Origin of the sequence: Allobosea sp. Root483D1 (genome assembly GCF_001429505.1) — a bacterium.
In the GTDB taxonomy this organism is placed as follows: Bacteria; Pseudomonadota; Alphaproteobacteria; order Rhizobiales; family Beijerinckiaceae; genus Allobosea.
Genome location: NZ_LMJW01000018.1, coordinates 332098 through 387255 on the forward strand (window position 1 = coordinate 332098; position 55158 = coordinate 387255).

The following is a 55158-nucleotide window of genomic DNA, read 5'->3' on the forward strand; positions in this document are numbered from 1 at the left end:
GCGAGCGCTATGGCGACACCGCCATGGAGGTGCTGATCAACGGCCTGTTGAAGCGCGGCGCCAGGCGCGGGCAGCTCGAGGCCAAGGTCTTCGGCGGGGCGCGCGTGCTCTCCGGCGCCACCATGCTGGCGATCGGCGAGGGCAACATCATCTTCGTCAACGAGTTCCTCGCCCGCGAGGGGATTCCGGTCGTCTCCAGGGATGTCGGTGGCACACGCTCGCGCCGCATCCACTACCAGCCCGCGACCGGGCGCGCCTGGGTGCAGCACGTCCAGCAGGCGGCGCGCGATCCCGAACGCGCGCAGGAAATGGCCTATCTCAACCGCCTCAAGACCCAGCCTGTTGCCGGTGAAGTGGAGATCTGGTGATGAGCATGCTGACCTCCGGTGGCCCGGTCAAAGTCCTCGTCGTCGACGATTCCATCCTGATGCAGAAGTTGATGACGCAGATCGTCAACTCGACACCGGGCTTCCAGGTGATCGGCGTCGCCGGCAGCGCCGAGGAAGGCTGGGACGCGATCCAGGAATTGCGGCCCGACATCCTGACGCTCGATATGGAGCTGCCCGGCCGTCACGGGCTCAAGCTGCTCGCCCGGGTGCTGAAGCAGGACCCGCTGCCGGTGCTGATCGTCTCCGCCTTCGGCGGCCCCGGCGCGGACAACACCATCCAGGCGCTGGAACTCGGCGCGATCGACTTCATCGAGAAGCCCGACGGATCGACGCATACGCTCGAAGGCTTCATGAAGCATGTCGCCGCGGCACTGCAGCGCGCCTCGGCCAGCCGGCGCCTGATGGCGGCTGCGAAGGAGATGGTCACGCAGCAGCGGCCCCAGAGCGCCCCGGCCCGGCCCGTCGCGGTGCATATGCCGGCCAGCCACGGCAAGGTCTCCCTGATCGCGATCGGCGCCTCGACCGGCGGCGTGCCGGCGGTGCAGACCGTGATGCGCGACGCGGCGCATCTGCGGCTGCCGATCGCCGTGGTTCAGCACATGCCGGCCGGCTACACCGCCAAGTTCGCGGCAAGGCTTTCGGCCGCGACGGGACTCGACGTGCGCGAGGCTGCCGATGGCGAGCGTTTGCGGCCGGGCATGGCGGTGGTGGCGCCAGGCGGCCTGAAGCATCTCGAGATCGAGGAGCGCCGCGGCGAGCTGATCTGCCATCTCAAGGACGCGCCGCTGGTCAGCGGGCACTGCCCCTCGGTCGATGTGATGTTCCATTCGGTGGCACGCGCGCTCGGCAGCCATGCGATCGGCGTGCTTCTTACCGGCATGGGCCGCGATGGCGCTGACGGTTTGTTAGCCATGCGCAAAGCCGGAGCTGCGACGTTAATCCAAAGTGGCGAGACCTGTGTGGTAAACGGGATGCCGAAAGCCGCGTTCGAGTTGGGCGCCGCCGACAGGGTCGTACCGCTCGACCAGATCGGAGGCGCTATCGCGGGGCTGCTGGGCGAACGCCCGCAGCAGCGTACCGCATAGATCATCGCGCGTCCGAACGGACGCGGTCACGATGATCTATCGCATTGTTATCGCATCGGATTTTTCCGAAAAGTGGATTCCGCTTTTCGGTCCGATGCAAAGGAGAGTGCCATGTCAAAGGCGAGAAGCGACTACCGCATCCTCGTGGTCGACGACCAGAAGAGCATGCGTGGCCTTGCCACCTATTTCCTCAAGCAGATCGAGTTCCAGGACATCGACGAGGCGGAGAACGCCCGTGAGGCCCTGATGAAGATGCAGACCAAGCGCTACGACTTGCTGCTGCTCGACTGGAACATGGACGGGATGAGCGGCATCGACCTGCTGCGCGCCATCCGCTCGGTGCCGGAGCTCAACCAGATCAAGATCATCATGGCGACCTCGGAGCGCTCGGTCGACAAGATGGACGAGGCGACCAGCAACGGCGCCGACCATTATGTCGTGAAGCCCTATGAGCTGCGCGACCTCGAGGTGCGCGTGAAGAAGGTGCTGGCCTGCTGAGCAGCTGGCCGTTTCGCCAGCGATCGACGCCTCGGCTCGCGCCGGGGCGTTTTCGTTTTCGCTCGCGGATATCTTACTTGGCGAGTAGGCTCCATCGGCAGTAGCCTGGCACCATCGCGGAGCTTGCCCATGCGCTTCCATCGCCGCCAGATCCTCGCTTTGCTTAGCCTCGCACCGGCCGCTCCGGCGTTCGCCGCGCAGGGTGAAAGCAACGTCTACGCCTTCAGCTTCGACCGGGCGGAGGGGGGCCGCATCCCGCTCTCGGCCTATCGCGGCAAGCCGATCCTGATCGTCAACACGGCGACGCAGTGCGGGCTGGCCGGGCAGTTCGCCGGGCTCGAACAGCTCTGGGAGCGCTATCGCGAGCGCGGCCTCGTCCTGATCGCGGTGCCGAGCAATGATTTCGGCGGGCAGGAGCCGCTCGACGGCGCGGCGATCGCCGAGGCGGTGCGTCAGAGCCATGGCGCGAACTATCCGATCACCCAGAAGAACGTGGTGCGTGGGCCCGATGCGCATCCGTTCTATCGCTGGGCGGCGAACCAGCGCCCGAGCGAGCTGCCGAGCTGGAACTTCCACAAATACCTGATCGGCCGCGACGGCAGCCTGATCGGCAGCTTCAGCTCGCGCAGCGATCCGCTGTCGCCGGAGTTGGTCCGTGCGATCGGGCAGGAGCTGGAGAAAGGCTGAGCGACTGCCCAGCGTCGGCTTGGTCGTCGTCTCGGTGCGAGAGACGGACTCCACCGATCATGCGGACGCGCTCGGTCTGCGGCGTCAGATCGAAATGCCGCATTTGCTCATCTGCTCGTTTCTGTAGCCGATGGCCGCCCTGCCGGCGCCGGCCGGCGCCCTGAACTTGCCGTTCCTGTTCTGTGCGGCGTAGGTCGCGAAGACCGATGCGTAGCACTCGGCGTTGGAAAACCCGCGCTTCTTGGCGCTCGCGATCCCGGTTTTGTAGGCGGATTTGGCCGCTTCGGCAGGTGCGGTGGCGAGCAGGGAGACCGCCATTGCAGCCAGCAGCGCGGAGCGTTTCATCATCGGGAACTCCCTTGAGTCCAGACCAGGCAAATCGCCCGCCCGGCGAGGTCATCGAGGGGGACTAGTCACCTCAATCGGGCGGGGCACGGTCTCACTTGCGGGCGTAGATGTCCTCGATGCGGACGATGTCGTCCTCGCCGGTATAGCTGCCGACCTGGACCTCGATCAGTTCGAGTCCGATCTTGCCGGGGTTCTTCAGCCGGTGGGTGCAGCCGATCGGCAGGTAAACCGACTCGTTCTCGTGGACGAAAGCGACCTTGCCATCGAGCGTGACCTCGGCCGTGCCGCGCACCACGACCCAGTGCTCGGCACGGTGGAAATGCTTCTGCAGGCTGAGCTGTCCGCCTTCCTTGACGTGGATGTGCTTGACCTGGAAGCGGGCGCCGATGTCGATGCGCTGATACCAGCCCCAGGGCCGGTAGATGCGCAGGTGCTCGCTGGCTTCGGGACGGCCCTCGCTCTTCATCTGCTCGACCAGGTTCTTGACCTTGCCGGCCGCCGCCATCGAGGCGACGAGCACGGCGTCGCGGGTCGAGACCACGACGACGTCATCGAGGCCAACCACGGTGGTCAGCACGTCCTCGCTGCGGATGAGCGAGCGACGGGTGTCGAGCGCGACCGCCGGACCTTCCAGGACATTGCCGTCGGCATCCTGCGGCTTGATCGCGTGGATCGAATCCCAGGAGCCGACATCCGACCAGTCGAAGGAGGCGGTGAGCATGCCGGCATGGGCGGTGCGCTCCATCACGGCGTAGTCGATCGAGATCTTGGTCGCCTTGCTGAAGCTCTCCGGGTCGAGCCGCAGGAAATCGAGGTCGCGGCTCGCCTTGTCGACTGCCGCCTGCGCGGCCGAGAGCACGTCGGGAACGTAACGCGCGAGCTCCTCATGCATGGTCTTGGCAGCAAAGAGGAAGTTGCCGCTGTTCCAGAGATAGCCTTCGGCCAGGTATTGCTGGGCGAGATCGAGCTTCGGCTTTTCGACGAAGCGGGAGAGGCGACTGGCGCTGGGCTCGGCCAGCGCCTCGCCGGGGGCGAGATAGCCATAGGCGGTCGAAGGGTGCGTCGGCTTGATGCCGAGCGTCATGATCAGCCCGGTCGCGGCCAGACTCGCGGCGCGCTTGCAATCCTCGCGGAAGGCCTGGGCGTCGCCGACGACATGATCGGAAGCGAGCGCGACGCAGACCGCCTCAGGATCGCGCTTGCCGGCCATGACCATGCCGACCGCGATGGCCGCGGCGGAATCGCGCCGCTCGGGCTCGAGCACGATCTCGCCGGTGATGCCGAGCGCCAGCATCTGCTCGGCGACGATGAAGCGGAAATCATTGTTGGTGATGACGATCGGCGCGCCGAAAGCCGGATCGACGAGCCGCTGCAGCGTCGCCTGGAAGGTCGAGAGGCCATCCTCCAGCAGCGCGATGAACTGCTTCGGCATGGTGTCGCGCGACAGCGGCCAGAGGCGGGTTCCGGAGCCGCCGGCCATGATGAGAGGAACGATCTTAGCAGCCATGAACGGGTTCCGGCGGAAACTGATCCCTCATTCCTACAGCACCGAAGCTACCATCCGATAAACGCTCATAAGGAGAGGATGGTGGTGTCGGTCGAGGTATTGTTCACCCTTTCGGCTTCTGCCCCGGTCGGAACGCCACGATCATGGCCGGGTCGGTTTCGAGGTACGGACCCTCGATCAGGTCAATGCAGTAGGGGATCGCCGGCATCACCGCATCGAGGCATTCGGCGATGGCGCGCGGGCGGCCGGGCAGGTTGACGATCAGCGACCTGCTGCGGATGCCGGCAAGCTGGCGCGAGAGGATCGCCGTCGGCACCTTGGCGAGGCTGACCTGGCGCATCAATTCGCCGAAACCCGGCATCAGCTTCTCGATCACGTCCTCGGTCGCCTCGGGCGTGACGTCGCGCGGGGCGGGACCGGTGCCGCCGGTGGTAACGATCAGGCAGCAGCCCTCCTTGTCGGCGAGCTCGATCAGCGTCTGGGCGATGCCGGCGCGCTCGTCGGGGATGACGCGGGTGATCGCCTGCCAGGGGCTGATCAGCGCCTTGGCGAGATAGTCGACGATCGCCGGCCCGCCCTCGTCTGCGTAGACGCCGGCCGAAGCGCGGTCGGAGACGGTGACGATGCCGATCTTCGCGGGGGATGCCATGGCTTGTCCTCAAACCCGGTAGAAGTCGCGATACCAGCGCACCATGCGCCCGATGCCCTCGGCGAGCGGGGTATGCGGGCGGAAGCCGACCGCCGCCTCCAGGGCCGAGACGTCGGCGGCGGTGCGCAACACGTCGCCGGGCTGGCGCGGCTTCATCTCCATCACCGCCTTCCTGCCGACCGCCTGCTCGATCGTGGCGATGAAATCCATCAGCGGCACCGGATCGGAGTTGCCGATATTGTAGAGCCGCCAGGGCGCCGAGGAGGTCGCCGGGCCGGGCTCGTCGCTCGACCAGGCGGGGTCGGGCGCGGCGATCTGGTCGAGCACGCGGACCACACCCTCGACGATATCGTCGACATAGGTGAAGTCGCGCTCGTGTTTGCCTTCGTTGAAGACCTCGATCGGCTCGCCGCCGAGGATCTTCTTGGTGAAGATCATCGGCGCCATGTCTGGCCGACCCCATGGGCCGTAGACGGTGAAGAAGCGCAGCCCCGTGGTCGGCAGCCCGTAGAGATGGCTGTAGGCATGGGCCATGCCCTCGTTCGCCTTCTTGGTCGCGGCGTAGAGGCTGACCGGGTGGTCGACATTGTCCTCGACGCGGAAGGGCGTGCGGGTGTTGGCGCCGTAGACCGAGCTCGACGAGGCGTAGACGAGATGCTGAACGCCATTGCGGCGGCAGCCTTCGAGGACATGGCCGAAGCCGGTGAGGTTGGAGTCGAGATAGGCCTGCGGCTTCTCGATCGAGAAGCGCACGCCGGCCTGGGCGCCGAGATGGACGACGCGCTCGAAGCGGCCTTCGGCAAAGAGCCTGGCCATGCCGTCGCGGTCGGCGAGGTCGAGCGTCTCGAAGCTGAAGCGGTTGTGGCCGGCAAGGCGGGCGAGCCGCGCCTGCTTCAAAGCGGGATCGTAATAATCGTTGAGATTGTCGGTGCCGACGACCTCGTCGCCGCGTTCGAGCAGAACCCGGGCTGTCTCGTTGCCGATGAAGCCGGCAGCCCCCGTCACCAGAACGCGCATGATCCTCCTCGCGCCAATCGCGCCATTTCGTCCATCGTCTATCGAGCAGCTCGGGGCTCCGGTCAACGCAAGGGCTCGCGGGCTGCGCCGTGATCTGGTAGCGCCGCGCGATGACCGCCGTGCCGAGCAGTGCTGTTATCGATCGACCCGTCCGTGGCCGCGGCTTCGTGGTGACCTTCGTCGCTGTGGTTGCCGGCGTGCTGCTGCTGACCGCGGCTGCAACGCTCTGGCGTGATCCGTTCTGGGTCTTCCGCGCGGCACCGCCTTGGACGCATGATGGAGCAGGAGCCAGCCGCCTGCTCGACACGCAGATGCGCCGGGTGAAGCCGCTGCAGATCGCCAATCTCCGGCCGGGCACGCTGCTCGTTGGTTCCTCGGTGGTCTATCGCGGGCTCGACCCGCGCGATCTCGCGCCCGGGTTGCCGCGGCCGGTCTATAATGCCGGCTTCTCCTCGCTGATGGCGGCGGAACTGCCGGTGCTCGCGGCATTGGCCCGCGATGTCGGTAGCGTGCGGCACGTCGTCATCGGGCTCGACTACTTTATGTTCACGCGGCTGCCGCCACCTCCACCGCTGCGGCCGGAACTGGCGAGCGCGCTCGGGCGCACCGAGATGCGGCTGAAGCTGATGTTCAACTCGGATACGCCTGAGAATCTGCGGGGCGGAGGGCAACAGCGCACCGAGCCCGGTCTCTGGCGCGGTGACGGCTTCAAGACGACGCCGGATTTCAATGCCGCGCTGACACGCAAGGTCGCGGCAGCGCAGGACATCGCGGCGATGGTCTATGAGCCAGAACGGCTCGCGGCGCTCGATGCTGCGCTTGACCGCCTGCGTGGTCTCGATATCGCGATCTATCTCTCGCCGATGAATGAAGTGCAGCTCGCGCTCCTGACCGAAGGTGGGCGCTTGCGAGAGTTCGAGCGTTGGCGAACGGATATAGCCGCGGTGACGGCCCGGCATGGCCTCACCCTGTATGACCTGACGACCGGCCACCCCTTCGACGATTTCGATCCGGACCGGGGCTCGTCACGCTTCTGGGTCGACAATGTCCACTTCAAGCCGGAAGTCGGACGCTGGGTTCTGGCCCAGCTCGGTCTCGCTTCAGGCGCGGTCGCGCCAGCGCCTTAGCTGAAGGCGCGCCGTCGCTGCGAGCCGGGGCAGGAGCGCGGAGCGGCCTGCGAGCGCGATGACCGCGCTCGCCATCTCCTGGCGCTCGCCCCAGGGATAAGCGGATGGATCGACCCGGTCGCCGGCGCCGCTGTCGAGCCGGAAAGGGCGGCCCTCGGCGAAATCGGCCCGCAACATCTCGATGGCGAGCGCCCGGCCGGGCGAGAGCCGCGCCTTGCCCTCGTCATAGGCGATCTTGAGGAAGTGCGACTGCCCGGCGAGATCGAGCAGCAGGCCGCCTGCGATCGGCACACCATCCAGCCGCAGCAAGTCGATACGAGCAGCGTCAGTGGCGGCGAAATTCCGAACGAGCTCGCGGATATAGGCGCCGTCGCGCGGCAGGCTTGCGAGCGCGGTGCCGCCACGGCCTTTCCAGCCGGCGGCTTCGAGCGCCAGGACATCCTCCCGCGCGGCGACAGCGTCAGCGCCGCGCTGGCGTTCATAAGTTAGCGTGCCGGCCTTCTCGAGCTGGCGGTGCTGCTGCATGCGCTTCTTGTAGCCTTGGCCGAGGACGCGGCGCAGGTAGTGCTCGGCATCGTCGCCCGGCTCGGGAACCAGCATCGGCCGCTGCCAGCGCTCGAAGGTCGCGATGGTGCTGTCGGTCGCCGCCAGCGCGGCCTCGATGGCGGCGAAAACGTTACCCTGCATGGGTAAGAGAGGCAGCTTCAGGATCTTCGGCAGGTCGGGCGCCTCGACGATGGCGCGCACCAGCGCAACAGCGACATCGCCGGCGCGTTCTCGGTCGAGCACCGGGGCCGATGACACCTCGTAGAGCGGCACCAGCGGCGCCTCGAGGACGGGTACGAAGCCGCTGTGGAGGCTGCGCACCTGACGCAGGGCCCAGATGCCGAGCAGTTGCTCCTCGCCTGGCTCATGCGCCGCGAGGACGACGATGTCGTCGTTGGCGATGCCGAAGCTCAGTGCAGCCGCGACGGCCGCCGGCGCCATATGGAGGTTTGGCGCCTCGGCCCTTCGGCAGAGATCGGCGAAGGCATTTGCGTAGGTTGCGCCATAGGCCGCCGCCGCCAGGCGGCTGACCGCGATAGAAGCGGTCATGGGCGCGGCGGACCACCGCTGCGGCGGCGCAGGCCGAGCACGAAGGCGATGACCTGCGCGGTTGCGAGGTAGAGTTCCTCGGGGATCGTGTCCTCGAGCTCGACCGCCGAAAGCGCCTGCGCCAGCACGGCGTTCTGCTCGACCGCGATGTCGTGCTCGCGCGCCGTCTCGATGATCTTCTCCGCGACGACGCCATGACCCTTGGCGGTGACGCGCGGGGCGCCCTGGCCGTCATATTCGAGCGCGACGGCGAGCGGCAGCGGCAGAGGCTGGGTCATGAGCGGCGGTCCAGGAACTGGCCGGCGCTCGCCTTGGCCTGCTGCGGGTGGCCGGTGAAGACCTCGAATTCGGCGCTGTCGAAGCGCGATCTGAGCAGCGAGGTCTCCAGGTCCGGAGTCGCCTGCCGCAGCAGGCGGCTGGTGTCCTCGCGCTCGGCCCAGAAGGAGACGCCGATGGCGCGGCCCTGCAGCGTCACCACGCCCTGCAGCGCGCCGAGCGGCTCGACATCGAGCGCGAAGCGCACGCGCCAGAGCGGCGCATCAGGTGTTGCGGACCCGGACTGGGGTGGATCGCGCTCGATTTCGAGCGGCAGCACGGCGGTGCCGTTCGGCAGAGCGAGCGGGATCTCGGTCAGCCAGCGCGCCGGCGGCTGCTGGTCGAGCCGCGCGGCCTCTTGTGGCAGCGAGGCGTATTGGGCGAGCGCGATACGATCGAGCGCCGCCTCCGCCTGGCCGAACAGCGTTTGCGCGATCATGGCCGGCCGAGCGGCGCTGGTCAGACTGGCCTCCGCGGCCGGCTGCGGCGTCAAGAGGCCGTCGCGCGGCGGGGCAGGGCGGGTCTTGGCTGGTGTCGATGCGGCGGCGTCCTGCTCTGGTGTGCTGCGTACGGCTGGGCGCCCGGGCTGCGGCGCAGTTTCGTTCGTCGCTTCGCCGGGGAGCGGCAGTTGAGGGCGCGCCGCCGGCGCACCTTCGACCGCGGGCTTCAGCAGATCGCGCAGGCTTTGCAGGGCCGCCTTGAGGTCGGTCTGCGGCGTTGGGGCTTCTCCAGCCGCCTGCCTGGCTTCGAGGAAGACACCGGAGCGGGCGATGGCGGCCTTCAGCGCTTCGGCGGTGACGGGCCGGGCTTCTGCTGCCGGCAGCCGCTGGGCGAGGATCTGATCGACCACCGTCATCAACGGCTTCGGCAAGGTGAGCGCGACCGAGCCCTGCGCCAGGCTGCCGAGATTGGCGAAGAGCGGGGCGAGACTGTCCTGCCGCCCGAGCGCGGCGCCGAGCAGGGGGCCTGCGACCGCGCGGGGCGAAATGGGCGCTGTCTGCGGGACGACCGGTGCAGTGGCGGTGGAGATCGTGCGGCCCGCCTGCAGAGCGGCGGGGACCGTCGATGCCTGGGCCGTTGCGGCGGACGCTGTCGCCAGGGGCGATTGCGGTGCCGGCTGGGAAGCCGAGGGCGTTGTGCCGACCGTCGCTTGCCCCGCCGGTGTCGAAGCGTGGGGGGCGCTGGCGCCCTCAGCTGGCGCAGGCCGAATGCCGACCAGCGTCGCCTGCAGCGGGGCGCCGGGTTCGGCGGGCGCGGCAAGCTTGAGCATCAGGCTGGCGCCGGGCTGCAGCGCGGCCTGCCTGGCCTCGGGGCCGGCGAGCACGAGCGCGACCTTGACGCCATTGACCAAAGCGGTGGCGTTGCCGTCGCCATCGAGCGAGACGAGCTTGGCTTCGACCGTCTTGCCGGCGGCAAGGCCGCCATTGCCGGTCATCGCCGCGAGCAGGGTCGCGAGGCTCTGGCTCTTGACGAGCGCGGCGAGTTGCGACGGATCGGGCGGGATGGCTGCCATCAGGGGAGCCTGGCACGAAATGTTAAGGATTCTCTTGCGCGCGGCGGCATTGCGTCAGCTGCGCTGGTGCGAGGGCCGGCTCTGCGGCAGGTTTGCCCGCCTGTTCTGGAGATGTCGTCATGGATTATCGCGCGCTCGGCCGTTCCGGTCTCAAGGTCTCCCCGCTCTGCCTGGGCACGATGATGTTCGGCGCACAGACCGAGGAAGCCGATGCGCGCGCGATCATCGACAGCGCCGCGGGCGCCGGCATCAACTTCATCGACACGGCCGACGTCTATGCGGAGGGGCGCTCGGAGGAGATCACCGGCCGCGCCATCGCCGGCAACCGCCATGGCTGGGTGCTGGCGACCAAGGCGGCGAACGCGATGGGCGAGGGGCCGAACCAGCGCGGGCTCTCGCGCAAATGGCTGTTTGAGGCGTGCGATGCCAGCCTGAAGCGCCTCGGCAGCGATTTCATAGATATCTACTACCTGCACAAGGAAGACCACGAGACGCCGCTGGCAGAGACGATCAGGGCGATCGGCGACCTCGTGCGGGCCGGCAAGATCCGCTATTTCGGTGTCTCGAATTATCGCGGCTGGCGCGTCGCCGAGATCTGCCGGCTCTGCGACGAGCTCGGCATCGACCGGCCGGTGGTCAGCCAGCCCTATTACAATGCGATGAACCGGATGCCGGAGGTCGAGCACCTGCCGGCCTGCGGCTATTACGGGCTCGGCGTCGCCAGCTACTCGCCATTGGCGCGCGGCGTGCTGACGGCGAAATATGCGCCCGGCCAGGCCCCGCCAGAAGGCACGCGTGCCGGCCGCGCCGACAAGCGCATCATGCAGACCGAATGGCGCGAGGAATCGCTCGTCATCGCCCGCACCATCGCCGACCACGCCGCGGGGCGCGGCCTCACGCCCGTGCAGTTCGCGGTCGGCTGGGTGCTGAACAACAAGCTCCTGACCGCCGCCGTGGCGGGGCCGCGCACCATGGAACAATGGCAGGGCTATCTCTCGGCGCTGTCAGCCGACTTCACCGCCGATGACGAGGCGCTGGTCGATCGGCTCGTGCCGGCGGGCCACCCCTCGACGCCGGGCTACAGCGATCCGGCCTACCCGCTGGAAGGGCGGTCGGCGCGGACGGGGTGAGGGCTGCTCAAGGATGCAGCTTCAGCCCCTTGATCGCCTTGTCGACGGCCTTGCGCTCGCCGTGCAGCGCGATCCCGACGAGGTCGAGCGCCTCGCTCGCGACCGCTGCGACGGCGGCGCGGTTGGCCTCGTCATGGCCGGTCGCGAACAGTTCGCGGGTGTAGAGCGAGGGCGCGTCTGGCCCGCTTCGCCAGCGCGGCGCAGGACGCGGGTGAGGTCGGCGGAGGTCGCCGCGAAGACCAGGATCGGCTGGCGCACCAGCGGACCGTAGACCTTGCCCGAGCCGTCGCGGTAAGCTTGGCCGCCGAGTTCCGGCGCGGCGGCGACGAGCCCGCCGGCGAGGAAGGCGGTGACGTTGAGCTTCTGCCAGGCGGCGAGCTCTACATGGACGATGATGGCAATCTTGGTGTCGAAGCGCATGACGACAGCGATAGGGCTCGGCCAGCTCGCCGGTCTTGAACGTTCGTGCGCGCTCGCCTCGCCGGGCGACTGGATCCGCAGCGCGCCGGACGGGGAGGGCATCGAACGGATCGAGGCCTTCTTCAGCGGCCATGCCTATGACACGCACCGGCACGACACCTACGCGATCGGCTACACGATCAGCGGGGTGCAGAGCTTTGATCACCGCGGCGCGCAACGGGACTCGACGCCGGGCGACCTGATCGTGCTGCATCCGGACGAATTGCATAACGGCCGGGCGGGGATCGAGAGCGGCTTTCGCTACCGCATGGCCTATATCGAGCCGGGCCAGATCATGACGGCGCTCGCCAGGCGCGCCAGCGCGATTCCGTTCATCGGCAATGCGGTCTGCCGTGATGGCAGCCTGATGCGGGCGCTGGTCGGCCTGCTCGGCGATGTCGAGCATGCGCTTGAGCCGCTGGAGCGCGATGCGGCGGTCGGTGCACTGGCCGAGGCACTGCTGCGGCTCGATCCGTCCTGCGCGCTGGATGGCGCCGAGACGCCGGCGATGCGGGCTTGCGAGCGGGCGCGTGATTTCCTGAGCGAGAGCCGCGATGAGGCGATCGATTCCACCATGTTGGAGAGCGTCACCGGGCTCGATCGCTATGCGCTGGCGCGGCAGTTCCGCCGCCGCTACGGCACCAGCCCGCATTATTACCTGGTGATGCGCCGGCTCGAGCGTGCGCGATTGCTGATCCGCCGGGGCGAAGCGCTGGCCGAGGCGGCTGCGGCCAGCGGCTTCGCCGACCAGAGCCATATGACCCGGCACTTTCGCCGTGCCTACGGGCAATCGCCCGGACGCTGGCGGGCGATGCAGGTCGGCGGCGTGCCGGAGGCCGCCTGAGGGGCACTCAGTTCAGGATGCAGAAGCCGCCGACGACCGTCTGCGAGCGGCACCAGATTTGTGGTTCGGCGGGCTGTGTACCGCGCAACTCAGCGGTCTCGGTCGCCGAGACAGCGGTGGGCGCCGCGGTGCGGGACGGCTGGTTCGCCGTGGCGCTTTCCGCCTGGCGGCTGCGCAAGCTTGGGGTCACTGCGACATGGGAGCCGTCTCGCTGGCTCTGGTCGGCATGCGGGTTGTGCGAACGGCTGCCGCTGCTGAAGCGAAGCTTGGCGGCTTCGGCACTGGCCGGCAGCAAAGCGATAGCGAGGGCGGCGGCGACGAGACGACGGATCATGCCAGGCTCCATTGCGCGGCATGATTGTGTCTGAGCGAACCTTTCCTGCCCAGCAAAGCCTCGGATCAGGCTGAGCAAGGCGTTAAATGGATAGCGAGGGCTGTGCGGTGGCCCGGGCTCTGGTCAACCCGTCCCAGGCCATCATCGCCCCTTGCGCCACGGCCTCGAGTTGGGTGCGGGTCGCCCCGTCACGCGCGCGGATCGACATGCCCTGTTGCACCGTGATGTAGAAGGACGCGATGGCTGAGATGTCGCACGACGCGGGAAGCGCGCCTTTCGCGGCCTCTGTCCGCAACCGAGCCTCCAGCAGCCCCTGCATCTCGGCGCGGGCGTCGCGCAACTCGCAGGCGGCCTCCTCGCTCACCCCGGCAGCCTGGATGACGGAGAGCACGACCATGCAGCCTGCCGGTTTGCCGGGGCGGGTGAAGAGCCTGGCCGACCCCATCAAATATGTCTCGATCGCAGCGCGCGCGTCCGGAGCGGCAGCGAGTGCGGCGCCGAAGCCGCCGCCTTCGTAGTCGTCGTACAGCGCCATCGTCTCGCGATAGAGCGCCTCCTTGCTGCCGAAGCAGGCGTAGAGGCTCGGCGCGTTGATGCCCATCGCCGCGGTGAGCTCGCTCATCGAGGTGCCCTGATAGCCCTTCTCCCAGAACAGCAGCATTGCCCGGTGGAGGGCCTCCCCCCGGTCGAAGGTACGTGGGCGGCCTCGTTCGGCCATGGCTGTCACCTTTCTGTATCGACCGATAAATAAATCGCTTGACGCGCTGGGGCAAGCGCATCATTTGTATTTGTATCAATCGCTACAAATATGGTGACCCATGACAAAACTGGCAGGCAAGAAGGCCCTGGTGACCGGCGGAAGCCGCGGCATCGGCGCGGCGACGGCGCTCAGGCTGGCGCAGGACGGAGCGGATGTGGCGCTGACCTATGAGCACGCCCGCGACAAGGCCGAGGCCGTGGCGGCGCAAATCCGGGCGCTCGGCCGCAAGGCCGTGGTGCTCCAGGCCGATAGTGCCGATCCGGCAGCGGTGACGGACGCGGTCGACAAGGCGGCAGCAGAGCTCGGCGGGCTCGACATCCTCGTGAACAATGCCGGCATCTGGCACTATGGCGAGGTCGGCAGCTGGGATCTCAAGGAGATCGACGCGATCATCGCGATCAATGTCCGCGCGGTGATCATCGCTTCGCAGGCTGCCGCCAAGCACCTGCCCGATGGCGGCCGGATCATCACCACCGGCTCGTGCCTGGCCGAGCGCGTGATGGAGCCGGGCATCGCGCTCTATGCGATGAGCAAGGCGGCGTTGATCGGCTTCACCAAGGGCCTCGCCCGCGATCTCGGCCCGCGCGGCATCACGGTCAACGTCGTTCATCCCGGCTCGACCGATACCGACATGAATCCCGCCGATGGCGAGCATGCCGAAGCGCAGCGCGTCAGAATGGCGATCCCGCGCTTCGGCAAGGCCGAGGATATCGCCGGCCTCGTCGCCTATCTCGCGAGCGAGGAGGGGCGCTTCATCACCGGCGCGGGGATCACGATCGATGGCGGGGTGAACACCTGAGCGCTGCGGCACTCAGTGCCCCGGCAGCACGATGATCGTCGGCTTGGCCGGGAGCGTTGCCTTCGAGAGCACGATCTCCGGCCGCTCGCGGCGCTCGACCGGCCAGAGATCCTGCGAGCGGGCGAGGAAGCGGTTGAGGGTGCCGCCGCCGAAGAAGTGCATCGGGATCATCACCCGGGCCTGCACGGCCTTTAGCACGTCCAGCATGCCCTCCTGGTCGAGCGTATAGCTGCCATCGACCGGGAAGAGCACGATGTCGACCCGCCCGAGCGCGCGCAAATGGCCGGGTTCGAGCGGGTGATGGAGATGGCCGAGATGGGCGATGCAGAGCTCGCCGATCTCGAAGACGAACATCGAGTTGCCGTTGAAATCGGTATCGCCGCCATAGGTGCGGATGTTGGTCGGGACGTTGCGCACGCGGATGTCGCCGAGCGTGACGTCGTGCTGCGCGGGCCCCTTGCCGGACGGGTCCCAGCCCGGCAGCACCTGCTTGATCGCCGGATCAGGCGCGCGGGAGTAGTGGGTCGAGTGCGCCTTGTTCATCGTCGCGATGTCGGGCGTCACCGGCGGGCGGACATAGTCGTTGTAGTCGGTCGCGACCTTCACCCCGCCAGGCGTCTCGATCAGGAAGGTGGCATGGCCGATGAAGCTCAGGCGGACCTCGTCCTTTGCGAGGTTCGCGCGCTGGATCGGCAGGCGATAGCTCGCCATTTCCGGCCGGCAGCCCGGCTCGTTCGCCTGGGCGAGGGCAGGGCCGGCGAGGCCGGTCGCGAGGATGGCGGCCAGGGCAAGCCGCGCCAGCATCGTCGCAACCGTCATCGTCGGCTCCCAGGGCAATTGCTGCACTGGGAGCTTCCCGCAAAAGCCGGGCCGCGGAAAGCCGGCTGGCGGGTTTGTGAAGCCTGAAGGTCAGCCCTTGCTGACCCTCACGATCGCGTCGGCGCGCTTCTCCAGGCCCGGCAGCAGTTCGAGGCCGAGGCCGGGCGCTTCCGAGACCGTGATCATGCCGTTCTCGGCCTTGGGCAATTCGGTGACGAGCTCGGTGTACCAGCCGGTGTAGAAGGCCCGTACCGATTCCTGGATCAGTGCGTTGCGGGCGTGCAGCGAGAAATGGCAGGAGGCCGCGTAGACCACCGGGCCGGTGCAGTCATGCGGCGCAACCGGGGTGTGCCAGGCCTCGGCCATGCCGGCGATCTTGCGCGCCTCCGAGAGGCCGCCGCACCAGGACAGATCGAGCATGACGACGCCGGCCGCCTTGGTCTCGAGATAGTCGCGGAAGGAGTGGGTGTAGGCCAGCGTCTCCGAGGCGCAGACCCAGGCCTTGGAATGGCGGGCGTACTCGCCGAGGTCCTGGACATTGTCGAGGCGGAACGGATCCTCGTGCCAGTAGGTGTCGAACTCGGCGAGGCGCTCGGCCAGCTTCTTCGCCATGGGCAGGCTCCACAGCGAGTGGAACTCGACCATGATGTCCATCTTGTCGCCGACTGCCTTCCTGATCTTGCGGAAGGGTTCGAGCGCCGTGTTCAGCTCCTGCGGGCTGATGTCCCAGCCGGCGGTGCGCTCGGCGGCGATGTCGAAGGGCCAGATCTTCATGCCGGTGATACCCTGCTCCAGCAGGGAATGCGCGAGATCATCGGCCCGGTAGAGGAAGCCTTCGAGGTCCTCATAGGGGCCGCCCTGCTCGCCGACATGCCAGTTCGCAACCTTCTGGGAGCGGGCATCGCGGATGTATTTGTAGCCCGCGCAGGTGTTGTAGGTGCGGATCGTGTCGCGGGACCGGCCACCGAGCGCGATCGAGACCGGCTGGCCGATCGCCTTGCCGTAGATGTCCCAGAGCGCGAGATCGACGGCGGAGTTGCCGCGCGTCTCGACGCCCGAGCCGCGCCAGCCGAGATAATTGTTCAGGCTGGCATTGCGCGCCTCGATCTGCAGCGGGTCCTCGCCTAGCAGCTTGGGCGCGACACTCTCGTGCAGATAGGCCTCGACCGCGGCGGCGCCCATGAAGGTCTCGCCGAGGCCGACGAGCCCGTCATCGGTGTGCAGGCGCACCCAGACGAGGTTGCCGAACTCGGCGAGGCGGATGGTTTCGAGGGCGGTGATCTTCATCGGTGGTCCGGGATTGGTTGGAATATGGAGCATGGGGCAGGCGTCATTCTCGGGCTTGCCCCGAGGACCAGAGGGCGCTGGTTTCCGAGATGGTCGGGTCAAGCCCGACCATGACGGCGTTGGTAGGCCGGCTTATTTGCCGCGGATCTTGGCGAGGTCGGCCTGGATGCGCTCGATCGTGTCCTTGCCGATCGTCGCCTGGTGACGCTGATAGACGGCCTGGGTGCTGTCGCGCATCTTGCCGAGCTCCTCGGCGCTGACCTCGCTGACCTGCATGCCCTTCGCCTTGAGATTGACGAGGGACTTGTCGTTGAGCTCGCGCGAGACCTTGCGCTCCTCGTCGCGGCCGACGATGGCGCAGTCGCTCAGCACCTTCTGCTCCTCGGCCGAGAGCTGGTCCCAGAGCTTCTTCGAATAGAGCATCAGGAACGGCGTATAGGCGTGCCGGGACAGGGTCAGGTACTTCTGGACCTCGTAGAGCTTCGAGGTGTCGATGGTGACGAGCGGGTTCTCCTGGCCGTCGATCGCATGGGTCTCCAGCGCGGCGAAGACCTCGCCGAAGGCCATCGGCGTCGCGTTGGCGCCCATGGTCTTGAAGCTGTCAAGGAAGATGTTGTTCTGCATGACGCGGACCTTGAGCCCGGTCATCTCCTCGGCCTTGGTCACGGCGCGCTTCGAATTGGTGAGATTGCGGAAGCCGTTCTCCCAATAGGCCAGGTTGACCACGCCGAAGCCCGGCAACTTTTCGGAGATGTACTTGCCGAAGGCGCCGTCGAGCACGGCATCGGCCTCCTTCTCGTCGGTGAACAGGAAGGGCAGGTCGAAGACGCCGAGCTCCGGCATGATGCCCACCAGCGGCGAGGAGGAGGTGATCACCATCTCCTGCGTGCCGGCGCGCAGCGCCTGCGTCGCCTGCAGGTCGCCGCCGAGCGCGCCGCCCCAGAAGGCCTGGAGCTTGAGCTTGCCGCCGGATTTCTCGGCCATGCAGGCCTTCATCTTGGCGACGCCGTTGCCGACGGGATGGTCCTCGTTGATGCCGTTGGAGACGCGGATGTTGCGCTCCTTGATCTGCGCCTGGGCCGAGCCGGCGAATGCCGCGAGCGCGACGCCGGCGACAAGCGAGAGGAGGCGGGCTGTCTTGGTCATGGTCTACTCCCTGGTACTGAACTCTTCTTGGTTTCGGGTAGGCAGGCAGGTCTCACTTTGAATTTAGAGACCGTTTTACCGATCAGCTTGCGGCGCAAGCCGATCGGAACGGGCTCTAGCGTCCGCTCAGCCAGGCGAGCGGCACCATCACGAGCTGCGGGAACAGCACGAGCAGGAACATCGCGATCGACTGGGCGATGAAGAACGGCCAGACGCCGCGGATCACCGCGCTCATCGGGACGCGGGCGACGCCGCAGACGACGTTGAGCACGATGCCGACCGGCGGCGTGATCAGGCCGATGGCGTTGTTGATGATGAAGAGGACGCCGAAATAGATCGGGTCGATCCCGGCCTGCTTGACGATCGGCATCAGCACCGGCGTCAGGATCAGCACGGTCGGGGTGAAGTCGAGCGCCGTGCCGACCGCCATGACCAGCAGCATGATGATGATCATCAGCAGGGTCTGATTGCCCATGAAGGGCTCGAGCAGCGAGGAGAGTTCGGCCGGGATATTCGCCTGCGTAATCAGCCAGGCCGAGACCACGGCCGCGGCGACGAGCAGCATCACGGCGCTGGTCGTCTTCGCCGCCAGCAGCGTCACCCGGTAGAGATCGCGCAGCTTCAGCTCGCGATAGACGAACATGCCGACGATCAGCGCATAGACGGTGGCTACCACCGCCGCTTCCGTCGGCGTGACGATGCCGAAGCGGATGCCGCCGAGGATCGCGATCGGCATGAGGAGCGCAAGCGATCCGTCCCAGGTCGCCTGCAGGCGCTCGGCGCCGGTCTTGCGCGGCAGGACGGTGATCACGTCCCTGCGGCAGACGATCCACCAGGCGATGACCAGCGAGAGGCCGATCAGCAGGCCGGGGAAGACGCCGGCGAGGAAGAGCTTGGTGATCGAGAGATTGGCGGCGACGCCGAAGACGATGAAGCCGATCGACGGCGGGATGATCGGCGCGATGATGCCGCCCGATGCGATCAGGCCGGCCGAGCGGCCGACATCGTAGCCGGCGCTGCGCATCATCGGCAGCAGGATCGAGGCAAGGGCGGCGGTGTCGGCCGCGGCCGAGCCGGAGAGCGAGGCCATGATGATCGCCGCGAAAATCGCGACATAGCCGAGGCCGCCATGGAGATGGCCGACCAGCGAGAGTGCGAAGTTGACGATGCGCTTCGAGAGGCCGCCGGCATTCATCAGTTCGCCGGCGAGCAGGAAGAAGGGAATGGCGAGAAGCTGGAACGAATCCGCGCCGATGATCATGTTCTGCGCGATGATCTGGGTGTCGTAGACGCCGAGCCAGAGCATCAGGCTGACGGCGCAGACGATCAGCGCAAAGGCGATCGGCATACCGAGCGCCATCGCTCCGCAGAGCGAGACGAGGAAGACGGCGACGGTCATTCCAGGTGCCCCTTCAGGTTATGCGAGGGGCTGGCGCTGTAGTCGCCGGCGAATTCGGCGAGTTCGTATGGGCCAAGCATTCCGGTCAGCGCCCGGAACAGGCGGCCGAGCGTGATCAGCGCGATGCCGGCGCCGGCGAAGTAGAGCACGCCGTAGACATAGGCCATGCTGATGCCGGTGACGGGAGCGACAGAGGTCTGGTTGATCGCCTGCTGGCTCCAGGTGCCGTCGAGCAGCATCAGGGAGCAGACCAGCACGATGATGTCGCTGGCGATCATGCAGAGCCGGCGGCCCTTGTCGCCGAGCGCGCCGACGAGGGTGTCGACGCCGAGATGACCGTTTTCGCGCATCACAACGACGGCGCCGATGAAGGTCAGCCAGACGAAGAAATAGCGCGATAGCTCCTCCGACACGTCGATGCCGGAGTTGAACGCGTAGCGCAGCACGACATTGCCGAACACCATCGCCACCATGCCTGCGAGCAGGGCGACGAGACTGAACTCAAGCGCGCGTAAGACCCACCTTTCGGCGTGACGCAGCATTGGACGTTTCCCGTTGGTCTGTTGTTTGTGTTCCGGCGCTCTTCGGCGCCTCTGGTTTGGTGCGGTCGGCGTTTTCCATGTCGGCGCGGGCGACCGCGATCAGCTCCGCCATGGTCCGCCGCGCCCGTTCCGGGTCGCGGGCGACGATGGCGTCGGTGACGACGCGGTGGATCGCGAGCGAGGCCCGGGCGCGCTCGAGGTCATGCATCGAGAGCCCGAACGAGGCCTTGAGCACGGCCTCCAGGATCGGCTTCAGCTGGATCAGCAGGAGATTGCCGGAAGCTTCCAGGATCGCCTCGTGGAAGCGATAGTCGGCGGTCTCGTGGGTCCGCTTGTCGCCCGCCGCCGTCATCGCCGCCATCGCCGCGGTGATCTCGGCGATCTGCTGTTCGGTGCCGCGTTCCGCGGCGAGGCCGGCGGCTGACGGCTCGATCATGCCGCGCAGTTCGAGCAGGTCGCGCTGGAAGCCGCTCGCCATGTCGGCATCGCTGATCCAGCCCATCACCTGCGGATCGAGCAATCGCCAGGCCGAGACCGGCTGGACCCGCGAGCCGACGCGCGGGCCGGTGACGATCAGCCCGAGCGCCTGCAGCGTCTTGGTCGCCTCGCGGATGACGGTGCGGCTGACGCCGAAATGCGCGCAGAGCTCGTCCTCGCGCGGCAGCGTGCCGGAGAGCCCGATCTGGCCAGCGACGATCTCCCGGCCGAGCCGGTCGACGAGATGCGCATGGAAGTTCGAAGGGCGAGCCATATATAGATCATATCATCATATGATTGAGAGGCAAGCATGCAAGCGCGCCTTCCGACCCGGCTTTCAACAAGGGGTTCGATTAAGGATGGAGGCATCGATGGTTGCGGGCGGCGCGACCGGCCGCTACATAGCGGCCAGATTTCCCCAAAGCCCGAACGCCAGCCGCAAGCGGAGTCCGCACGCCTCATGTCTCGTCAGTTCATCTATCATATGCGCGGCCTGTCGAAGACCTATCCGGGCGGCAAGCAGGTCCTGAAGGACATCCATCTGTCGTTCTATCCGGACGCCAAGATCGGCGTGCTCGGCGTCAACGGCGCCGGCAAGTCGACCCTGCTCAAGATCATGGCCGGCTTCGACAAGGAGTGGACCGGCGAGGCCTGGGTCGCGGAAGGCGCGCGCGTCGGCTACCTGCCGCAGGAGCCCAAGCTCGACGAGACTCTCAACGTCCGCGACAACATCATGCTCGGCGTCGCGCCGCAGAAGGCGATCCTCGACCGCTACAACGAGCTCGCCATGAACTATTCGGACGAGACCGCCGACGAGATGACCAATCTCCAGGACGAGATCGAGGCCAAGGGCCTGTGGGATCTCGATTCCAAGGTCGACCAGGCGATGGACGCGCTGCGCTGCCCACCGGACGACTGGGAGGTCGGCAAGCTCTCGGGAGGCGAGCGCCGCCGCGTCGCGCTCTGCAAGCTGCTGCTCGAACAGCCGGAACTGCTGCTGCTCGACGAGCCGACCAACCATCTCGACGCCGAGACCACGGCCTGGCTGGAAGGGCACCTGCGAAGCTATCCTGGCGCGATCCTGATCGTCACCCACGATCGCTACTTCCTCGACAACGTCACCAGCTGGATCCTCGAGCTCGATCGCGGCCAGGGCATCCCATATGAGGGCAACTATTCTGCCTGGTCGGTGCAGAAGCAGAAGCGCCTCTCCCAGGAAGGCCGCGAGGACGTCTCGCGCCAGAAGACGCTGGAGCGCGAGCAGGAGTGGATCTCCGCATCGCCCAAGGCGCGTCAGGCCAAGAGCAAGGCCCGTATCCAGCGCTATGACGAGCTGGTGCAGAAGGCCTCGAACAAGGGGCCGGACACCGCGCAGATCGTCATCCCGATCGCCGAGCGGCTGGGCAACAACGTCGTCGACTTCGAGGATCTGTCCAAGGGCTTCCAGGACAAGCTCCTGATCGACGGGCTCACCTTCAGGCTGCCGCCGGGCGGCATCGTCGGCGTGATCGGCCCCAACGGCGCCGGCAAGACCACGCTGTTTAAGATGATCACCGGCGTCGAGAAGCCCGATGCCGGCACGATCAAGATCGGCGAGAGCGTCCAGCTCGGCTATGTCGACCAGAGCCGCGACTCGCTCGACGACAAGAAGAATGTCTGGGAGGAGATCTCGGGCGGCAACGACATCATCTATCTCGGCAAAAAAGAAATCAATTCAAGGGCTTATTGCTCGGCCTTCAACTTCAAGGGCGGCGACCAGCAGAAGAAGGTCGGCTCGCTCTCGGGCGGTGAGCGCAACCGCGTCCACCTTGCCAAGATGCTGAAATCGGGCGCCAACGTCCTGCTGCTCGACGAGCCGACCAACGACCTCGACGTCGACACGCTGCGGGCTCTCGAAGAGGCGCTGGAGGATTATGCCGGCTGCGCCGTGATCATCAGCCACGATCGCTGGTTCCTCGACCGCATCGCGACCCACATCCTCGCCTTCGAGGGCGACAGCCATGTGGAATGGTTCGAGGGCAACTTCCAGGACTACGAGGAAGACAAGCAGCGCCGGCTGGGCATCGATTCCACCATCCCGAAGCGCATCCAGTACAAGAAGTTCACGCGCTAAGCGGTTGGCGCAGGATTCAAAAAGGCCCGCGCTCCGGAAACGGGGCGCGGGTCTTTTGTATTGGAACCTACTGGGTCTTGCCAGAAGCGCATGTCATCCCGGCCGGAGCGAAGCGTAGAGCCGGGATCCATGCCTGAACCTTTGCCGGAAGCGCTCCGGCATGGATCCCGGATCGGCGCCGCTGCGCGGCTTGTCCGGGATGACCAGTGGCTCCAGGGCAAGCCAGTGCGCCAAAGCGAAGCAGGGCTGGCAGAGCAGCTAGCTTCGAGCCCGGGCCTCCCCGCCGAGCAGCTTCTGCAGGGCTTGGAGGTCGGTGCCGGCGAAGTCCGAGGAGCGGCTGACCTGCGCCCACTCCGCCGCCTCTCTCTGCCGCTCGGCTTCGGCCTGGGCGAGGACGAAGAGCGCGTCGCTGCCGAGGACGAGATGGGCCGGCAGGCTCTCGCGCCGGCTGAGGTCGAGGATGATCCCGGCGATCCTTTCGGGATCGCCGATCTCGTTGCCGACATAGGCCTTCAGCAGGTCGAGCACGGCGCCGACGCTGGGCTGGTAGTCCGGCATCACGGCCGGGGCATTGCCGCGGGCGATCTCGCCCCAGCCGGTGCGCATGCCGCCGGGCTCGACCGAGACGATGCTGATGCCGAGCGGGGCGACCTCCTTGGCAATCACCTCGGTGAAGCCGCCGACTGCCCATTTCGCCGACTGGTAGGCGCTGAGGCCCGGCGTGCCGGTGCGCCCGCCGACCGAGGAGATGTTGATGATCTGGCCGGCGCGCTGGGCCCGCATCACCGGCAACGCGGCGCGGGTGAGATTCACGACGCCGTAGAAATTGGTCTCGATCTGGGCGCGGAAGCTCGCCTCGCTGGTCTGCTCGAAGGCGACGGCGTGGCCGTAGCCGGCATTGTTCACGAGGACGTCGAGCCGGCCGAAGGTGTCGACCGTGACGGTCACGGCCACGTTCGCGGCTGCCATGTCGGTGACGTCGAGCGCGAAGGAGAGCAACGTGTCTGGGTATCGGGCCTCGAGGTCGGCGAGGCGACCGGGATCGCGGGCGGTCGCGACGACGTTGTCGCCGGCGGCAAGGGCCGCCTCGGTGATGGCGCGGCCGAGGCCACGAGCGGCGCCAGTGATCAGCCAGGTCTTGGTCATGAGATGTCCTCTAGACATTGTGAGTGAGTACTTGCTCATTTAAATCGACTAAATGGACCCAAGCGGCCATTCCTTGGTAGGTTTCAGGCGGAGATACCGTCCCAGAAGACCGCGAAGCCGGTCTTCCTGTAGTGCTCGTGCCGGTTCGGCTCCTGCGCGATCAGGTCGAGCGTCATGGTGCCCATGGCATCCAGAACCGCGCCGATGAAGCTCTGCGGCTGGTTCTTGAGCACGCCGTCTTGGTGGCCCTGCTCGAACATGGCGCTGATCTCGGCGAAAGCCGTGGCGGCCTTGCTGCGGGTTTCCTGGGTGATCCGGTCGGAGACCGCGAGCTGCCGCAGCGCCTTGCGCTTGGCGGGATATCTCGCGCCCCAGTCGATGAAGCCGTTCCAGAAGTGCTCGAACCGGTCGCGCACGCTGCCATTGGCCGGATAGGAGGCCACAGTGAGCTTGGCGAAGTCGGTCTTCAGGTCGAGATAGAGCTGGTTGAGCAACTCGTCCTTGTTGGCGAAATAGGTGAAGAGCGTGCCTTCGGCGAGGCCGGCTTCCCTGGCGATCTTGGCGGTCGGCGCGCCGGTGCCGAGTTCCGCCACCAGCTTGCAGGCGGCGGCCAGGATCGCTTCGCGCTTCGCTTCGCTGAGGGGACGGGCCATGGTTCGCTTGATCTAAATGAGTGAGTGATTGCTCATTTAATGAATCAACCCGGCAAGTCAAGGGCGCTCCACGCATCTCGCAGAGCTGTGAACTCGCAAGACCTCCCGGGTGGGAGAGGTGTGAGCAGTGCTCGCGCCGCCGGCTGAGCAGGCGCCTCAGGCCTTGCCCTTCACCAGGATGTTGCCATCGACATCCTGGATATCGCGCTTGCCGCAGAGAGCCATGGTGATGTCCATCTCCTTGCGGATGATGTCGAGGGCGAGCCTGACGCCCTCCTCGCCCAGGGCGCCGAGGCCATAGAGGAAGGGGCGGCCGATCAGCACGCCACGGGCGCCGAGCGCGACCGCCTTCAGCACGTCCTGGCCGGAGCGGATGCCGCCATCCATCCAGACCTCCATGCGCCCGCCGACCTGCTCGACAATGCCGGGCAGGGCCGCGATCGAGGAGACCGCGCCGTCAAGCTGGCGCCCGCCATGGTTGGAGACGATCAGCGCATCGGCGCCGCTCTGGGCCGCGAGCTCGGCGTCTTCGGCATCGAGGATGCCCTTCAGGATCAGCTTGCCGCCCCAGCGGTCCTTGATCCATTTGACGTCGTCCCAGCTCAGCGTCGGGTCGAACTGCTCGGCGGTCCAGGCCGAGAGCGAGCTCATGTCGCCGACACCGCTGGCATGGCCGACGATGTTGCCGAAGCTGCGCCGCTTGGTGCCGAGCATGCCCAGGCACCAGCGCGGCTTCAAAGCGAGGTTGATCAGGTTGGCGAGCGTCGGCTTCGGCGGGGCGGAGAGGCCGTTGCGGATGTCCTTGTGGCGCTGGCCGAGGATCTGCAGGTCGAGCGTCAGCATCAGCGCCGAGCAGCCGGCCGCCTTGGCGCGGTCGATCAGGCGCTCGATGAAGGCGCGGTCGCGCATCACATAGAGCTGGAACCAGAACGGCTTGTCGGTGTTCTCGGCGACGTCCTCGATCGAGCAGACGCTCATGGTCGAGAGTGTGAAGGGCACGCCCGCCCGGGAGGCGGCTTTGGCGGCGAGGATCTCGCCATCGGCGTGCTGCATGCCGGTGAGGCCGGTCGGGGCGAGCGCGACCGGCATTGCGACCGGCTCGCCGATCATGGTCGAGGCGAGCGTGCGGTTGGTCATGTCGACGGCGACGCGCTGGCGCAGCTTGATCCCGGCGAAGTCGGCCTCGTTGGCGCGGTAGGTGCTCTCGGTCCAGGCGCCGGAATCGGCATAGTCGTAGAACATGCGCGGGACGCGGCGTTTTGCCAGCAGACGCAGGTCCTCGATGGTCAAAAGCTGGGCCATGGTCGCCAAATCCCGCGTTTTCTCCGTGTCCCCGGTCGCATGGAACGGCGCGGGAGGCAACCGGGGAGGGCGCGGACCTTGGCATGCCGACCCCGCTTCCGGCCTCGTTCAGGCCGGCGCGGCGATGGCAGCGGTTGAGCCGAGCGGCCCGATCCTGTAGGGCGGCCTTCCCACCTCATGCTTCAGCGAGACATTCCTCATGCTTCTGCGGCTCGTCGCTGCATTCCTGTTCTGCGGCCTTGCGACCTTTGCCCACGCGCAGCAGCAGGGCGTCGGCTGGAAGAGCGGCCGCGAGGCCGCCGAGATCGAGCGCAAAATCACGACGCTGATCGGGAAGATGACGCTGGAGGAGAAAGTCGGCCAGCTCCACCTCTCCGGACGCGGCGAGGGCTTCGACGTCAACCAGGTCAAGGCCGGCCGCATGGGCGCGGTAATGAATTTCGTCGTGCCTCAGGAGGTCCGGCAGGTCCAGGAGGCTGTCAGACAGTCGCGCCTCAAGATCCCGCTGATCATCGGCCTCGATGCCGTCCACGGCTTCTCGACCTATTTCCCGCTGCCGCTCGGCCAGGCTGCGAGCTGGAATCCGCAATTGATCGAGCAGGCGGCCTATTGGACCGGGCGCGAGGCGCGCGCCGCCGGCGTCAACTGGACCTTCGCGCCGATGGTCGACATCTCGCGCGATCCACGCTGGGGCCGCGTGCTGGAAGGGGCGGGCGAGGATGCCCATCTCGCCAGCATCATCGCGGCGGCGCGTACCCGCGGCTATCAGCGCGGCGGGGTGGCGGCGAGCGTGAAGCATTTCGTCGGCTATGGCGCCGCCGAGGGTGGGCGCGACTACAATTCGACCTGGATCCCGACCAGCCAGCTGCACGATCTGTTCCTGCCGCCGTTCAAGGCCGCCTTCGACGCCGGCGCGATGACGGCGATGGCGGCGTTCAATGCGCTGAACGGGATGCCGGCCACCGCCCATCGCGGCATGCTGACCGATCTGCTGCGCGGGCAATGGGGTTTCCGCGGCTTTGTCACCTCGGATTTCGGCTCGATCACCGAGCTGCGGCTGCACGGCATCGCCAAGGACGACGCGGAAGCGGCGCGCAAGGCGCTGCTCGCCGGCATCGACATGGACATGATGGGCGACGTCTACCACAAGCACCTTGCCAATGAGGTGAAGGCCGGCCGCGTGCCGGTGAAGGCGCTCGACGAGGCCGTCCGGCGCGTGCTGCGGGTCAAGTACCATCTCGGCCTGTTCGAGCAGCCGGATGTCGATGTCGCCGCGGCGCCCTCCCTGATGCAGACCGAGGAAGCCCGCAAGGTCGCGCGGCAGGCGGCGCGCGAGGGCGTGATCCTGCTCCGGAACGACAAGCAGACGCTGCCGATCGCGCCGGCCGTCAAATCGGTCGCGGTGATCGGCGCCATGGCCGTGCCGGAGGACGAACGGGTCTGGACCGATCCGGCCGGCCTCGGCCGCCGCGTCGTGCAGCCTCTGCCGGAGGCGCTGCGCGAGCAACTGCCCTCCGATGTCACGGTCGCCTACGAGCCCGCCTTCGCCAAGGCCTGTGGCACCGAGTTCAAGGACAAGGACGCCGCCGTGAAGGCGGCCGCGACCGCCGACCTCGTCGTCGCTATGCTCGGCGAGGATTGCGAGTTCATGGGCGAGGGCGCCTCGCGCACCGATCTTGGCTTGCCCGGCGTGCAGCAGGAGCTGCTCGAGGCATTGGTCAAGACCGGCAAGCCGGTTGTGCTGGTGCTGGCGACCGCGCGGCCGCTGGTCCTCACCTGGGCGGACAAGAACGTCGCTGCCATCGTGCAGACCTTCCATGGCGGCACCGAGGGGCGCGCCGCGATCGCCGAGGTTCTGGCCGGCAAGGTCAATCCGGCGGGGCGGACGCCGATGAGCTTTCCGCGCTCGGTCGGGCAGATCCCGGTCTATTACGACCAGCTGCCGACGGGGCGGCCGCAGAAGATCCGCCAGCGCTACGAGTCGATCTACATGGACGAGGCCAACGAGGCGCTCTACCCGTTCGGTTTCGGCCTGTCCTATAGCCGCTTCGCCTATGCCAATCCGCGCGTGACGAACGCAAGGGTGCCGTTCAATGGCGCGACCGAGGTTGCTGTCGACGTGACCAATCAGGGGGATCGCGACGGCCAGGAGGTGGTACAGCTTTATATCCGCCAGCCGGTGGCCGAGCGCTCGCGGCCGCTGCGGCTGCTCAAGGGTTTCGACAAGGTCTCGCTCAAGGCCGGCGAGACGCGGACGGTGCGGTTCAAGCTGGAGGGCAAGGCTCTGGGCGGCCATGACGATGCCGGCCGCTATCAGTTCGATCCGGGTATCGTGGAGGTTTACCTGGGTGGTTCTTCACTCGCCACGGTAAAGATACAATTCGAATTGACGAAGCCTTGACCGGACGTAACGGAAACTGCCGCCGCTTTCATCTCGACAAGCTTGCGTTTTCGGTCAATCCTTCCGGTGCGGGGCCTTCTCGACGTTGTTGCCGAGGGGCTCCGTTGCGACCACGGATGCTCCAAGGGATGCGGCGATGGCGACCGGAACCGTCAAATGGTTCAATACCGAGAAGGGCTACGGCTTCATTCAGCCTGCCGATGGCGGCAAGGATGTGTTCGTGCACATCACTGCCGTCAAGGAAGCAGGCCTGATGTCCCTGACCGAGGGACAGAAGCTCTCCTTCGACCTGAAGACCGAACGCGGCAAGACCGCGGCGGGTGACCTGAAGCTGCTCTGAACGTAGCAGCTGGCATGATAGGGGTGACGAAGGCTGCGCCTGCGGCGGTGAAGACTGCGCCCAAAGCCGGCAGGCTCGTCGCCACATTGACAACCGGCCCTGACCGGCAGGGTAGCCCCGCGTTCGTGACAACGCGCGCTGCCACCCTTGTTTGCGACCTCCTCGGCATTCCCGGTGATCTCCACCACGGGCCATCGCGCCGCGCCGGTGCCCGCGAGCCCTGGCTGCCGCGCGGGACGGTGATCCGAAACGACCGCCAAATCTCCGCGCTCGGCCTCGACGAACTCGCAGAGATTGCCGGACGCCTCGGCCTGCCGGCGCTGGAGCCGGAATGGCTCGGCGGCAATCTCCTGATCGACGGCATCGCCGATTTCTCGCGGCTGGCGCCGGGCAGCCGGCTCGCCTTCGGCGGCAATTGGGGCGGCAAGGGGCGCTTCGACGGCGGCGCAGTGCTGTGCGTCGAAGCCTACAACGCGCCCTGCCGGCAGGCGGGCCGGGCGGTTGCCGCGATGGCGAGTGATGCCGCGCTGGAGTTCGCCTTCGTGAAGGCGGCGGCCGGCTTGCGCGGGCTCGTGCTCAGCGTCGACCGTGCCGGACGAGTGGCGCCGGGCGATGCGGTGATCGTCCTGCCGCCGGTCACTGCAGGTCAGCGGGCGTAGCGCCGGGCACCCGCGACGCAGAGGACGACGGCGGCCGAGGTCGCGACCATCTGCCAGCCGACGGTCTCGCCGAGCAGCAGTCCGGCGAGCGCCAGGCCGAAGAAGGGCTGCAGCAATTGCAGCTGTCCGACGGCGGCGATGCCGCCCTGGACCAGGCCGCGATACCAGAAGACGAAGCCGATCAGCATGCTGAACAGCGAGACATAGGCGAGGCCGAGCCAGGCACCGCTGCCGACCTGCCCGAACGACGCCGGCAGCGTCAGCAGCGTCAGGCCGGCCATGATCGGCAGCGACAGCACCAGCGCCCAGGAGATTACCTGCCAGCCACCGAGATGGCGCGAGAGGCGCGCGCCCTCGGCATAGCCGAGACCACAGATGATGATCGCGGCGAGCATTAGGAGGTCTCCCACCGGGGAGGCGGCGATCCCTTGCGTCCAGGCGAAGCCGACGACGCAGAGGCTGCCGAGGATGGCGAAGAGCCAGAAGGCAGGCCGGGGCCGCTCGCCGCCGCGCAGCACCCCGAAGATCGCGGTCGCGAGCGGCAGAAGACCGACGAAGACGATCGAATGGGCGGAGGTGACGTGCTTCAACGCGAGTGCGGTGAGCAGCGGGAAGCCGACGACGACGCAAAGCGCGACGACGGCGAGTGGCACGAGGTCGGCGGCGGCGGGCCGCTTCTGGCGCAGGGCGAGCAGCAAAGCGAGCCCGAGCAAGCCGGCGATGGCGGCTCGTGCGACGGTCAGGAACACCGGGTCGAAATCGGCGACGGCGACGCGCGTCGCCGGCAGCGAGCCGCTGAAGATGACGACGCCGATGAAGCCGTTGAGCAGGCCGTTCGCAGTCTTGTCCATGATACCTCCTGAGGCTGGCCTGCATGCGGCGAGGGCGCTCAGATTTCCAGAGACAGTCCAGTACAGTTCGGGCAAACTGTCCGGATGCTGGAAGCAGTACAGGTTAAGGAATCAGCTGGTTCCGCGGCTGCCGCCGACACGCTGGTCGGGCGCGTCATGGCGACGATCCGGCAGCGGATCGCCGGGCGAACGCTGGCGCCGGGCGCCAAGCTGCCCTCGATCCGCGGTCTCGCCGTGAGCATGGGCGTGTCGAAATCGACGGTGGTCGAGGCCTATGAGCGGCTGGCGGCGGAAGGCGCGATCCAGGCGCGGCGTGGGTCGGGCTTCTATGTCCGGCGTCTGCCGCCGCTCTCGCTCGCCGATGCCGCACCAAGGCTCGACCGGGCCATCGATCCGCTCTGGCTCTCCCGGCAATCACTCGAAGCAGGTGTCGGGAGTCTGCGGGCCGGATGCGGCTGGCTGCCGCCCGACTGGATGCCGGAGGCCTCGATCCGCCAGGCGCTGCGCCGGCTCAGCCGGGCCGAGGTCGGGACATTGGCCGAATACGGCACGCCGCTCGGCCTGCCGGCGCTGCGCCATCTGCTGGCCCATCGCCTGGCCGAACGCGGCGTCGAGGCTTCGCCGGATCAGATCATCCTGACCGAGTCGGGCACGCAGGCCATCGACCTTGTCTGCCGCTTCCTGCTCGAGCCCGGCGATACGGTGCTGGTCGACGACCCCTGCTATTTCAACTTTCATGCGCTGCTGCGCGCTCACCGGGTGAAGATCGTCGGCGTGCCCTATACGCCTTCGGGGCCAGATCTTGGTCTCTTCGCACAGGCGCTGACCGAGCACCGGCCGCGGCTCTATGTCACCAATTCCGCACTGCATAACCCGACCGGCGCGACGCTCTCGGCCGCGACCGCGCATCGCCTGCTCAAGCTGGCCGAGCAGGCTGGGCTGACCATCGTCGAGGACGATATCTTCGGGGATATCGAGCCGGAGGTGGCGCCGAGGCTCGCCGGGCTCGATGGGCTGGAACGGGTGATCCAGATCGGTAGCTTCTCCAAGACGCTCTCGGCTTCGGTGCGCTGCGGGTACATCGCGGCGCGGCGCGACTGGGTCGAGGGCCTAGTCGATCTCAAGGTCGCGCTCTCCTTCGGCGGCGGGCGCCTTGCGGCCGAACTGGTACTCGACCTGTTGAAGGACGGCAGCTATCGCCGGCATGTGGAGGCGCTGCGGCAGCGCCTGGGGCGGGCCATGGCGGAGACGCGCGGCCGGCTCGCCGCGCTCGGCATCGAACCCTGGCTGACGCCGCGCGGCGGGATGTTCCTGTGGTGCCGGCTGCCGGGCGAGCTCGACGCGGCGGCGATCGCGCGGCATGCGCTGGGCGAGGGCATCGTGCTCGCGCCGGGCAATGCCTTCAGCCTGTCGCAGACCGCTAGGCATTTCATGCGCTTCAACGTGGCGCAGGCCGCCGATCCACGGATTTTCACCGTGCTGCGCGAGGCGATGCGGGCGGCGGGATGATTGCAATCGAGGGCGCGGGGAACCCCTCTCCCGCGTGGAGAGGGGTAAGGTGCGTTTGTTTCATCCGTCGGTGTCGACTGGAATATCGGACACAACAGGCTTGCATCTCACCCCTGTCTGACATAAAGATATCTTTATATCTTTCACAGAATTTCGAGGTGCTCGCAGGTGACCCGCCGCTTCCACCATTCGCTGCCGACCCTGCTGGCCTGCCTGCGCGCGGCGGGCGAGGAGACGCGCCTGCGAATCCTGGCGCTGCTGGCGGAAGGCGAACTCTCGGTTTCCGACCTCACCGACATTCTCGGCCAGTCGCAGCCGCGCATCTCGCGCCATCTCAAATTGATGGCGGAAGCCGGTTTGCTGCGCCGCTCGCGCGAGGGCGCCTTCGCTTTCTTCCGGCTCGACGATGCGACGCCCGGGGGCGCATTGGCGCTGACGCTCGCCCGCGATCTCGATCCTGCCAACCCGGTTCTGGCGGCTGATCGCGAACGCCTCACCGCCGTGCGTGCAGCCCGGGCAGCGACAGCGCAATCCTATTTCGCCAATGTCGCGCGCGAATGGGACCAGTTGCGCTCGCTGCATGTGCCAGACGCCGCCGTGGAGGCGGCGGTCGAGGCCGCAGTTGGCGAGACGCCGCTGCAGGCGCTGCTTGATCTCGGCACCGGCACCGGGCGGATGCTGGAGCGCCTTGCGCCCAAGGCCACCCGCGCGGTCGGCGTCGATGCCAGCCATGCCATGCTGGCGGTGGCGCGCGCCAATCTGGAGAAGGCGGGGCTGTCGCGGGTCGAGCTTCGGCAGGGCGACATCTACGCGCTGCCTTTCGCGCGCGGTTCCTTCGATCTGGTGATCGTGCACCAAGTGCTGCATTTCCTCGACGATCCGGCGCGTGCGCTGCGCGAGGCCGCGGCGCTGCTGTCGCCCGGCGGGAGGCTGATCCTGGTCGATTTCGCGCCGCACGAGATGGAATTCCTGCGGACCGAGCACGCCCATCGCCGGCTCGGCTTCGAGAAGGACGAGATCGTCGCCTGGTTCGCCGAAGCCGGCCTCGACTGCGATCTTGCCGAAGAGATCACTGCCGCCGATGGCGCTAGCGGCCAGCTCGGCGTCATGCTCTGGCGTGGGCGCGACCGGCGCCTCCAGGGCGATTTTCCGATTCGTCAGTTCGATCGTGAGGTTGCGTGATGAACGCGTTCCGTCCCAGCCGCCACGGCTCGCGCCGCCCGCGCGTCTCCTTCGAGTTCTTCCCGCCGAAGAACGAGGATATGGAGGTCAGCCTCTGGGAGAGCGTGCGCCGGCTCGAGCCGCTCGGACCGGCCTTCGTCTCGGTGACCTATGGCGCCGGCGGCTCGACCCGCGAGCGCACCCACAACACCGTCAAGCGCATGATCGACGAGACTGGCCTGAAGCCGGCGGCGCATCTGACCTGCGTCTCCGCCTCCTGCGCCGAGGTCGATGATGTCATCCGTTCCTATTGGGCGGCGGGCGTGCGCCATATCGTGGCGCTGCGCGGCGACCCGGCCGGCGGGCTCGGCACCACCTACGAGCCGCACTCCGAGGGCTATCACCAGACCTCGGACCTGGTCGAAGGCATCCGCAAGATCGGCGATTTCGAGGTCACCGTATCCGCCTATCCGGAGAAGCATCCCGAGGCTGCCTCGCTCGACGCGGATATCGACGCGCTCAAGAAGAAGGTCGATGCCGGCGCGACCCGGGCGATCACCCAGTTCTTCTTCGATAACGACGTCTATTTCCGCTATCTCGACAAGGTCCGCTCGCGCGGCATCGAGATCCCGATCCTGCCCGGCATCGTGCCGGTGCAGAACTTCAAGCAGACCGCCGGATTTGCCCGCAGGACCGGGGCGAGCGTGCCGCAATGGCTGGCCGACCGCTTCGAGGGGCTGGAGGACGATCCGGCGACGCGCCGGCTGGTCGCCGCCGCCGTCTGCGCCGAGCAGGTGCTCGACCTGATCGATCGCGGCGTCTCCGACCTGCACTTCTACACGATGAACAAGGCCGACCTGGTCTATGCGATCTGCCATCTCGTCGGCCTGAAGCCGGAGAAGGCGCAGGCGCAGCAGGTGGCGGCGGAGTAGACTGATGTCCGACTACAATCCCACTCTCGCCGACGGTGCCGAGGTCGAGCGCGCCCTGCGCCAGGCCGCCTCCGAGCGTATCCTCATCCTCGACGGCGCGATGGGGACGCAGATCCAGGATTTGAAGCTGACCGAGGCCGATTTCCGCGGCGAGCGCTTCAAGGGCTGGAATCACGACCTCAAGGGCAATAACGACCTGATCGCGCTGACCATGCCGGAGGCGCTGCGCGACATCCATCTCGCTTATTACCGGGCCGGCGCCGACATCGTCGAGACCAACACCTTCTCGGGAACCTCGATCGCCCAGGCCGATTACGGCATGGAGGCGATCGTCTACGAGCTCAACGTCGAATGCGCCCGGATCGCGCGCGAGGCGGCCGAGATCGCCCGCAAGGAGGACGGTCGCCGCCGCTTCGTTGCGGGGGCGATCGGCCCGACCAACCGCACGCTCTCGATCTCGCCCGACGTCAACAATCCCGGCTTCCGCGCCGTCAGCTTCGACCAGGTGCGCGATTCTTACGCCGAGCAGGTGCGCGGCCTGATCGATGGCGGCTCTGAACTGCTGCTGATCGAGACGATCTTCGACACGCTCAACGCCAAGGCCGCGATCGTCGCGATCCAGGAGGTCTTCCGCGAGAAGGCGATGAAGCTGCCGGTGATGATCTCCGGCACGATCACCGACCTTTCCGGCCGGACGCTCTCCGGCCAGACGGTCGAGGCCTTCTGGAACGCGGTGCGCCATGCCGATCCGCTGACGATCGGCCTCAACTGCGCGCTCGGCGCCCGTGAGATGCGCGCCCATATCAAGGACATGTCGCGCGTCGCCGGCACGCTGGTCTGCGCCTATCCGAATGCGGGCCTGCCCAATGAGTTCGGCCTCTATGACGAGCGGCCGGAAGCGACCGCCAAGATGCTGGCTGAGTTCGCCGATGCCGGCTTCGTCAACATGGTCGGCGGCTGCTGCGGCACCACGCCGGACCATATCCGCGCCATCGCGGAGGCCGTCGCCGGCAAGGCGCCGCGCAGCGTGCCGGAGCCGAAGCCTTATCTCAGGCTCGCCGGGCTCGAGCCGTTCACGCTCGACGAGACCATTCCGTTCGTCAATATCGGCGAGCGCACCAACGTCACCGGCTCGGCGAAGTTCCGCAAGCTGGTCACCGCCGGGGACTTCGCCGCCGCGCTCGATGTCGCGCGCGACCAGGTCGCCAACGGCGCGCAGGTGATCGACATCAACATGGACGAGGGCCTGCTCGATTCCGAGAAGGCGATGACCGAGTTCTGCAATCTGATCGCCTCGGAGCCGGACATCTCCCGCGTGCCGATCATGGTCGATTCCTCGAAGTTCCATGTGATCGAGGCCGGCCTCAAGACGATCCAGGGCAAGCCGATCGTCAACTCGATCTCGATGAAGGAGGGCGAGGAAGCCTTCCTCGAGCATGCCCGCATCTGCCGGCAATATGGCGCGGCCGTCGTGGTCATGGCCTTCGACGAGACCGGCCAGGCCGACACTTATCAGCGCAAGATCGAGATCTGCACGCGCGCCTACAAGCTCTTGACCGAGCAGGCCGGCTTCCCGCCCGAGGACATCATCTTCGATCCGAACATCTTCGCGGTGGCGACCGGCATCGAGGAACACGACAACTACGGCAACGACTTCATCAACGCGACCCGCACCATCCGCGAGACGCTGCCCCACGCCCATATCTCAGGCGGCGTATCGAACCTGTCCTTCTCGTTCCGCGGCAATGAGAAGGTTCGCGAAGCGATGCATTCGGTCTTTCTGTACCATTGCATCAAGGTCGGGATGGACATGGGCATCGTGAATGCCGGCCAGCTCGGCAGCTACGATGACCTCGATCCGGAATTGCGCGAGCTCTGCGAGGACGTCGTCCTCAACCGCCGCAAGGATTCGACCGAGCGCCTGCTTGACGCTGCGCCGCGCTTCAAGGGCGACGGCTCGCAGGCGGTCTCGGGCAAGGATCTTGCCTGGCGCGAGACCGATGTGCACGAGCGCCTCAAGCACGCGCTGGTCAACGGCATCACCGAGTTCATCGACCGCGATACGGAAGAGGCCAGGGTGCAGGCCGAGAAGCCGCTCCATGTGATCGAGGGGCCGCTGATGGCTGGCATGAACGTCGTCGGCGACCTGTTCGGCGCCGGCAAGATGTTCCTGCCGCAGGTGGTAAAGTCGGCCCGCGTGATGAAGCAGGCCGTGGCCTACCTCATGCCCTACATGGAGGAGGAGAAGCGCCTCAATGGCGGCGGCGAGCGCTCGGCGGCCGGCAAGGTGCTGATGGCGACGGTGAAGGGCGATGTCCACGACATCGGCAAGAACATCGTCGGCGTCGTGCTCCAGTGCAACAATTACGAGGTGATCGACCTCGGCGTGATGGTGCCGACGCAGAAGATCCTCGACACGGCGCGCAAGGAGAAGGTCGACATCATCGGCCTCTCCGGGCTGATCACGCCTTCGCTCGACGAGATGGTCACCGTCGCCTCCGAGATGGAGCGCGAGGGCTTCGACATCCCGCTCTTGATCGGTGGCGCGACGACCAGCCGCGTCCACACCGCGGTGAAGATCCACCCGGCCTATGAACGTGGCCAGACGATCTATGTCACCGACGCCTCGCGCGCCGTCGGCGTCGTCTCCAGCCTGCTCTCGCAGGAGCAGAAGCCCGCTTATGTCGAGGGCATCCAGGCCGAGTACGAGAAGGTCGCCGCCGCCCATCGCCGCTCGGAGGCCGACAAGCAGCGCCTGCCGCTGGCGAAGGCCCGCGCCAACGCCTTCAAACCGGACTGGGCCGGCTACCAGCCGCCGAAGCCGACCTTCCTCGGCACGCGCGTGTTCCGGACCTATGACATCGCCGATCTCGTGCCGCTGATCGACTGGACGCCGTTCTTCCAGACCTGGGAGCTGAAGGGCCGTTACCCGGCGATCCTCGAGGATGAGAAGCAGGGCGAGGCGGCGCGCGCGCTTTGGGACGATGCGCAGTCGATGCTGAAGCGCATCGTCGAGGAGCGCTGGTTCAACCCGAAGGCGGTGATCGGCTTCTGGCCTGCGAACGCGGTCGGCGACGATATCCGCCTCTATACCGGCGAGAGCCGGCAGGAGACGCTCGCCACCTTCCACGGCCTGCGCCAGCAGCTCTCCAAGCGCGATGGCAAGCCGAACATGTGCATCTCCGACTTCGTCGCGCCCGAGGGCATCGAGCGGCCCGACTATATCGGCGCCTTCGTCGTCACTTCGGGTGCAGAAGAGGAGCGCATCTCGGAGAAGTTTGCCCGCGACAACGACGATTATCGCTCGATCATGGTCAAGGCACTGGCTGATCGCTTCGCCGAGGCCTTCGCCGAACGCATGCACCAGCTCGTGCGCACCGAGTTCTGGGCCTATGCGCCGGACGAAAGCTATTCGAACGAGGATCTGATCCGCGAGGAATACCAGGGCATCCGCCCGGCGCCGGGCTATCCGGCCCAGCCCGACCATACCGAGAAGGCGACGCTGTTCGAGCTGCTCCAGGCCGAGCGCCGCGTCGGCGTCAAGCTGACCGAGAGCTACGCGATGTGGCCGGGCTCCTCGGTCTCCGGCCTCTATCTCTCGCATCCCGACGCCTATTATTTCGGCGTCGCCAAGGTCGAGCGCGACCAGGCCGAGGATTATGCGGTGCGCAAGGGCATGGATATCCGCGAGGTCGAGCGCTGGCTCTCGCCGATCCTGAACTACGAGCCGAGCGCCTATGCGGAGGCGGCGGAGTAGGGCGCCTCGCTGCGAGCGCGGCGAGGTCACGCGGCCAGGAATTCCTCGGCCGCGAAGTCGACGAAGGCTCGCAATTTGGGCGAGGCGTAGCGGCTGGCAGGCCACATCAGGCTGAGCTTCGTCTGCACCTCGACATAGCTGTCGAGGATGCTGACGAGCGAGCCCCGCTGCAATTGCGCTGCGACCGACAGGTCGGGAACACAGGCGATACCGAGCCCGCTTTCGGCGAGGCCGATCTGCGCTTCGAGCGCGTTCGTCACGACGCTGATCGGCATGTCGATCTGCACGGGCTCGCCATTCCTGGACAAGGGCCATTGGTCGAGCTTTCCCGTGGAGGCATAGCGATAAACCAGGCGGGAATGCCGAGCGAGATCTTCCGGCGTTTCCGGCGTTCCCATCTGGCGGAAATAGTCCGGCGATCCGACAATCGGCCGGCGGAAATAGCCGAGCGTTCGGGTCATCAGCCTGGAATCGGCATGTTCTCCCGTGCGGATCACGACATCGAAACCCTCGCCGATCACATCGACTATCCGGTCGGTGGCATCCAGCTCCAGCTCAACCTCGGGGTAACGTCGTTTGAATGCGGCGAGTTTCGCCATCGGCATCATGCTCATCGACGGCAGACTGACACGCAACCTGCCTTGCGGTGCCACCTGGCTCTGCGACAGTTCGAGCTCGGCGGCCTCATATTCACAGAGAATGCGCCGGCAGCGTTCGAGGAAGATCGCGCCCTCCGGCGTCAGTGTGACGCTGCGAGTCGAACGGTGGAACAGCCTTGCGCCAAGCCGATCCTCCAGACGCGCCACGGCCTTGCTGACCGCCGATGCCGAGATGCCGAGCTTGCGGCCGGCTTCGGTGAAGCCACCGGCATCAGCCGCATGCACAAAGGCGAAGAGCGCTCCAAGGCTGTCCATGTCGCGATCCCTCATGCATGACGGAAATGTCCAAAGTATTGTGAATTGTGTCCTGTTTTTCGGTCATTGGGAACCGGCTACCTCAAGCGCCGACACATCTTTGAAAGCGCTCCGCCCATGACATCCGCGACAAACACGCTATCGACCGGTGCAACCGATGCGAGGCTGCCGTTAGGGGGCCTGCTGGCGCTCGCGATGGCGGCCTTCATCACGCTCCTGACCGAGATCCTGCCATCGGGACTGCTCCCGCAGATGGCGCAGAGCCTCGGAAAGTCCGAGGCGCTGATCGGCCAGCTCGTCACCGTCTATGCGATCGGCTCGCTCGTTTCCGCCATCCCGTTGACGATCGCCACGCAGAACTGGCGGCGGCGCACGCTGCTGCTGATCGCGATCGGCGGTTTCGCCGTCGTCAACACGGTGACAGCCATCTCCGACAGCTATGCCGTCACGCTGGTTGCTCGTTTCGTCGCCGGCATGAGCGCCGGCCTGCTCTGGGCGCTGGCGGCTGGCTATGCCGCGCGCATGGTGCCCGACTATCTGCAGGGTCGCGCGATCGCCATCGCCATGGTGGGAGCGCCGCTTGCCCTATCGCTCGGCATTCCCACGGGAACCTTCCTCGGCACGCTTCTGGGCTGGCGCTGGACCTTCGGCGTGATGAGCGGGCTGACGGTGCTCCTCGTCTTCTGGGTGCTGGCCAAGGTCCCCGATTTCCCCGGCCAGAAGCGGGGTCAGGAATTCGGGCTGAAGACGGTGTTCATGCTGCCGGGCCTGCGGCCGGTCCTGTTCGTGGTCTTCGCCTATGTGCTCGCCCACAACACCCTCTACACCTATATCGCGCCTTTCCTCGAGCCGGCCGGCATCAAGGACCGGACCGATGTCGTGCTGCTGGTCTTTGGCATTGCGTCGCTGCTCGGCATCTGGATCACAGGCGTCCTGATCGATCGCTGGCTGCGCGAACTGGTTCTTGCGAGCGTCGCATTGTTCGGCTTTTCCGCCCTGGCGCTCGGCATCGCCGGAACGGTGCCGGGGGTGATCTATGGCGCGGTCGCCATCTGGGGGCTGGCATTTGGCGGGGCCGGGACGCTGTTCCAGACCGCATCGGCCAAGGCGGCTGGCAATGCGGCCGATGTCGCACAGTCGATGCTGGTCACGACCTGGAATCTCGCCATTGCAGGTGGCGGCATCGTCGGCGGATTGCTGCTGAGCGGACTTGGCGTTGCGCCTTTTCCGTGGGTGTTGATCGCGCTTCTGATCGCTACATTCGTGGTCGCATGGGCCGCGAAGAGCCATGGCTTTCGAGCGGCTGCAGCCAGATTGTAAGGGGCAGGCGCGGGGAACCCTCTCCCGGACGGCAGGCCTTGTGGCCAGCGCCGTGAGAGCTCATCGCGCGGTCAAATTCAGGCCAACGTTTCCAGTCCGAACACCTCACCCCTACCCCTCTCCTTACAGGAGAGGGGTTCCCGCGCCCTTCCGGTGAGGTTCTTCACCCGCCGCAGCGCTGCGCCATCACGGCAAAACCCTTCTGCCCGCCGGCCAGCGGGAAGCTCTGCGTCTCGCCCTCGACGTGCAATGTCAGGCTTTGGCCTTTGCGAAGCACGGACTGGAGCGCGGGCGTCAGCGTCGTCGTTGCCTCGAAGTGGTTGCCCATCTCGTCGCTGACCAGCTTCATGCGCAGATCGGCCTGTCCACCGCTCGACGATAGTTTGGCTGTCGTGACGGCGTTGTCCTTCATGCCTTCCTTGAAGAAGGGCACCCGCACGGTCAGGCTCTTGCTGGCGAAGTCGCAGGAGAAGAACAGGCGCTGGTCGTCCGTCTGCGGCATCTCATAGGCGACGACGATGCCCTCGCCATCCTGCCGGACGCCCCAGCTCAGGCCATCCTTGGCCACAGCGGCGGCAGTCTGGAGCGCCAGAGCGGGCGCCAGCAGGAACATTGCCCTCGGGATCATCGTCGCTGTCCTCGTATCCATTGATCGCCGCGCTTTGCGCCGGACAGGCGGCAATTCGCGCATTGCACCGTCATTGCGGAAGGCTTCGTTTCGCGCGCAATGACGAAAAGAGTTGATCGGCCAAAAGCAAACAGGCCGCCCGAAGGCGGCCTGTCCGCAGTCTGGTGATATCGGATTGCTCAGGCCGGCACGGCGGCGGCGGCGCCGAAATCGCCGGCTTCACGGCTCTGCTTGCTGGTCTCCGACACCGGCACGACACGCGAGACCGAGCGGCGCTCTTCCTCGATGCGCTCGATCAGGAAGAAGGCGCGTTCGGCCGAGCCGAGCAGCGCCAGGATCGCGCCGCGCTCGACCCAGGGCAGCTCGGCGCCGAGGCGCAGGCAGCGCTCGCGGACGGCCGTCAGGGCGGCGATGCGCGGCTCGGCTTCGGCGGAGACGATTGGCGCATCCTGCCCGGCCGGAACGATGGCGCGCATCGCCTCGGCGACCTGGTCGACGATGCTGTCGACGACTTGGCGACCGGGTTCACCGAAGGGCTGGCGCTCGATGCGGCGGGCGATCTGGTAGAGGGTCTCGCCGAGGCTGGCGGTGAAATCCTCTTCCTCGATCAGGCTCGCGACCAGGTCGGCGCGGGCATAGGGCATCTCCGGCGTGAACATGCCCGAGGTGTAGGCGCGGATGTCGCGGTTGAGGACGTCGATCGCGGCGTAGTGCTCGTCGCTCTTCTCCGGCGCATCGGGCTTGGCCCGGGCGATGTCGAGGAAGAGCTGCGAGGCCTGGAGATAGCGCCCGGTCTCCTGCTGGATGTTCGCGACGGCATGGGCGTGGTCGGTCGCCTTGGCGAGGAAGCGCGGCGTCGAGTAATCCTCGATGTCGTCCACCGACGAAGCGCCGACGCGGGAGAGAACCCGCTCGAACACGCCGACGAAGGGGAAGAGCAGGACGGTGTTGAAGATGTTGAAGAAGGTCGAGTAGAGGCCGATCGCGACGGGGACGAGCGGGAAGGTCTCCTTGCCGTCCTTGATGACTGGCACGCCCGGATTGCCGCCGAACCACTGCATCGCCCAGGTCAGGATATCCATGGAGACGAAGAAGAGCGGGATGGTGATGGCGACGCCGATGATGTTGAAGGATATGTGGGCGTAAGCCGCGCGCTTGGCGTTCTTCGACAGGTTGAGCGAGGCCATCCAGGAGGTGATGGTGGTGCCGAGATCGGCGCCGAGCGAGAAGGCGACGGCGGTCTTCCAGTCGAGGATGCCGGCGGCGCCGAGGCCCATGACGATGCCGATCGTCGCCGAGGAGGAGTGGATCATCGCGGTGATGCCGGCGGCGATCAGCACACAGTAGATCAGGCTGAGATAGGTGTCGGCCTTGAGCGAGGAGATGACACCCATCACCTCCGGCATCGCCCGCAGCGGACGCAGGCCGCCGGTCATCAGGTTGAGGCCGTAGAAGATCAGCGCGAAGCCCATGCAGGCCAGCGCGATGTTCTTCACCTTGTCGGTCTTGGCGAAGATGTGCAGCAGCGCGAAGATGCCGGCGAGCAGCAGACCGAGCGGGCCGAGCGGCAGCGCGATCAGGCCGTTGCCGAGGGTGGTGCCGATATTGGCGCCCATGATCACGCTGATCGCGGGCCGCAGGCCGATCACACCGGCGTTGACGAGGCCGACCACCATCACCGTCATCGCTGTCGAGGACTGGATGATGCCGGTGATGAAGGTGCCGGCGAGGACGCCCTTGACCGGCGTGCCGGCGATCTTGGCGAGCAGCGCCCGCATCTTGTTGACGGCGAGATTCTGGATGCCGTTGCTCATGAATTCGAGGCCGAGCATGAAGATGCCCAGGCCACCGATCACAGGCACGATCACCTGCGTGAAAATATCGACTTGCATGCTCTCGACTCCGACAAGGGGTGCGCGGTCGCCTCTGCGGCCGGGTCGAGGCGTCACGGCGAGCGACAGCACGCGCGCCCGCAAACAGGCCCGCGTGCTCGTCCGTGCCGGTTTCCCCACCTGGCTAACGGACTCCTAGGCAGGTCGTGCGACAGCCCGGTGACTATGCGTCATGATGCTGGCGAGCCGCTGACCGGCCGCCGGCATCGATGTCTGCCGACGGCTGCTTTTGGGTATTTCAGGCGGCTTGCGCCTCCAGATCGAAGTGGAAGACCTTGGCGATCAGCCGCCAGCGCCCGTCGAGCCTGATGAAGCTCAGGAGATCGGTGAAGCGCTTCGGCCCGATCGCGCATTCGGCGCGGGCGAAGGCAGTCACCGGCCCGGCGAACTCGATCGAGAGGATGCGGTCGCTGCGGGGCTCATCGCGGCTGGCCGGGGAGGGGCGCTTGGCCACCATGGGCAGGTACGCGTCCATGGTCATATGGGTCAGGCTGCCCTCCGTGCCGCAGGCGTAGATCGCCTGCGGGTGGAAGAGCTGTCCGAGCTTTTCGGTGTCGCTGTGGTAGAGGCCGTCGAAATAGAGGCCCAGGGCTGCGACGATTTCGGAAAAGCGCGGATCGGTGCTCACTGGATCAGGCCTTCGGCCTTCATCGCGTCCTGCACCGTGACGCGGGCGGCGACGCGGGCCATCAAGGCCTGCACTTTCGGCCAGCGCTCGAGCGGGAAGCCGACATGGCCGCCCCAGTTCGCCACCGTGAAGAGATAGCCGTCGGCGACGCTGAAGCGCTCGCCCAACAGATAGGAGCGGCCATCGGCGAGCTTTGCCTCGACATCGTCGAAGCGGCGCGTGAGCTTGCCCTTGGCCACCTCCTTGTTCTCATCGCTATCGGCGACATTGAACAGGGGGCCGAAGCCCTTGTGCAGCTCGGACGCGACGAAGTTGAGCTCTTCCTGCAGGCGGGCGCGAGCGAGCGTTGCCGGCTTGGGAGCGAGTTCGGATTCCGGCTTGAGATCGGCGATATACTGGACGATCGCTGCACCTTCGGTCAGCACCGAGCCGTCGTCGAGCTGCAAGGCAGGCACGTAGCCGCGCGGGTTGACCGCGTAGAAATTGGCGCCGCTCTCGGTCTTCTTGGTCTTGGTGTCGACCTTTTCCAGCGTAAAGGGCAGCCCGGCTTCGCGCAGCGCGATATGGGGCGAGAGTGAGCAGGCGCCTGGGGAGTAGTAGAGTTTCATGGTGATCCGTCTCCATGTTGGCGGGCGGGTCAGGGGTAGGAGACGAGATAACTTTTGTATACCCGGTAACTTGTGGTTACTGAATTTTGCGGTACCCTGGCGGTAACCGGAGAATTCACCTCATGGCTTTGAAGATACGGAAGAATCGGGCAAAGACGCCGCCGCCGACCTGCGCGGTGGGCACCTGCATGCAGGTGCTCGGCAAGGCCTGGACGCCGAATGTGATCTGGTATCTGAGCGCCGGGCCGCGTCGCTTCGGTGAACTCCGCCACGACATGCCGCTGATCTCCGCCAAGATGCTGAGCGAGCGGTTGCGCGACCTGGAGACCAAGGGAGTCGTCGAACGGCGTGTCATGCCGAGTTCGCCGCCCTCGACCGAGTACGGGCTGACCGAACTCGGTCTCGAGCTGATGCCTGCGATCGAGGCGATCGTCGCGGTCGGCAGGCGCCTGAAGGAGCGTATGGGGCAGGCGGCGGAGGCTGCCTGAGAGTATTCTGCGTAATCCCGGACGCGAAACCGCCTCGCACTTTCGCTGGAATGGTTTCAGCCCTTCGCCGCTGCTTCCAGTCCGGCGATGTCGAGCTTGACCATCTTCAGCATCGCCTCGGCGACGCGCTTGGCCTTGGCGCGATCGGGGTCTCGGACCAGCTCGCCCAGGCGCTTGGGCGTGATCTGCCAGCACAGGCCCCAGCGATCCCTGAGCCAGCCGCATTGCTCGAACTTGCCGCCTTCGCCGAGCGCCTCCCAGAGCCGGTCGATCTCGGCCTGCGTCTCGCACTCTACGACGATCGAGAAGGTGTGGTTGAAGGCGTCGGAGCGCCCGGCCTCGAAGGCCTGGTAGCGTTGGCCGCCGATGGTGAAGGAGGCGATCTTGACGCTGCCGGCCGGTCCGCTCGGCGATTCCGCCGGCAGGGCACTGGTCCATTCCAGCGCGGAATTTGGGATCAGCGAGGTGTAGAGGCTGATCGCCGCCTCCATGTCTTTGTCGAACCAGAGATTCTGGGTGACCTTCATCGCCATGCTCCTCGCTGCTCGCTCAGGCCGCGGATCGGCCTGTCGTCTCAAGGACGAAGCAGAGGCGAAGGTTCCGACAGGGGTGGGGCGATTTTTTGGAGGAGCTGCGATACGTAAGGTTGAAGGCGTCTCGACCCGCTTGCCTCATCTCGCGGGCCCCATGTGTGGAGCGGCCCCGCTTCACAGCGAGGCCGCTTTGTCTCACCAGCGATCGTAGCGGGGGCGACCATAGCCGTCGCCATATCCGCGCCGGTAACCGTAACCGCCCCCGTAGCCGCCGCCATAACCACGTCCGTAGCCGCCGCCGTAACCACCACCGTAGCCGCGTCCATATCCGCCACCGCCACCACGACCGTAACGCTGGCGATCGAGGTTGTTCTGGATGATCTGCATCCGGCGCAGCTTGGCGTCGCTGGCGGTGAATTCTGTCGGCAGCTTGTCGAGTTGCTGGGCGATAGCGGGCGCGAGCGCGCCGTGCTCGGGTGCCGCGGGCGCGGCACTGACCGCCGTGACGGAGCCCACGAACAGGGCTGCCGCGATCAGTAGATGTCGCATGAGGTGTCTCCTGGTTCTTGCTGAGGCGATCATCGCTGTTGCAACTGCAACGCCACCTGAACGGAATTGTTCGCTTATGTTCAGCGAACGCGGGTGCTGGACGGCCGGGTCCGAGCGAATGGCTGTCAGCGAGCGCCCGCCGGCGAGAGGGTTGCCTCAGGAAGGTTACCGGAAGGTTGCAGGCCAGCCACGGGTTTGGGTCAGCGTGCCGTGCGGCTCAGCATGGCCTGTGGTGATGGCTGGTGTCGATGCCCGTAGTGGGCCGAAAACAGACGTTCTCTCTCAACATCTCAGTCGCGCGGTGGAACGGTGCCGTATTGCGGCAGGCCGTCTGCGATCTCGTAGTAGTCTCCCTTGTCGGCGACGTAGATATGCAAATTTGCAGTGGTCTCTGTCGGTCTGTCGAAAGCACCCATTGCCACGGCAATCCAATCTCGATCCGACCGATCCCAGAATAGAGACGATCCGCATGTCGAGCAGAAGCCGCGTCGGACGTTCTCCGACGATTGAAACCACGTCAGCGTCTCCTCGCCGCCGATCGTCAAGGCAGTCCTAGGAACGTCAGTGGACGCGAAGTGGTGGCCCGACTGCTTGCGGCACATACGACAATGGCAGAAGTTAGGATTTGGCAGACTGTCGGCCACTGTTAAGGTGATCGCACCGCAAAGGCATGAGCCGCTGTGCATCCTCGATTTACTCCCGCAGGCGTCTAGCCGGGAAGCATGGCATTGGGGTCGCGACGTGGGCAAGAGCGCCCGCTATGGGCGGAAGCCGACATCAAACCCGTCGCAAAAATCGGTCGCGCACCCCGCGCTCAGCAACAGGCCTTTGTGACCGAAATGCCTTCGGTTTTTCCAATCAGGACGGTTTGGTGGGAACCAAGGGGCTCACGAGATTCTCACAATGAGTTTCGATTTGCGCGCAACCTCGAGGGGGTGAAATGTCCCCATACTGCAGCGCAACATCCCGGATGGCATTCTCGTTACTTGGTGCCGATGGCGCTTTCGAATGTTTCCCCCTGCCTGATGCGCTCAAGGTGAGCATAGGTAGACAGGTACCCCACCCGTTTGGCCCATAAAGTGACTTCGTTTTTTGCGAACGCGTAGTTGGCAGTCAATAATTCCGAGTCGGAAGCAAAAAAAGATCGAGCAGACCGGAGTTCTCTGACAGGCTTGCTATCCACAATTACTCCCGCTTGAATGTCATATTCCGGCCTAAAATCAACCTGCATGGCAAGCCCTTCATCAAACCAGGTCGGAAGTTCGATGAATTTAGCCCAAAATCCGATGCGATCCGCGGTTTCGGCATGCATCAATTCATGAGAGATGACGTCTACGTTTTGGCCTTTAGGGCCGATCAGAACGCAAGTTCTTGAACCAATGAATTGCGTACTGCCATACTCGTTAAGCCGAAACGGCCCAAATCGAGTCGAATCATCAAAGAACAGGACAATCGGTTTCGATCGAGGTTCTCCAAAAACATCTCGAATCCTGCCCTTTGCGTCCAACAAAAGGTGCTGAATCACGCGGGCTTGATCTGGCTCTAGGGTGCTTGATGCGACCAAGGTTCCGTCATTCAAGTGTATCGAAGGTATGGCGTCCGATACAGCGCACACCGCAACAGCGGGGTTTGCCGCAGCGTATCCCACCGCGCCAAACCCGGAAACGGCTACCAGAGCTGCCAGAATCCGTGAAATCCTAAAGCGCAGGACCATCTCCCAATGTGTGAAATCAGAGCCGATCTCATCTGCTGAGGTAGACCATGCCGCGAAAATCCTGATCAAGGCGACAGAAAATAACCGGACTTTTGCGGCGCCATCGAATGGGTTTTCGCGACGATGGCAATGTCTGCGCCGGGGCTGAAGCAGGCGCTCCAACCCATCGAGTCCCTATCTAACTCGCGCGAGGTACGCCGGAGCGAGCCATCGCGACGTCTCCCGTGGCCTCGCCGAACAGGCGCAGGCAGTTGCGGCCGGCGGCCTTGGCGACGTAGAGCGCCGAATCCGCCTCGGCGAAGCGCCGCTCCGGATCGTGCAGCAGGCCGGGCCTCAGGATGGTGGCGCCGATCGAGGCGCTGACCGCGATGCTGGTGTCGCGCCAGGTGACCGGGCGGGCCAACGCCTGCTGCGCCTGCTCCAGCCGGTGCAGCAGATAGGGCCGGCCGGCGGCGGAGCAGAGCAGCAGGCCGAACTCGTCGCCACCGATGCGGGCGATGATCGCCGCGTCGCTGAACGAAGTCTCCAGCCGCATCGCGATCTGGCGCAGGCATTCGTCGCCGGCAGCATGGCCGAAGCGATCGTTGATCGGTTTCAGATTGTCGAGGTCGATGATGGCGAGGGCACCGAGCGCGCAGGCGTCGCCGGTGTGGCGGCGCAGGTCGGAAAGCTGCATCTCGAAGGCGCGGCGATTGGCGAGGCCGGTCAGCGGATCGCTGTAGGCGAGGCGGCGCAGCCCCATCCACATGTCCTTTTCGCCGGTGATGTCCTGCTTGGCGCCATGGATGCGGACCGGCCGGCCATGCTCGTGCGTCACCGAGGCGGAGAGGCGCATCCAGCGCTCGGCACCGGCGGTGGTGCGGATGCGGGCGTCCATGACGAAGCCCTGGCCGCTGGCGATCAGCCGCTTGCGCAGGCGCTCCATCTCGGCGCGGGACTCGTCGTGATAGAGATCGACGATCGACGAGCGGTGGATGGCGGAGCCGCGCGCCAGGCCGAACAGGTCGTAGATGCCGTCGGTCCAGCTCAATTGCGTATCGGCGAGCCGGCATTCCCAGGCACCGATGCAGGCCATCAGCGCGGCCTGGTCGTAGAGGCGTCTGGCTTCGGCGTCGGAGAGCGGCATCGTCTGGCTCTGCGCCTTGCGTTCGGTGATCGGCGAGTCCCGTGACGCTAGGGCCGAACGGTTAACGAAGCTTGCCGCGTCACTCGCGCCTGAGCGCCTCGATCGGGTCGAGCCGAGCGGCTTGGCGCGCCGGGTAGAAGCCGAAGAAGACGCCGATCAGCCCGGAGACGCCGACCGCGACCAGGATGGTCTGCAGCGAGATCACGAAGGGCCAGCCGGCGAAACGCGCGATCGCGGTCGCAGCCCCGATGCCGAGCGCGATGCCGACAGCGCCGCCGATGGTCGCCAGCGTCGTCGCCTCGATCAGGAATTGCGAGAGCACGTCGCGCTGGCGGGCGCCGACTGCGAGCCTCAGGCCGATCTCGCGGGTGCGCTCGGTCACCGAGACCAGCATGATGTTCATGATGCCGATGCCGCCGACCAGCAGCGAGACGCCGGCGACGGCGGCAAGCAGCCAGGAGAGCGTGCTGGCGGCGGCGGTCGCGGTGTTGGCGATCTCGGTCAGGTTGCGGACGATGAAGTCGTCATCCTGATCTTCGACGAGGCGATGGCGCTGGCGCAGCAAAGCGCGGGTCTGCTCGATGCCGGGGCTGATCGCCTCCTCGCTGGCGAACTTGACCATGATGGTCTGGACCGAGCGATCACGGGCGTAGTTGCGGCCGATGATGCGTCGCCGGCCGGTGTCGAGCGGCACGAAGATGACGTCGTCCTGGTCCTGGCCGAGCGCCGACTGGCCCTTGCCGGCCATGACGCCGATGACCTTGAACGGCACGTTGCGGATGCGGAACATCTGGCCGAGCGGGTCGCTCTCGCCGAACAGGTTCTTCGCCACGGTCTGGCCGATGATCGCGACGATCTCGCCGCGACGCAGCTCTTCCGGTTCGAAAAGACGACCTTCGGCGAGCCCCCATTCGCGTGCGGCGAAGAAGTCGAGATCGGTCGCGGTGATCGTCGTCGACCAGTTGGTGCCGGCATAGACGGCCTGGGCGCGGGTGGTGATCACCGAAGCCGAGGCGACGACATCCTCGACCTCGGCTGCGACGGCGCGCGCATCCTCGTCGGTCAGGGTCGAGGAGGCGCCAGCCCCGAGCCGCACGCCGCCTTGCGTGACGTTGCCGGCCTGGATGATGGCGAGATTGGCGCCGAGCGACTTGATCTGGCTGTCGACGCGCTCGCGGGCGCCCGAGCCGATCGCGACCATGGCGATCACGGCCGCGACGCCGATGATGATGCCCAGCATGGTCAGGCCTGAGCGCAGCGCATTGGCGCCGATGGCGGAGAGGGCCGAGCGGATGGCTTCCAGCAGGCTCATTCGGCGGCCTCCGGCAGCGGGGTCGCGCCGTCGTGCGCGGCGAGCGCGGCGCGCGCATCGGCCGGCTCCTGGCGGGTGTCGGCGATGACATGGCCGTCGCGGAAGCGCACGACCCGGCGGGCGTGGCGGGCGACCTCGGCGTCGTGCGTCACCAGCACGACCGTGACGCCCTCGCGGTTGAGGTCCTGGAAGAGGGCGAGAATCTCGAGCGCGGTGCGGCTGTCGAGCGCGCCGGTCGGCTCGTCGGCGAGGAGCAGGCGCGGCTGGTTGACCAGCGCGCGGGCGATGGCGACGCGCTGCTGCTGGCCGCCGGAGAGCTGCATCGGCCGGTGATGGGCGCGGTCGGCGAGGCCGACGCGGGCAAGGGCAGCGAGCGCCCGTTCGCGCCGCGACTTGCCGTCGAGCCCGGCATAGACCATCGGCAGCTCGACATTGGCGCAGGCATCGACGCGCGGCAGCAGGTTGAACTGTTGGAAGACGAAGCCGAGCTTGCGGTTGCGGAGTTCGGCGAGCCCGTCGCTGGAGAGCGTCTCGACCGCGACGCCGTCGAGCCGGTAATGGCCGCCGGTCGGCCGGTCGAGGCAACCGACCAGGTTCATGAAGGTCGACTTGCCGGAGCCCGACGGTCCCATCACAGCGATGAGTTCGCCGGCCTCGATGTCGAGCGAGACCCCGCCGAGCGCGGTGACGCGGCCGGAGTCGAGATCGTAGACCCGGGAGAGATCGCGCACCTCGATCAGGGGCATGGCGGGAGCCTCAGAACAGCCGCGGGCCGCGCGGGGCCGGGCCGCGGCTGGCGGGGGCGGCCTCGGCATTGCGCGGGCCGCCGCCGATCACGACCTCGATGCCCTCGGCGATGCCGGCGGCCGGCAGGATTTGCGTAAAGGCGCCGTCGCTCGGTCCGAGCCGGATCGCAACCGGCTTGGGCTGGCCCTCGCCATCGAGCACGTAGACGCGGCCGGGGGTGACCTCGCTTTGCGCCGCCGGGCGGCCTTCCTGCATCAGCGCCTCGAACTTGGCGCGGCGCTCGGGATCGAGCACGGCAGCGATCTTGGCGCGCAATTCGGTGCGGGCGGCACGGAAGGCGGTTCGGCGTTCCTCCTCGGACAGGCCGGCCATGGCCTGGCGGCCTGCAGCGCGCTGCTCGGACATGATCGCGGCGATCGCCTGCTTTTGCTCCGGCGTCGGCTGGACCTCCTCCTCGATGCGCTCGCGCAGCGCGCCGGCAGCGCGCCCGCCACCGCCGCCGCGTCCCGCTTGTGTCTCGGCCGGGGCGGCCGCGGGCAGGGCGGTCGGGCCGCCGAGCGGGCGGAAGCGCAGCGCCGCATTGGGCACGCGCAGCACGTCCTGCCGGTCGTCGGTGATGATCTGGACGTTTGCCGTCATGCCCGGGAGCAAAGCAAGGTCGCGGTTCTCGACGCGGACGACGCCGGTATAGGTGACGACGTTCTGGATGGTCTGAGCGCCGAGGCGGACCATCTGCACCTTCCCCTGGAAGGTGCGGTTGGGATAGGCATTGACGCTGAACGAGACGTCCTGGTCGACCTTGAGCCGGCCGACATCGGCCTCGTCGATATTGGCGTAGATGTCGATGGTGCGCAGGTCCTGGGCGATCTGGAACAGCACCGGCGCCGAGAGCGAGGCGGCGACCGTCTGGCCGAGATCAACCTGGCGCTGGACGACCACGCCGTCGACCGGCGAGCGGATATCGGTGCGTTCGAGATCGATCAGGATATCCTTCAGCTTGGCGTCGCGCTGCGCGATCAGCGCCTCGCCGGACTGGACCTGGCCTTCCGCCAGCGCGATGTCGGCATCGAGCCCGCTGATCTCGGCCTGCAGCGAGGCGATCTGGGCCTCGTTCGAGGCGAGAGTCGCGGTCTGGATCTCGACCTGGGTGCGGGCGCTGTCGAGACCCTGCTGCGCGCCGGCGCCGCGCGTGAACAGTTCGTTCTGACGGTCGAAGGTGCGTTTGGCGTCGGCGAGCTGGGCGCGGGTGCGCTCGCGCTGGGCCTCCTGATCCTTGACCGTGGAGTCGGCCTTGGTCCGCGCCACTTTTGCCCGCTCGAGCTGGGCGCGCTTGACGACGAGATCGGCCCTGGCCTGCTGCAGGTCGGCAGCGGCGGCATCACGTCGGGTCTTGATCTGGTCGCTGTTGAGGCGGGCGACGATCTGGCCGGCCTTCACCTGCGAATTATAGTCGGCGAGGATCTCGACGACCTGTCCGGAGAGCATCGAGCCGACGACGACGGTGGTCATCGGGGTCAGCGTGCCGGTGGCGCGCACCGAAGCGGTGATCCGGCCGCGATCGATCGCGGCGGAGCGATACGGCGTGTCATTGGCGGCGCCACCGGTCGGCCGCAGTGCGAAATAGCCAGCCGCCAGCGCGCCTGCGCCGACCACCGCACCGATTGCCCAGAGACGCACGTCCGTTCACCCTCCGAGGCCGGGGAAATTGCCAGCCTTCCATTGCCGTGCATCATGCCAGATTCAGGCGGCGCAGACGAGTTAACTCGCTGCAATGTTGCGGAAAGCTTGCCGGTTCAGTTGCTGATCCAGATCTCGAGGGAGTTCGGTGGAAGTTGGAGGAATTCCCGGATAACGACTTTAGTCGGGACTAAGCGTTCAGCGTTTACCTCATCGGCGAGCATCTGTGCGGCGTCCCGTTCCCGATCCGAGCGGTAGCGCACTTCGTTCCTGCCTGCGGCTATTCCGATGCGCTCGCCGCCCTGAGCTGCCCCGGGCGTGTTCGGCCAGCTCTCGCCGAGTTTGCTACCGAAGCTCTTCATCTGTTCGCGGGTCAGTGTCCCGGCAAATTGGATCCAGACCGTGTATCGACTCTTTTCCGGTGCTTGCTGGGGGGCTTGCGGAGGCAGAGTCTGCTTGGGAGGCGCAAGGTCGAGCTTGTCAGGGAGCTTTTGAGCCAGAATGCTTCCGAAGCCCGAGTTCCCCTTCGTGTTCAATGCGGTGACGAGCGCGTTCTTGTGAGTTTCATTTGAGGAACGCAGCTCGGCTATCGTCCGTTCGTAGCTCAGTTGCTGCTCCTGCTGATATTTTTTCGCCTCTTCGAGTGATTGCGATTGCCCAAGCAAATCGTTGATTTTGACGACGACCTGCTTCGCGCCCGAATAGGTGAGCGCCGCGATGCCGATCGCTGCCGCTACGAGGGCGTAGCTGACCCAATCGCGGCTATCGAGCAGCCCTATGCGCGTCACGCTCGCCTCCCGGGCGGTCGCCTCATTCATCTCCTGCGCCGATGGGCTGGGTTGGCTGGACGCCCGAGGCTGCCGTCCGGGCGCCATCGTCACATCCGACTGCTCCAACGTGTCCTGGGTAATGTCGCGTCCGTGATCGACCAGCAGTGCGATCTCGGTGTCGGAAAACCGGTCCAGATCGGTCCTGATGTTCTGCAAGCGGGTTTGCGTCGTGACCAACGCTTGCGATCTGGGGCTGGTCTGCCCGATGGGAACATAGAGGACCCTGCGCCTGTTCCGCATCTCGCGCATGCGCGTTAGCGTCGCCTTCGACGTCCGACGCATAAGAACGTCGGTGGCGCGGACATTGCGAGCGAACACGCCCGAGAAATCGTTGCGGAGCGAGGCGTTGAACGCGCCGCCCGCGTCGCTCACGACGACAGTGTCCATCGGCCGGCGAACCCCGTCGACATCGAGCGCGACGAACTTGTCGAAGCCAAGATTGTCGTAGACGCCGCCATCGGTCAGGGCGATCGCGCTGAAGGCGCCGTCCGACGAGGCGCCGATCTTGTCCCAGGTGAGCCGCATCGGCGGAAAGAGCGGAGGAAATGCGCTGGAGGCTGCGACGGCGACACTCAATCTGACATTGTCGGCTGGGTAATGAACTGGTTGTTTTGTTATCGTTTCGCCATTGTCTCCGGTGCTTTCATCGTGAACTGTAAAATAGTCATCGCAAAAACTGCAGAGATCACCTGTGTTGAAGCTGGTCGAGAGAATATAAAATTTGGGAGCATCCGGGTTTATCTCGCGGCATCGGCGCAGGGAGGCGTTTTGGAAGAGCTTCTCATATTGCTTCTGAAGGATTTCCGTTCGGCCGATGCTTTTCCAGTAGGGTAACAGCAGCAAGCTTCCGAGCGCCCATCTGCGGACGACCCGGTTGCGAATATCCCAGCTGCCTACGGCGCGCAGTTCGCTGCACGCGCTGAGAAACTGCCGCTCGTCGGCGCTCGTGTAGCGGTTCCAGTGCAGGGCGAGATGCGCGGCCGTGATGCTGCCACCCGAGACCGAGTAAACCTCCCTTACACGATCGAGCAGGCCGGCCTCGCGCAGGGCGGTGATGACGCCGAGGTGGAAGAAGGTTGCACGCAGACCGCCACCCGAGAGGCAAAGCGCGATCGATTTCGGGGGCTCCATCCCAACTTCAAATGCGTCCATGCAACGCGCCTCCAGAGGGCTGGAGCTTACCAAGCGTTATGCGGTGGCACAACTTGCGAGGGTGGGAATCATACGTTACGCCGTCCGCGCTTCCTGCGTCAGCGCCAGCAGGTCGCGCAGCGTGGTGATGGTCGAGCCGTCGGCGACGCCGTCGACCTTCTCCGGCCGCCAGTGGCGCTGGAAGGCGGCGACGACGGCCTCGAAGCGCTCGTCATAGGTCCCGTCGACCAAAACGCCATAGCCGAGCATGGCGAACATCGCCTGCAGCGCCTCGACCGGCGGGCCGGCATCGCCGCGGGCGAAGAAGCGGCCGCCCTTGATCGGCGCGGGTTCAACCCAAATTCCGACTCCCCCTTCGGCGAAGCGGCGCCAGGGGAATGTCTCGCCGGGATCGATCTTGCGGCCGGGCGCGATGTCGGAATGGGCGAGCACGCGTTCGGGCGGGATGTGCCAGCGCTCGCAGATGTCGCGGCAGAGGTTCAGCGTCGCGGCGATCTGCGCCTCGGGAAAATCGGGCAGGCCGCCGGGATGGCCGGGATTGGCGATCTCGATGCCGATCGAGGCCGAGTTGAGATCGGTCTCGCCGGCCCAGTGCGATGCGCCGGCATGCCAGGCGCGGCGCGCCTCGGGCACGAGCTGGAGGGTGTGGCCGTTCTCGAAGACGAAATAATGCGAGGAGACCTGCGAGGCCGGGTTGCACAGCCACTGCAGCGCCTCGCCGGCATCGGGCATGCCGGTATAGTGCAGGATCAGCGTGTCGGGCCGGCGGCTGCGGTCCTTTTCCCGGTTCTGGCCGTCGTGGAACTTGCGCTCGCCATGGTTGGGCGAGGGGAAGACCTTGGCGGCGAAGCGGCTGTCGGGGGCGAGGACGATGCTCACGCCGGCTCGGGCTCCCTGCGACCGATGCCGCGTTCCTTCTCGATCGTATCCCAGGCGGCGTTGATGGCGGCGAGGCGGCGCGTCGCGATGCAGACCGCCTCCTCGGGCAGGCCGCGGGCGATCTCGCGATCGGGATGGTTCTCGATGACAAGGCGGCGATGCAGCTGCTTGAGCTCGCGGTCGCTCATCTCGCGATTGGCGCCGAGTATGAGATAGGGATCGTCGCGGCGGCGCAGGTGGCGGGCCTCGATGCGGGCGAAGCCGGCTTCGTCGATGCTGAAGATCGTCGCGACATCGCGCAGATAGGCGTGCTCGCGCTCATGGATCGCGCCATCGGCGGCGGCGATCAGGAAGAGGCCGTCGAGCACGTCCTCGATCAGGGCCGGCTCGTCGTGGAAGGCCTCGGCGATCTGCTGGGCGTAAGCCTCAAAGCCGGCGCTGGTCTGCTTGGCGAGGTCGAACAGGCGCTCGACATGGGCCTTCTGCTCTTCCGGCACCTCGACGATGCGTTCGAAGGCCGCGATCTCGTCGCGCGTCACCACCCCGTCGGCGCGCGCCATCTTGGCGGCGAGCGCGACCAGGCCGGTGGTGAAGATCAGCTGCTTGGGGGCGGGGCCGAAGAGCGCGCCTTCGCGGTCGATCAGGACATGCCCGGCCAGAGCGCCGACGAGCGCGCCGAGCGGCCCGCCCAGCGCAAAGCCGAGGCCCCCGCCGCCCAAAACCCCCCAGAAAGACGACGTCATCGTTCATCCAGCCACGGCCTCGACCATCGGATCGATGATCGAGGCTTTTGTTTTCGCAGCGGCTTATCCGAAAACCGCATTCCACTGTCCGGGCCGATGCCTGTCGGCCATGGCTCCTGCGTAGGACGCGAGCGGCTCAGCGGCAATAGAGCCGGCCGTAATAGTCGCGGTAGTAGCCGTAGGGGCAGCCGCCGCCATAGTAGCCGTCGTCTTCGTAGTAGCCGCCGCGGCGATAGGGCGAGGTCGCCGAGCCGACGATTGCGCCACCCACTCCGCCGATCGCGGCGCCGGCCAACGCACCGCCGGCGCGGCCGGTGGCGAGCCCGCCGATCACGGCGCCTGTGGCTGCGCCAAGCACAGCACCGCCG

The 55158-nt window shown here is 66.4% G+C and carries 54 protein-coding genes and 1 pseudogene (2 of these 55 cut by a window edge); 18 read left to right on the plus strand and 37 right to left on the minus strand.

Translation table 11 applies throughout. From position 1 onward, the window contains the following. The 4 genes from ASE66_RS16930 to ASE66_RS16945 form a co-directional block, all read left to right on the plus strand. Positions 1-368, plus strand: the 3' portion of a protein-coding gene (locus ASE66_RS16930; RefSeq protein WP_057190855.1) for a hypothetical protein. 226 nt of this gene lie to the left of the window's left edge; 368 of the gene's 594 nt are visible here — the last part of the coding sequence; its start codon lies beyond the left edge, outside the window; the stop codon is at positions 366-368. Then, complete coding sequence (gene cheB, locus ASE66_RS16935) at positions 368-1474, plus strand: chemotaxis-specific protein-glutamate methyltransferase CheB (RefSeq protein WP_057190856.1); 1107 nt, start codon at positions 368-370, stop codon at positions 1472-1474. The genes ASE66_RS16930 and cheB overlap by 1 nt, the downstream gene beginning before the upstream one ends. A 111-nt stretch (positions 1475-1585) precedes the next feature. Then, positions 1586-1972, plus strand: a complete 387-nt coding sequence (locus ASE66_RS16940; protein WP_057190857.1) for a response regulator — start codon at positions 1586-1588, stop codon at positions 1970-1972. A 129-nt stretch (positions 1973-2101) separates the two neighbouring features. After that, a complete protein-coding gene (locus tag ASE66_RS16945; protein WP_057190858.1) occupies positions 2102-2659 on the plus strand; it encodes a glutathione peroxidase in 558 nt (185 codons plus the stop codon). Between the two features lie 84 nt (positions 2660-2743). Here ASE66_RS16945 and ASE66_RS16950 read toward each other — a convergent pair whose 3' ends face one another. The 4 genes from ASE66_RS16950 to ASE66_RS16965 form a co-directional block, all read right to left on the minus strand. Further along, a complete protein-coding gene (locus ASE66_RS16950) occupies positions 2744-3004 on the minus strand; it encodes a hypothetical protein (protein WP_156412196.1) in 261 nt (86 codons plus the stop codon). Positions 3005-3098: 94 nt separating this feature from the next. Next, the gene (locus ASE66_RS16955; protein ID WP_057190860.1) at positions 3099-4514 is read right to left on the minus strand and encodes a mannose-1-phosphate guanylyltransferase/mannose-6-phosphate isomerase; all 1416 of its coding nucleotides are present in this window, start codon (positions 4512-4514) and stop codon (positions 3099-3101) included. A gap of 103 nt (positions 4515-4617) precedes the next feature. Further along, on the minus strand, positions 4618-5163 hold the full coding sequence (gene mog / locus ASE66_RS16960) for a molybdopterin adenylyltransferase (RefSeq protein WP_057190861.1): 546 nt from the start codon (positions 5161-5163) through the stop codon (positions 4618-4620). Between the two features lie 9 nt (positions 5164-5172). Beyond that, the gene (locus tag ASE66_RS16965; protein ID WP_057190862.1) at positions 5173-6180 is read right to left on the minus strand and encodes an NAD-dependent epimerase; all 1008 of its coding nucleotides are present in this window, start codon (positions 6178-6180) and stop codon (positions 5173-5175) included. A 110-nt stretch (positions 6181-6290) separates the two neighbouring features. Between ASE66_RS16965 and ASE66_RS16970 the strand changes: the two genes are divergently transcribed. Continuing rightward, a complete protein-coding gene (locus tag ASE66_RS16970; protein ID WP_057190863.1) occupies positions 6291-7307 on the plus strand; it encodes a hypothetical protein in 1017 nt (338 codons plus the stop codon). Here the strand turns inward: ASE66_RS16970 and ASE66_RS16975 are convergent. From ASE66_RS16975 to ASE66_RS16985, 3 genes are read right to left on the minus strand one after another with little or no spacing between them, the layout of a single operon-like run. Further along, the gene (locus tag ASE66_RS16975; protein WP_057190864.1) at positions 7281-8402 is read right to left on the minus strand and encodes a GNAT family N-acetyltransferase; all 1122 of its coding nucleotides are present in this window, start codon (positions 8400-8402) and stop codon (positions 7281-7283) included. The genes ASE66_RS16970 and ASE66_RS16975 overlap by 27 nt on opposite strands. After that, positions 8399-8680: an EscU/YscU/HrcU family type III secretion system export apparatus switch protein gene (locus ASE66_RS16980; RefSeq protein ID WP_057190865.1), complete on the minus strand. Its 282-nt coding sequence runs from the start codon at positions 8678-8680 to the stop codon at positions 8399-8401. The genes ASE66_RS16975 and ASE66_RS16980 overlap by 4 nt, the downstream gene beginning before the upstream one ends. Next, positions 8677-10230: a flagellar hook-length control protein FliK gene (locus ASE66_RS16985; RefSeq protein WP_057190866.1), complete on the minus strand. Its 1554-nt coding sequence runs from the start codon at positions 10228-10230 to the stop codon at positions 8677-8679. Before ASE66_RS16985 ends, ASE66_RS16980 begins: the two co-directional genes overlap by 4 nt. Before the next feature lie 119 nt (positions 10231-10349). On the opposite strand from ASE66_RS16985, the gene ASE66_RS16990 reads away from it, so the two are divergent. Further along, complete coding sequence (locus ASE66_RS16990) at positions 10350-11360, plus strand: aldo/keto reductase (RefSeq protein WP_057190867.1); 1011 nt, start codon at positions 10350-10352, stop codon at positions 11358-11360. A 7-nt stretch (positions 11361-11367) separates the two neighbouring features. Here the strand turns inward: ASE66_RS16990 and ASE66_RS16995 are convergent. Next, a pseudogene (locus ASE66_RS16995) lies at positions 11368-11780 on the minus strand (DUF2000 family protein). Between ASE66_RS16995 and ASE66_RS17000 the strand changes: the two are divergent. Continuing rightward, positions 11779-12663 carry an AraC family transcriptional regulator gene (locus tag ASE66_RS17000; RefSeq protein WP_057190868.1) on the plus strand — a complete coding sequence of 295 codons (885 nt, stop codon included), beginning with the start codon at positions 11779-11781 and terminating at the stop codon, positions 12661-12663. The pseudogene ASE66_RS16995 and the gene ASE66_RS17000 overlap by 2 nt on opposite strands. A gap of 7 nt (positions 12664-12670) precedes the next feature. On the opposite strand, the gene ASE66_RS17005 is transcribed toward ASE66_RS17000, so the two are convergent. Both ASE66_RS17005 and ASE66_RS33705 read right to left on the minus strand, forming a co-directional pair. Continuing rightward, positions 12671-12997 (minus strand): hypothetical protein, encoded by a 327-nt coding sequence (locus tag ASE66_RS17005; protein WP_156412197.1) that lies wholly within the window; start codon positions 12995-12997, stop codon positions 12671-12673. Positions 12998-13079: 82 nt separating this feature from the next. Beyond that, on the minus strand, positions 13080-13715 hold the full coding sequence (locus ASE66_RS33705) for a TetR/AcrR family transcriptional regulator (protein ID WP_057190870.1): 636 nt from the start codon (positions 13713-13715) through the stop codon (positions 13080-13082). A 100-nt stretch (positions 13716-13815) separates the two neighbouring features. Here ASE66_RS33705 and ASE66_RS17015 point away from each other — a divergent pair, with 100 nt between their 5' ends. Next, positions 13816-14556 (plus strand): SDR family NAD(P)-dependent oxidoreductase, encoded by a 741-nt coding sequence (locus ASE66_RS17015; RefSeq protein WP_057190871.1) that lies wholly within the window; start codon positions 13816-13818, stop codon positions 14554-14556. Positions 14557-14568: 12 nt separating this feature from the next. Here the strand turns inward: ASE66_RS17015 and ASE66_RS17020 are convergent, their stop codons facing one another. From ASE66_RS17020 to ASE66_RS17045, 6 genes are all read right to left on the minus strand, one after another. Further along, positions 14569-15375, minus strand: a complete 807-nt coding sequence (locus tag ASE66_RS17020; RefSeq protein ID WP_156412198.1) for an MBL fold metallo-hydrolase — start codon at positions 15373-15375, stop codon at positions 14569-14571. Positions 15376-15465: 90 nt separating this feature from the next. Next, entirely contained in the window at positions 15466-16662 is a 1197-nt protein-coding gene (locus ASE66_RS17025; protein ID WP_057190872.1) for a mandelate racemase/muconate lactonizing enzyme family protein, read from the minus strand. A 132-nt stretch (positions 16663-16794) separates the two neighbouring features. Further along, positions 16795-17808, minus strand: coding sequence for a TRAP transporter substrate-binding protein (locus ASE66_RS17030; protein ID WP_057190873.1), 1014 nt, complete (start codon positions 17806-17808; stop codon positions 16795-16797). Positions 17809-17923: 115 nt separating this feature from the next. After that, positions 17924-19207 carry a TRAP transporter large permease gene (locus tag ASE66_RS17035; RefSeq protein ID WP_057190874.1) on the minus strand — a complete coding sequence of 428 codons (1284 nt, stop codon included), beginning with the start codon at positions 19205-19207 and terminating at the stop codon, positions 17924-17926. Further along, complete coding sequence (locus tag ASE66_RS17040; protein WP_057190875.1) at positions 19204-19749, minus strand: TRAP transporter small permease; 546 nt, start codon at positions 19747-19749, stop codon at positions 19204-19206. Before ASE66_RS17040 ends, ASE66_RS17035 begins: the two co-directional genes overlap by 4 nt. Next, a complete protein-coding gene (locus tag ASE66_RS17045) occupies positions 19709-20500 on the minus strand; it encodes a FadR/GntR family transcriptional regulator (RefSeq protein ID WP_057190876.1) in 792 nt (263 codons plus the stop codon). Before ASE66_RS17045 ends, ASE66_RS17040 begins: the two co-directional genes overlap by 41 nt. A gap of 186 nt (positions 20501-20686) precedes the next feature. On the opposite strand from ASE66_RS17045, the gene ettA reads away from it, so the two are divergent. Beyond that, positions 20687-22339, plus strand: a complete 1653-nt coding sequence (gene ettA, locus ASE66_RS17050) for an energy-dependent translational throttle protein EttA (protein WP_057190877.1) — start codon at positions 20687-20689, stop codon at positions 22337-22339. 258 nt (positions 22340-22597) lie between these two features. On the opposite strand, the gene ASE66_RS17055 is transcribed toward ettA, so the two are convergent. The 3 genes from ASE66_RS17055 to ASE66_RS17065 all read right to left on the minus strand — a co-directional run bounded on the left by ASE66_RS17055 (position 22598) and on the right by ASE66_RS17065 (position 25440). Continuing rightward, on the minus strand, positions 22598-23485 hold the full coding sequence (locus tag ASE66_RS17055; protein ID WP_057190878.1) for an SDR family NAD(P)-dependent oxidoreductase: 888 nt from the start codon (positions 23483-23485) through the stop codon (positions 22598-22600). A gap of 83 nt (positions 23486-23568) precedes the next feature. Beyond that, the gene (locus ASE66_RS17060) at positions 23569-24138 is read right to left on the minus strand and encodes a TetR/AcrR family transcriptional regulator (protein ID WP_057190879.1); all 570 of its coding nucleotides are present in this window, start codon (positions 24136-24138) and stop codon (positions 23569-23571) included. 156 nt (positions 24139-24294) lie between these two features. Then, the gene (locus ASE66_RS17065) at positions 24295-25440 is read right to left on the minus strand and encodes an alpha-hydroxy acid oxidase (protein WP_057190880.1); all 1146 of its coding nucleotides are present in this window, start codon (positions 25438-25440) and stop codon (positions 24295-24297) included. A gap of 199 nt (positions 25441-25639) precedes the next feature. On the opposite strand from ASE66_RS17065, the gene ASE66_RS17070 reads away from it, so the two are divergent. From ASE66_RS17070 to ASE66_RS17080, 3 genes are all read left to right on the plus strand, one after another. Then, positions 25640-27841, plus strand: a complete 2202-nt coding sequence (locus ASE66_RS17070; protein WP_057190881.1) for a glycoside hydrolase family 3 N-terminal domain-containing protein — start codon at positions 25640-25642, stop codon at positions 27839-27841. 136 nt (positions 27842-27977) lie between these two features. Then, complete coding sequence (locus ASE66_RS17075) at positions 27978-28181, plus strand: cold-shock protein (protein ID WP_057190882.1); 204 nt, start codon at positions 27978-27980, stop codon at positions 28179-28181. A 125-nt stretch (positions 28182-28306) separates the two neighbouring features. After that, positions 28307-28840, plus strand: a complete 534-nt coding sequence (locus ASE66_RS17080; protein ID WP_156412199.1) for an MOSC domain-containing protein — start codon at positions 28307-28309, stop codon at positions 28838-28840. Here ASE66_RS17080 and ASE66_RS17085 read toward each other — a convergent pair. After that, positions 28828-29691 carry a DMT family transporter gene (locus ASE66_RS17085; protein WP_057190884.1) on the minus strand — a complete coding sequence of 288 codons (864 nt, stop codon included), beginning with the start codon at positions 29689-29691 and terminating at the stop codon, positions 28828-28830. The two genes, ASE66_RS17080 and ASE66_RS17085, sit on opposite strands and share 13 nt — an antisense overlap. A gap of 84 nt (positions 29692-29775) precedes the next feature. Here ASE66_RS17085 and ASE66_RS17090 point away from each other — a divergent pair, with 84 nt between their 5' ends. The 4 genes from ASE66_RS17090 (at position 29776) to metH (ending at position 37050) form a co-directional block, all read left to right on the plus strand. After that, positions 29776-31200 carry a PLP-dependent aminotransferase family protein gene (locus tag ASE66_RS17090; protein WP_057190885.1) on the plus strand — a complete coding sequence of 475 codons (1425 nt, stop codon included), beginning with the start codon at positions 29776-29778 and terminating at the stop codon, positions 31198-31200. A 168-nt stretch (positions 31201-31368) separates the two neighbouring features. Then, a complete protein-coding gene (locus tag ASE66_RS17095) occupies positions 31369-32382 on the plus strand; it encodes an ArsR/SmtB family transcription factor (RefSeq protein ID WP_082613517.1) in 1014 nt (337 codons plus the stop codon). Further along, complete coding sequence (gene metF, locus ASE66_RS17100) at positions 32382-33293, plus strand: methylenetetrahydrofolate reductase [NAD(P)H] (protein WP_057190886.1); 912 nt, start codon at positions 32382-32384, stop codon at positions 33291-33293. Before ASE66_RS17095 ends, metF begins: the two co-directional genes overlap by 1 nt. Before the next feature lie 4 nt (positions 33294-33297). After that, positions 33298-37050, plus strand: coding sequence for a methionine synthase (gene metH / locus ASE66_RS17105; RefSeq protein ID WP_057190887.1), 3753 nt, complete (start codon positions 33298-33300; stop codon positions 37048-37050). A 26-nt stretch (positions 37051-37076) separates the two neighbouring features. On the opposite strand, the gene ASE66_RS17110 is transcribed toward metH, so the two are convergent. Further along, positions 37077-37964, minus strand: coding sequence for a LysR family transcriptional regulator (locus ASE66_RS17110; RefSeq protein WP_057190888.1), 888 nt, complete (start codon positions 37962-37964; stop codon positions 37077-37079). A 117-nt stretch (positions 37965-38081) separates the two neighbouring features. On the opposite strand from ASE66_RS17110, the gene ASE66_RS17115 reads away from it, so the two are divergent. Beyond that, entirely contained in the window at positions 38082-39284 is a 1203-nt protein-coding gene (locus ASE66_RS17115) for an MFS transporter (RefSeq protein WP_057190889.1), read from the plus strand. Between the two features lie 163 nt (positions 39285-39447). Here ASE66_RS17115 and ASE66_RS17120 read toward each other — a convergent pair whose 3' ends face one another. The 4 genes from ASE66_RS17120 to gstA form a co-directional block, all read right to left on the minus strand. Further along, complete coding sequence (locus tag ASE66_RS17120; protein WP_156412200.1) at positions 39448-39912, minus strand: hypothetical protein; 465 nt, start codon at positions 39910-39912, stop codon at positions 39448-39450. Positions 39913-40091: 179 nt separating this feature from the next. Further along, positions 40092-41804, minus strand: a complete 1713-nt coding sequence (locus ASE66_RS17125; RefSeq protein WP_057190891.1) for a Na/Pi cotransporter family protein — start codon at positions 41802-41804, stop codon at positions 40092-40094. Between the two features lie 238 nt (positions 41805-42042). Beyond that, a complete protein-coding gene (locus ASE66_RS17130) occupies positions 42043-42432 on the minus strand; it encodes a nuclear transport factor 2 family protein (protein WP_057190892.1) in 390 nt (129 codons plus the stop codon). Further along, positions 42429-43040 carry a glutathione transferase GstA gene (gstA, locus tag ASE66_RS17135; protein WP_057190893.1) on the minus strand — a complete coding sequence of 204 codons (612 nt, stop codon included), beginning with the start codon at positions 43038-43040 and terminating at the stop codon, positions 42429-42431. The genes ASE66_RS17130 and gstA overlap by 4 nt, the downstream gene beginning before the upstream one ends. A gap of 122 nt (positions 43041-43162) precedes the next feature. Here gstA and ASE66_RS17140 point away from each other — a divergent pair, with 122 nt between their 5' ends. Further along, positions 43163-43528, plus strand: coding sequence for a winged helix-turn-helix transcriptional regulator (locus ASE66_RS17140; RefSeq protein WP_057190894.1), 366 nt, complete (start codon positions 43163-43165; stop codon positions 43526-43528). 56 nt (positions 43529-43584) lie between these two features. On the opposite strand, the gene ASE66_RS17145 is transcribed toward ASE66_RS17140, so the two are convergent. The 12 genes from ASE66_RS17145 to ASE66_RS17200 all read right to left on the minus strand — a co-directional run. Continuing rightward, positions 43585-44055, minus strand: coding sequence for a VOC family protein (locus ASE66_RS17145; protein WP_057190895.1), 471 nt, complete (start codon positions 44053-44055; stop codon positions 43585-43587). A 201-nt stretch (positions 44056-44256) separates the two neighbouring features. Then, complete coding sequence (gene grrA, locus ASE66_RS17150) at positions 44257-44643, minus strand: GrrA/OscA1 family cyclophane-containing rSAM-modified RiPP (RefSeq protein WP_082613518.1); 387 nt, start codon at positions 44641-44643, stop codon at positions 44257-44259. Between the two features lie 257 nt (positions 44644-44900). Beyond that, positions 44901-45296, minus strand: coding sequence for a GFA family protein (locus tag ASE66_RS17155; RefSeq protein WP_057190897.1), 396 nt, complete (start codon positions 45294-45296; stop codon positions 44901-44903). Between the two features lie 296 nt (positions 45297-45592). Next, positions 45593-46486 carry a hypothetical protein gene (locus tag ASE66_RS32125; protein WP_156412201.1) on the minus strand — a complete coding sequence of 298 codons (894 nt, stop codon included), beginning with the start codon at positions 46484-46486 and terminating at the stop codon, positions 45593-45595. 16 nt (positions 46487-46502) lie between these two features. Then, positions 46503-47450, minus strand: coding sequence for a sensor domain-containing diguanylate cyclase (locus ASE66_RS17165; protein WP_057190899.1), 948 nt, complete (start codon positions 47448-47450; stop codon positions 46503-46505). A gap of 79 nt (positions 47451-47529) precedes the next feature. After that, positions 47530-48762, minus strand: a complete 1233-nt coding sequence (locus ASE66_RS17170) for an ABC transporter permease (protein ID WP_057190900.1) — start codon at positions 48760-48762, stop codon at positions 47530-47532. Next, positions 48759-49508, minus strand: a complete 750-nt coding sequence (locus tag ASE66_RS17175) for an ABC transporter ATP-binding protein (protein WP_057190901.1) — start codon at positions 49506-49508, stop codon at positions 48759-48761. Before ASE66_RS17175 ends, ASE66_RS17170 begins: the two co-directional genes overlap by 4 nt. Positions 49509-49518: 10 nt before the next feature. Next, positions 49519-51186: an efflux RND transporter periplasmic adaptor subunit gene (locus ASE66_RS17180; protein ID WP_057190902.1), complete on the minus strand. Its 1668-nt coding sequence runs from the start codon at positions 51184-51186 to the stop codon at positions 49519-49521. 116 nt (positions 51187-51302) lie between these two features. After that, on the minus strand, positions 51303-53168 hold the full coding sequence (locus ASE66_RS17185; RefSeq protein ID WP_057190903.1) for a patatin-like phospholipase family protein: 1866 nt from the start codon (positions 53166-53168) through the stop codon (positions 51303-51305). Between the two features lie 75 nt (positions 53169-53243). Next, complete coding sequence (locus ASE66_RS17190) at positions 53244-54041, minus strand: N-acetylmuramoyl-L-alanine amidase (protein ID WP_057191118.1); 798 nt, start codon at positions 54039-54041, stop codon at positions 53244-53246. A 2-nt stretch (positions 54042-54043) separates the two neighbouring features. Beyond that, positions 54044-54790: a TerB family tellurite resistance protein gene (locus ASE66_RS17195; protein ID WP_057190904.1), complete on the minus strand. Its 747-nt coding sequence runs from the start codon at positions 54788-54790 to the stop codon at positions 54044-54046. Positions 54791-54926: 136 nt separating this feature from the next. Further along, positions 54927-55158 carry the 3' portion of a glycine zipper domain-containing protein gene (locus ASE66_RS17200; protein WP_057190905.1) on the minus strand. 74 nt of this gene lie beyond the right edge of the window, so only the last 232 of its 306 coding nucleotides appear in the window; its start codon lies off the right edge, out of view; it ends in the stop codon at positions 54927-54929.

Coding starts and splice junctions, on each gene's coding strand:
- cheB (WP_057190856.1), top strand. CDS start 368: ATGAGCATGCTGACCTCCGGTGGCCCGGTCAAAGTCCTCGTCGTCGAC.
- ASE66_RS16940 (WP_057190857.1), top strand. CDS start 1,586: ATGTCAAAGGCGAGAAGCGACTACCGCATCCTCGTGGTCGACGACCAG.
- ASE66_RS16945 (WP_057190858.1), top strand. CDS start 2,102: ATGCGCTTCCATCGCCGCCAGATCCTCGCTTTGCTTAGCCTCGCACCG.
- ASE66_RS16950 (WP_156412196.1), bottom strand. CDS start 3,004: ATGAAACGCTCCGCGCTGCTGGCTGCAATGGCGGTCTCCCTGCTCGCC.
- ASE66_RS16955 (WP_057190860.1), bottom strand. CDS start 4,514: ATGGCTGCTAAGATCGTTCCTCTCATCATGGCCGGCGGCTCCGGAACC.
- mog (WP_057190861.1), bottom strand. CDS start 5,163: ATGGCATCCCCCGCGAAGATCGGCATCGTCACCGTCTCCGACCGCGCT.
- ASE66_RS16965 (WP_057190862.1), bottom strand. CDS start 6,180: ATGCGCGTTCTGGTGACGGGGGCTGCCGGCTTCATCGGCAACGAGACA.
- ASE66_RS16970 (WP_057190863.1), top strand. CDS start 6,291: ATGACCGCCGTGCCGAGCAGTGCTGTTATCGATCGACCCGTCCGTGGC.
- ASE66_RS16975 (WP_057190864.1), bottom strand. CDS start 8,402: ATGACCGCTTCTATCGCGGTCAGCCGCCTGGCGGCGGCGGCCTATGGC.
- ASE66_RS16980 (WP_057190865.1), bottom strand. CDS start 8,680: ATGACCCAGCCTCTGCCGCTGCCGCTCGCCGTCGCGCTCGAATATGAC.
- ASE66_RS16985 (WP_057190866.1), bottom strand. CDS start 10,230: ATGGCAGCCATCCCGCCCGATCCGTCGCAACTCGCCGCGCTCGTCAAG.
- ASE66_RS16990 (WP_057190867.1), top strand. CDS start 10,350: ATGGATTATCGCGCGCTCGGCCGTTCCGGTCTCAAGGTCTCCCCGCTC.
- ASE66_RS17000 (WP_057190868.1), top strand. CDS start 11,779: ATGACGACAGCGATAGGGCTCGGCCAGCTCGCCGGTCTTGAACGTTCG.
- ASE66_RS17005 (WP_156412197.1), bottom strand. CDS start 12,997: ATGATCCGTCGTCTCGTCGCCGCCGCCCTCGCTATCGCTTTGCTGCCG.
- ASE66_RS33705 (WP_057190870.1), bottom strand. CDS start 13,715: ATGGCCGAACGAGGCCGCCCACGTACCTTCGACCGGGGGGAGGCCCTC.
- ASE66_RS17015 (WP_057190871.1), top strand. CDS start 13,816: ATGACAAAACTGGCAGGCAAGAAGGCCCTGGTGACCGGCGGAAGCCGC.
- ASE66_RS17020 (WP_156412198.1), bottom strand. CDS start 15,375: ATGACGGTTGCGACGATGCTGGCGCGGCTTGCCCTGGCCGCCATCCTC.
- ASE66_RS17025 (WP_057190872.1), bottom strand. CDS start 16,662: ATGAAGATCACCGCCCTCGAAACCATCCGCCTCGCCGAGTTCGGCAAC.
- ASE66_RS17030 (WP_057190873.1), bottom strand. CDS start 17,808: ATGACCAAGACAGCCCGCCTCCTCTCGCTTGTCGCCGGCGTCGCGCTC.
- ASE66_RS17035 (WP_057190874.1), bottom strand. CDS start 19,207: ATGACCGTCGCCGTCTTCCTCGTCTCGCTCTGCGGAGCGATGGCGCTC.
- ASE66_RS17040 (WP_057190875.1), bottom strand. CDS start 19,749: ATGCTGCGTCACGCCGAAAGGTGGGTCTTACGCGCGCTTGAGTTCAGT.
- ASE66_RS17045 (WP_057190876.1), bottom strand. CDS start 20,500: ATGGCTCGCCCTTCGAACTTCCATGCGCATCTCGTCGACCGGCTCGGC.
- ettA (WP_057190877.1), top strand. CDS start 20,687: ATGTCTCGTCAGTTCATCTATCATATGCGCGGCCTGTCGAAGACCTAT.
- ASE66_RS17055 (WP_057190878.1), bottom strand. CDS start 23,485: ATGACCAAGACCTGGCTGATCACTGGCGCCGCTCGTGGCCTCGGCCGC.
- ASE66_RS17060 (WP_057190879.1), bottom strand. CDS start 24,138: ATGGCCCGTCCCCTCAGCGAAGCGAAGCGCGAAGCGATCCTGGCCGCC.
- ASE66_RS17065 (WP_057190880.1), bottom strand. CDS start 25,440: ATGGCCCAGCTTTTGACCATCGAGGACCTGCGTCTGCTGGCAAAACGC.
- ASE66_RS17070 (WP_057190881.1), top strand. CDS start 25,640: ATGCTTCTGCGGCTCGTCGCTGCATTCCTGTTCTGCGGCCTTGCGACC.
- ASE66_RS17075 (WP_057190882.1), top strand. CDS start 27,978: ATGGCGACCGGAACCGTCAAATGGTTCAATACCGAGAAGGGCTACGGC.
- ASE66_RS17085 (WP_057190884.1), bottom strand. CDS start 29,691: ATGGACAAGACTGCGAACGGCCTGCTCAACGGCTTCATCGGCGTCGTC.
- ASE66_RS17090 (WP_057190885.1), top strand. CDS start 29,776: ATGCTGGAAGCAGTACAGGTTAAGGAATCAGCTGGTTCCGCGGCTGCC.
- metF (WP_057190886.1), top strand. CDS start 32,382: ATGAACGCGTTCCGTCCCAGCCGCCACGGCTCGCGCCGCCCGCGCGTC.
- metH (WP_057190887.1), top strand. CDS start 33,298: ATGTCCGACTACAATCCCACTCTCGCCGACGGTGCCGAGGTCGAGCGC.
- ASE66_RS17110 (WP_057190888.1), bottom strand. CDS start 37,964: ATGGACAGCCTTGGAGCGCTCTTCGCCTTTGTGCATGCGGCTGATGCC.
- ASE66_RS17115 (WP_057190889.1), top strand. CDS start 38,082: ATGACATCCGCGACAAACACGCTATCGACCGGTGCAACCGATGCGAGG.
- ASE66_RS17120 (WP_156412200.1), bottom strand. CDS start 39,912: ATGATCCCGAGGGCAATGTTCCTGCTGGCGCCCGCTCTGGCGCTCCAG.
- ASE66_RS17125 (WP_057190891.1), bottom strand. CDS start 41,804: ATGCAAGTCGATATTTTCACGCAGGTGATCGTGCCTGTGATCGGTGGC.
- gstA (WP_057190893.1), bottom strand. CDS start 43,040: ATGAAACTCTACTACTCCCCAGGCGCCTGCTCACTCTCGCCCCATATC.
- ASE66_RS17140 (WP_057190894.1), top strand. CDS start 43,163: ATGGCTTTGAAGATACGGAAGAATCGGGCAAAGACGCCGCCGCCGACC.
- ASE66_RS17145 (WP_057190895.1), bottom strand. CDS start 44,055: ATGAAGGTCACCCAGAATCTCTGGTTCGACAAAGACATGGAGGCGGCG.
- grrA (WP_082613518.1), bottom strand. CDS start 44,643: ATGATCGCCTCAGCAAGAACCAGGAGACACCTCATGCGACATCTACTG.
- ASE66_RS17155 (WP_057190897.1), bottom strand. CDS start 45,296: ATGCACAGCGGCTCATGCCTTTGCGGTGCGATCACCTTAACAGTGGCC.
- ASE66_RS17165 (WP_057190899.1), bottom strand. CDS start 47,450: ATGCCGCTCTCCGACGCCGAAGCCAGACGCCTCTACGACCAGGCCGCG.
- ASE66_RS17170 (WP_057190900.1), bottom strand. CDS start 48,762: ATGAGCCTGCTGGAAGCCATCCGCTCGGCCCTCTCCGCCATCGGCGCC.
- ASE66_RS17175 (WP_057190901.1), bottom strand. CDS start 49,508: ATGCCCCTGATCGAGGTGCGCGATCTCTCCCGGGTCTACGATCTCGAC.
- ASE66_RS17185 (WP_057190903.1), bottom strand. CDS start 53,168: ATGGACGCATTTGAAGTTGGGATGGAGCCCCCGAAATCGATCGCGCTT.
- ASE66_RS17195 (WP_057190904.1), bottom strand. CDS start 54,790: ATGACGTCGTCTTTCTGGGGGGTTTTGGGCGGCGGGGGCCTCGGCTTT.